Annotated in this window: 45 protein-coding genes (1 of these 45 running past the window's edge); 23 read left to right on the forward strand and 22 right to left on the reverse strand. The window is 39.9% G+C overall.

All coding sequences use genetic code 11. From position 1 onward, the window contains the following. Positions 1-90: 90 nt before the first annotated feature. Positions 91-1,614 carry a RagB/SusD family nutrient uptake outer membrane protein gene (locus EFY79_RS19160; protein WP_123122365.1) on the reverse strand — a complete coding sequence of 508 codons (1,524 nt, stop codon included), beginning with the start codon at positions 1,612-1,614 and terminating at the stop codon, positions 91-93. 22 nt (positions 1,615-1,636) lie between these two features. Continuing rightward, positions 1,637-4,765 carry a SusC/RagA family TonB-linked outer membrane protein gene (locus EFY79_RS19165; RefSeq protein WP_199727589.1) on the reverse strand — a complete coding sequence of 1,043 codons (3,129 nt, stop codon included), beginning with the start codon at positions 4,763-4,765 and terminating at the stop codon, positions 1,637-1,639. Between the two features lie 529 nt (positions 4,766-5,294). Here EFY79_RS19165 and EFY79_RS19170 point away from each other — a divergent pair. Both EFY79_RS19170 and EFY79_RS19175 read left to right on the forward strand, forming a co-directional pair. Then, entirely contained in the window at positions 5,295-6,101 is an 807-nt protein-coding gene (locus EFY79_RS19170) for an energy transducer TonB (protein ID WP_123122366.1), read from the forward strand. 115 nt (positions 6,102-6,216) lie between these two features. Beyond that, positions 6,217-6,603, forward strand: coding sequence for an MGMT family protein (locus tag EFY79_RS19175; RefSeq protein ID WP_233578057.1), 387 nt, complete (start codon positions 6,217-6,219; stop codon positions 6,601-6,603). Positions 6,604-6,724: 121 nt separating this feature from the next. Here EFY79_RS19175 and EFY79_RS19180 read toward each other — a convergent pair whose 3' ends face one another. The 14 genes from EFY79_RS19180 to EFY79_RS19245 form a co-directional block, all read right to left on the reverse strand. Next, positions 6,725-7,330 (reverse strand): DUF420 domain-containing protein, encoded by a 606-nt coding sequence (locus EFY79_RS19180; RefSeq protein ID WP_123122367.1) that lies wholly within the window; start codon positions 7,328-7,330, stop codon positions 6,725-6,727. Between the two features lie 8 nt (positions 7,331-7,338). Further along, positions 7,339-8,052 carry an SCO family protein gene (locus tag EFY79_RS19185; RefSeq protein ID WP_123122368.1) on the reverse strand — a complete coding sequence of 238 codons (714 nt, stop codon included), beginning with the start codon at positions 8,050-8,052 and terminating at the stop codon, positions 7,339-7,341. 80 nt (positions 8,053-8,132) lie between these two features. Then, on the reverse strand, positions 8,133-8,582 hold the full coding sequence (locus EFY79_RS19190; RefSeq protein ID WP_123122369.1) for a cytochrome C oxidase subunit IV family protein: 450 nt from the start codon (positions 8,580-8,582) through the stop codon (positions 8,133-8,135). 47 nt (positions 8,583-8,629) lie between these two features. Beyond that, positions 8,630-9,364 carry a cytochrome c oxidase subunit 3 gene (locus tag EFY79_RS19195; protein ID WP_123122370.1) on the reverse strand — a complete coding sequence of 245 codons (735 nt, stop codon included), beginning with the start codon at positions 9,362-9,364 and terminating at the stop codon, positions 8,630-8,632. A 140-nt stretch (positions 9,365-9,504) separates the two neighbouring features. Then, the gene (locus tag EFY79_RS19200) at positions 9,505-10,071 is read right to left on the reverse strand and encodes a cytochrome c oxidase subunit 3 (RefSeq protein ID WP_233578058.1); all 567 of its coding nucleotides are present in this window, start codon (positions 10,069-10,071) and stop codon (positions 9,505-9,507) included. 25 nt (positions 10,072-10,096) lie between these two features. Beyond that, positions 10,097-11,053 carry a protoheme IX farnesyltransferase gene (locus tag EFY79_RS19205; protein ID WP_123122371.1) on the reverse strand — a complete coding sequence of 319 codons (957 nt, stop codon included), beginning with the start codon at positions 11,051-11,053 and terminating at the stop codon, positions 10,097-10,099. Positions 11,054-11,140: 87 nt separating this feature from the next. Then, complete coding sequence (locus tag EFY79_RS19210) at positions 11,141-12,955, reverse strand: cytochrome c oxidase subunit I (RefSeq protein ID WP_123122372.1); 1,815 nt, start codon at positions 12,953-12,955, stop codon at positions 11,141-11,143. Between the two features lie 39 nt (positions 12,956-12,994). After that, positions 12,995-14,038, reverse strand: a complete 1,044-nt coding sequence (locus EFY79_RS19215; protein WP_123122373.1) for a cytochrome c oxidase subunit II — start codon at positions 14,036-14,038, stop codon at positions 12,995-12,997. Between the two features lie 204 nt (positions 14,039-14,242). Continuing rightward, positions 14,243-15,478, reverse strand: a complete 1,236-nt coding sequence (locus EFY79_RS19220) for a quinol:cytochrome C oxidoreductase (RefSeq protein WP_123122374.1) — start codon at positions 15,476-15,478, stop codon at positions 14,243-14,245. 44 nt (positions 15,479-15,522) lie between these two features. Beyond that, complete coding sequence (locus tag EFY79_RS19225; protein ID WP_123122375.1) at positions 15,523-16,161, reverse strand: c-type cytochrome; 639 nt, start codon at positions 16,159-16,161, stop codon at positions 15,523-15,525. Between the two features lie 75 nt (positions 16,162-16,236). Next, entirely contained in the window at positions 16,237-16,827 is a 591-nt protein-coding gene (locus tag EFY79_RS19230; RefSeq protein WP_233578059.1) for a DUF3341 domain-containing protein, read from the reverse strand. 62 nt (positions 16,828-16,889) lie between these two features. Continuing rightward, positions 16,890-18,344 carry an NrfD/PsrC family molybdoenzyme membrane anchor subunit gene (gene nrfD / locus EFY79_RS19235; RefSeq protein ID WP_123122377.1) on the reverse strand — a complete coding sequence of 485 codons (1,455 nt, stop codon included), beginning with the start codon at positions 18,342-18,344 and terminating at the stop codon, positions 16,890-16,892. Positions 18,345-18,400: 56 nt separating this feature from the next. Next, the gene (locus EFY79_RS19240) at positions 18,401-21,697 is read right to left on the reverse strand and encodes a TAT-variant-translocated molybdopterin oxidoreductase (RefSeq protein ID WP_123122378.1); all 3,297 of its coding nucleotides are present in this window, start codon (positions 21,695-21,697) and stop codon (positions 18,401-18,403) included. Between the two features lie 110 nt (positions 21,698-21,807). Further along, a complete protein-coding gene (locus EFY79_RS19245) occupies positions 21,808-23,082 on the reverse strand; it encodes a c-type cytochrome (RefSeq protein ID WP_123122379.1) in 1,275 nt (424 codons plus the stop codon). Between the two features lie 403 nt (positions 23,083-23,485). On the opposite strand from EFY79_RS19245, the gene purN reads away from it, so the two are divergent. The 4 genes from purN to nagB all read left to right on the forward strand — a co-directional run bounded on the left by purN (position 23,486) and on the right by nagB (position 28,088). After that, positions 23,486-24,067, forward strand: coding sequence for a phosphoribosylglycinamide formyltransferase (purN, locus tag EFY79_RS19250; protein WP_123122380.1), 582 nt, complete (start codon positions 23,486-23,488; stop codon positions 24,065-24,067). A 184-nt stretch (positions 24,068-24,251) separates the two neighbouring features. Further along, on the forward strand, positions 24,252-24,416 hold the full coding sequence (locus tag EFY79_RS19255) for a DUF1328 family protein (RefSeq protein WP_123122381.1): 165 nt from the start codon (positions 24,252-24,254) through the stop codon (positions 24,414-24,416). A 402-nt stretch (positions 24,417-24,818) separates the two neighbouring features. Next, positions 24,819-25,928 (forward strand): acyltransferase family protein, encoded by a 1,110-nt coding sequence (locus EFY79_RS19260; protein ID WP_123122382.1) that lies wholly within the window; start codon positions 24,819-24,821, stop codon positions 25,926-25,928. A 216-nt stretch (positions 25,929-26,144) separates the two neighbouring features. Next, positions 26,145-28,088: a glucosamine-6-phosphate deaminase gene (gene nagB / locus EFY79_RS19265; protein WP_123122383.1), complete on the forward strand. Its 1,944-nt coding sequence runs from the start codon at positions 26,145-26,147 to the stop codon at positions 28,086-28,088. Positions 28,089-28,097: 9 nt separating this feature from the next. On the opposite strand, the gene EFY79_RS19270 is transcribed toward nagB, so the two are convergent. Beyond that, complete coding sequence (locus EFY79_RS19270; RefSeq protein ID WP_233578060.1) at positions 28,098-29,906, reverse strand: APC family permease; 1,809 nt, start codon at positions 29,904-29,906, stop codon at positions 28,098-28,100. Positions 29,907-30,146: 240 nt separating this feature from the next. Here EFY79_RS19270 and EFY79_RS19280 point away from each other — a divergent pair, with 240 nt between their 5' ends. From EFY79_RS19280 to pyk, 3 genes are all read left to right on the forward strand, one after another. Next, a complete protein-coding gene (locus EFY79_RS19280; protein ID WP_123122386.1) occupies positions 30,147-30,686 on the forward strand; it encodes a YceI family protein in 540 nt (179 codons plus the stop codon). A gap of 208 nt (positions 30,687-30,894) precedes the next feature. Further along, positions 30,895-31,875, forward strand: a complete 981-nt coding sequence (pfkA, locus tag EFY79_RS19285) for a 6-phosphofructokinase (RefSeq protein ID WP_123122387.1) — start codon at positions 30,895-30,897, stop codon at positions 31,873-31,875. 164 nt (positions 31,876-32,039) lie between these two features. Next, positions 32,040-33,533 (forward strand): pyruvate kinase, encoded by a 1,494-nt coding sequence (pyk, locus tag EFY79_RS19290; protein ID WP_123122388.1) that lies wholly within the window; start codon positions 32,040-32,042, stop codon positions 33,531-33,533. Positions 33,534-33,654: 121 nt separating this feature from the next. Here pyk and EFY79_RS21505 read toward each other — a convergent pair whose 3' ends face one another. Next, the gene (locus tag EFY79_RS21505) at positions 33,655-33,819 is read right to left on the reverse strand and encodes a hypothetical protein (RefSeq protein WP_158605257.1); all 165 of its coding nucleotides are present in this window, start codon (positions 33,817-33,819) and stop codon (positions 33,655-33,657) included. Between the two features lie 133 nt (positions 33,820-33,952). Between EFY79_RS21505 and EFY79_RS19295 the strand changes: the two genes are divergently transcribed. Continuing rightward, a complete protein-coding gene (locus EFY79_RS19295; RefSeq protein ID WP_123122389.1) occupies positions 33,953-35,818 on the forward strand; it encodes a CocE/NonD family hydrolase in 1,866 nt (621 codons plus the stop codon). Positions 35,819-35,947: 129 nt separating this feature from the next. Here EFY79_RS19295 and EFY79_RS19300 read toward each other — a convergent pair whose 3' ends face one another. Together EFY79_RS19300 and EFY79_RS19305 are read right to left on the reverse strand one after the other, a co-directional pair. Continuing rightward, the gene (locus tag EFY79_RS19300) at positions 35,948-40,111 is read right to left on the reverse strand and encodes a hypothetical protein (RefSeq protein ID WP_123122390.1); all 4,164 of its coding nucleotides are present in this window, start codon (positions 40,109-40,111) and stop codon (positions 35,948-35,950) included. 42 nt (positions 40,112-40,153) lie between these two features. Next, positions 40,154-45,403 carry a hypothetical protein gene (locus EFY79_RS19305; protein ID WP_123122391.1) on the reverse strand — a complete coding sequence of 1,750 codons (5,250 nt, stop codon included), beginning with the start codon at positions 45,401-45,403 and terminating at the stop codon, positions 40,154-40,156. A gap of 397 nt (positions 45,404-45,800) precedes the next feature. Between EFY79_RS19305 and EFY79_RS19310 the strand changes: the two genes are divergently transcribed. The 13 genes from EFY79_RS19310 (at position 45,801) to EFY79_RS19370 (ending at position 56,332) form a co-directional block, all read left to right on the forward strand. Beyond that, positions 45,801-46,754, forward strand: a complete 954-nt coding sequence (locus EFY79_RS19310; RefSeq protein WP_123122392.1) for an aldo/keto reductase — start codon at positions 45,801-45,803, stop codon at positions 46,752-46,754. 127 nt (positions 46,755-46,881) lie between these two features. Then, positions 46,882-48,162: a PQQ-dependent sugar dehydrogenase gene (locus EFY79_RS19315; protein WP_123122393.1), complete on the forward strand. Its 1,281-nt coding sequence runs from the start codon at positions 46,882-46,884 to the stop codon at positions 48,160-48,162. Positions 48,163-48,164: 2 nt separating this feature from the next. Further along, complete coding sequence (locus tag EFY79_RS19320) at positions 48,165-48,608, forward strand: c-type cytochrome (protein WP_123122394.1); 444 nt, start codon at positions 48,165-48,167, stop codon at positions 48,606-48,608. 28 nt (positions 48,609-48,636) lie between these two features. Beyond that, positions 48,637-48,843 carry a DUF2683 family protein gene (locus EFY79_RS19325; protein ID WP_123122395.1) on the forward strand — a complete coding sequence of 69 codons (207 nt, stop codon included), beginning with the start codon at positions 48,637-48,639 and terminating at the stop codon, positions 48,841-48,843. Continuing rightward, positions 48,834-49,100, forward strand: coding sequence for a Txe/YoeB family addiction module toxin (locus EFY79_RS19330; RefSeq protein WP_123122396.1), 267 nt, complete (start codon positions 48,834-48,836; stop codon positions 49,098-49,100). The genes EFY79_RS19325 and EFY79_RS19330 overlap by 10 nt, the downstream gene beginning before the upstream one ends. A 295-nt stretch (positions 49,101-49,395) precedes the next feature. Beyond that, a complete protein-coding gene (gene sufB / locus EFY79_RS19335; protein ID WP_123122397.1) occupies positions 49,396-50,841 on the forward strand; it encodes a Fe-S cluster assembly protein SufB in 1,446 nt (481 codons plus the stop codon). Between the two features lie 142 nt (positions 50,842-50,983). Beyond that, complete coding sequence (gene sufC, locus EFY79_RS19340) at positions 50,984-51,751, forward strand: Fe-S cluster assembly ATPase SufC (protein ID WP_123122398.1); 768 nt, start codon at positions 50,984-50,986, stop codon at positions 51,749-51,751. Between the two features lie 124 nt (positions 51,752-51,875). Further along, complete coding sequence (gene sufD, locus EFY79_RS19345; protein ID WP_123122399.1) at positions 51,876-53,195, forward strand: Fe-S cluster assembly protein SufD; 1,320 nt, start codon at positions 51,876-51,878, stop codon at positions 53,193-53,195. 37 nt (positions 53,196-53,232) lie between these two features. Continuing rightward, positions 53,233-53,700, forward strand: a complete 468-nt coding sequence (locus EFY79_RS19350; RefSeq protein ID WP_123122400.1) for a DinB family protein — start codon at positions 53,233-53,235, stop codon at positions 53,698-53,700. A gap of 48 nt (positions 53,701-53,748) precedes the next feature. Further along, positions 53,749-54,993, forward strand: coding sequence for a cysteine desulfurase (locus tag EFY79_RS19355; RefSeq protein ID WP_123122401.1), 1,245 nt, complete (start codon positions 53,749-53,751; stop codon positions 54,991-54,993). Further along, positions 54,994-55,431 (forward strand): SufE family protein, encoded by a 438-nt coding sequence (locus EFY79_RS19360; protein ID WP_123122402.1) that lies wholly within the window; start codon positions 54,994-54,996, stop codon positions 55,429-55,431. Between the two features lie 12 nt (positions 55,432-55,443). After that, positions 55,444-55,755: an iron-sulfur cluster assembly protein gene (locus EFY79_RS19365; RefSeq protein WP_123122403.1), complete on the forward strand. Its 312-nt coding sequence runs from the start codon at positions 55,444-55,446 to the stop codon at positions 55,753-55,755. A gap of 91 nt (positions 55,756-55,846) precedes the next feature. Further along, positions 55,847-56,332, forward strand: coding sequence for an RrF2 family transcriptional regulator (locus EFY79_RS19370; protein ID WP_123122415.1), 486 nt, complete (start codon positions 55,847-55,849; stop codon positions 56,330-56,332). 18 nt (positions 56,333-56,350) lie between these two features. Here the strand turns inward: EFY79_RS19370 and EFY79_RS19375 are convergent, their stop codons facing one another. Together EFY79_RS19375 and tatC are read right to left on the reverse strand one after the other, a co-directional pair. Further along, positions 56,351-56,923 carry a L,D-transpeptidase family protein gene (locus EFY79_RS19375; RefSeq protein WP_158605258.1) on the reverse strand — a complete coding sequence of 191 codons (573 nt, stop codon included), beginning with the start codon at positions 56,921-56,923 and terminating at the stop codon, positions 56,351-56,353. Between the two features lie 121 nt (positions 56,924-57,044). Further along, a protein-coding gene (gene tatC / locus EFY79_RS19380) for a twin-arginine translocase subunit TatC (RefSeq protein WP_233578061.1) crosses the window boundary here: on the reverse strand, positions 57,045-57,671 show its 3' portion. Its footprint extends 264 nt past the window's final position; the window shows 627 of its 891 coding nt (coding positions 265-891); its start codon lies beyond the right edge, outside the window — the gene reads right to left on this strand; the stop codon is at positions 57,045-57,047.

The raw sequence follows: 57,671 nt of genomic DNA on the forward strand, positions 1-57,671 counted from the left end.
CCGTTACCGATGGGCCGACCATCATCATCTACATAGCATTAAATAATAAAATCAAAGAACTAATTTGTATTCATTATTTATTCGTGACACTCAGTATCCTGGATTTTGATGCAACACGCCTTTTGATAAATCCAATTGAGTTTGAGGAATTGGTAAGAGTGCATCTCTGCTTGAACTAAAATTGGTTTTTCCGGCTGCTGCCATTACATTATCGGCAATCCCCCATCTTACTATATCAAAAAACCGTTCGCTTTCCATTGCCAGCTCAATTCTGCGTTCATGCCTGATGGCATCCCGCAATTGTGATTGATCAGTAGTGGTTACTTCGGGCAATATGGAATTATCGCCATTGCGCGCCCTTGCTCTTACCATCTCCAGTTTTTGCAAAGCTTCATCTGTTTGTCCTAATTCATTAGCTGCTTCGGCATACATAAGCAATACATCAGAGTACCGGAGAATTCTGACATTCATCCAATAACCCGCGCGGCTGCCAACTGAATTGCGAATTGCGGGGTTAGTATAAACCTTCATATTGTAGCGCGGGTTTGGTTCAGCAGGGAAAACTTCTCCATATCTTGTAGGTTCAGGGCTGGGGGTAAATAAAATAGTACTTTTTTCACGCGGGTCACCTTCTTCATACGCATTAACCAGGTTTTCCGAAGGAACATTAAATCCCCAACCAAGGTCAAAATTTCCGGCGCCTCTTACACCCTGAACATTGGCATACTGGCAACCATAAGAATCTGTTTTGTGATTCGCATCTGCATAAGCCTGTATTTCAAAAATTGAGCCGCTCGAATTTTCTCCATCCTCAGTAAAAATTTTATCATACGGAGTATTCAAATTATAAACTCCTGAATTAATCACCAATCCTGCGGTGCTCATAGCATCCTGCCATTTCTTTTCATATAAATAAACTTTAGCGAGCAAGCCGTTAGCTGCCCCGCTCGTGGCTCTTCCTATATATTTTGCATCCCATTGCTGAGGCAGCGCGGTGGCTGCAAACTGTAAATCTTTTTCTATAAAGGCATAAACTTCAGCCGGTGTAGACTGCGGTTTATTAGATGCGCTTATATCCGATAAAACTGTATCCACAATCGGTACATTTCCAAAAAATCTTACCAGCATAAAATAGGCATACCCTCTCAAAAACCGCGCTTCGCCCTGGGCCAGTAATTTTGTGGCTACAGGAGTGTTGGCGCTATCTTTTCCTACCTGATCAAGGATAACGTTACAATCAGTAACCGTAGCGAAATAGCCGGTCCAAAGATCATTGGTAAGCCCATTAGTAGGATTTACCGGAAAGTTGTCCATTTCCAGTTGAGCCGGAGCGTCAGCAGGCGTGCTTCCTTTGTCTGCATCATCGCTACGGATGCTTACAGCGCCCACATAGCCAAATACAGTGGTTTGATACGTACGCAAGCTTGCATAGGCTGCATATACATTTTGGTCATATGGGCCCGCACCCTGTGGATAGGGAAAATTATCTGTGGTATATTGCCCCAGCGGTTTACGATCCAAAAAATCTTTTTTACATCCCATATTGAACAATATCAACAAGAGCAGCAGCGTGCCTGAAATTATACTCAAACGGGATTTTTTATCTTGATTCATATCATTACATTTTTATTATGGACTAAAAGGTTAAATTGACTCCGAACGAATAGATAGCAGGCACGGGATATACGCCGTTATCAGCTCCTGCTGCAATGGGGTCTGAAATGGGCACTTCAGGACTATACCCGGTTGCTTTTGTGAAAGTAGCCAGGTTTTGGCCACTGATAAAAAGCCTGAAAGACTGAACCCCTTTGGTTTGCAGAATTTTCGGATTGAATGTATAGCCCAATTGCACTGTTCTTATCCGCAGGTAATCTCCCGGCTCCAGCCAGTAAGTTGAAAATAGATAATTATTAGACCGTGTATTATCAAGGATAGGTTCAATGTTTGTAGTGCCGGCGGCAGTCCACGCATCCAGGCGGTTTGTTTCATAATTGAGAATAGCGAAAGTAGCTGTGCGCCGCTGTACATAAATCTTATTTCCTGCTACGCCCTGCAACTCTATGCCCAAATCAAAATTCTTATAATCAAGTGAAATATTGCCCCCAAAGTTATATTTAGGAAAAGGCGTACCCAGGTAAGTACGATCGTTTTGATCAATTTTTCCATCATTGTTTACATCTTTGTAAGCGACATCTCCCGGAGCTGATGAAGCCATATGCGGCTCCTTATCCAGTTGTGCCGTGGTTTGATAAATGCCGGTTTGCACATAGCCGAAAAAGTAACCTATAGACTTGCCGGTTTCGGTAACGTTAACCCCGCCATTCCCCAATAATTGAAAATTGATATTATTACCAATAGATTCCACATCATTTTTATTTACGCTAAAATTCCCATTAATAGTATAGCTGAAATCTTTCCCGATTTTATCATGCCAGCCAGCCGATACTTCGAGTCCCTTATTATCTATGGTGCCAAGATTAGTGAAATAATTTACATTTCCTGAAGCCCCCGGAAGTACAATTGTAGTTAGAATATCATGAGTCTTGCGGTCGTAAAAATCTACATCAAGGTTTAAACGATTGTCAAGCAGCCTCGCTTCAAAACCGACATCTTTACCTTCTACTTTTTCCCAATGTAAATTCGGATCAGGTATATATTTAGGAACAACTGAAGGATACACATTATTTCCAAAAATGCCTACATTGGAATTAAGCAACACAGGATAGGAAAGATAGTTTCCAATGTTTAATCCATTACCCACTGTACCCCATGAAGCTTTTAGTTTTAAAAAATTAAGCCACGAAACAGGTTGCAGGAATTTTTCGTCTGTCAGCACCCAACCCAGGCCTACACTTCCAAAATTTCCAAATTGATGCTTTGGTGAAAATTTAGAGGTACCATCCCTTCTGAAAGTAGCATTTACCAAATACTTTCCTTTAAATGAATAGTTTATCCTTGCCAGGTAAGACATGGAGGCATCTTCGCCAGCGCCTCCTCCATAAGTTCCTGGGTTTGATTGTTGAGCTACGTCCAAATACCAAAACATCGGATCGTTTGGAATATTAAAACTGGTATCTGTACGATTGCCATTTATTGACTCCATATAATGATAAAGAGTGCTAAAGCCAGCCAGCGCGGTAACATGATGATCCCCAAAATCTTTATCAAAAGTAAGCGTGTGATCCTGCTGGAAAGTCTTATAAAGCGTTGACGACTGATTAACAGATGTGTGAGGATTAATAGCATAGCTGGTATCAGTCGGAGAACCACCCTCTCCCAAATCGATGTAATGATAAGGTAAAGCGCCATAGCTCCGCGACTGGTTAAAGCTTAGATCTGTATACACTGAAGATTTCCATGTAAAATTTTTAAGAAATTTAATTTCTGCAAATATGTTTCCCGTTACCCTGTATCCTTCATTGAAAGCAGTTCCATCATTCTGATCTATGAGCGCAACAGGATTATCCACCTGCGCTCTTTGAAAAGAGGGCATTGCGTAATACAAGCCAGGGCCAGCTTTTATGGGAACGATTGGCGCTGCCCACGTAGCTTTATTAGTAAGGTTTCCCACGCCTGCCGGTGGGTTTTGTTTGAAATGAAAACCCGTGATGTCGCCGCCTACGCGAATATTTTTATTGATATGAATTTCTTCATTCAAACGTGCCACATATTTTTGGTACTTATCATACTTCAAAACACCCTGTTGATTGGAATAACCGATATTTAAATAGGTTGTGCTTTTGTCTGTACTGTTCGAAACGCTCAGGCTGTTATTGGATTGAAGGGCAGTACGCAATACCTGCTCCTGCCAATTGGTATTGGCGGTATAGTTTGAAAAATCAAATGGCGCAGCATTCAGATTTGCCAATTGCGCAGAATATAATTTTTTAAACCCTTCCGCGTCAGTTACCTTAATCAGGTTATTTACCTTTTGCAAATTGACACTCGATTGAAAATTAATTCTTGTTTGCCCCCTTTTCGCCTTTTTTGTAGTGATAATAATAACACCATTTCCACCCTGCAAACCATAAATAGCAATAGAGGAAGGATCTTTTAAAACTTCTACAGATTCAATGTCAGCAGAATTTAAATAATCAATATTGGTTTGTAAAATTCCATCCACAACGTAGAGTGGATCAGCATTATTAGTGGAATTCACTCCTCTTATCCTGACGGTTGGCGAGCTACCGGCCTGGCCGGAATTGACTACCGTAAGCCCCGCCACTTTTCCCTGTAAAGAAGCAACAGGATTGGTTGAGGGTTGCTTGGCAATGTCTTCGCCTTTCACTACCGCAATAGAGCCCGTCAGATCTCTCTTCTTTTGCGTTCCATATCCTATTACGACAATATCACTTAGCGTGCTTACATCCTTCTCCATCGTAATATCAATAGTGGTTCTGGAACTTACGTTTACGACCTGGCTCTTATATCCCACATACGAAAAATTCAATGTTCCTTCTTCGGGAGCGTTAATGGTGTATGTGCCGTCGGGTCCGGTAGACGTGCCGGTAGTTGAACCACCAACCGTAACACTCACTCCAACAAGTGGGGCTCCTTCTTCATTTGTTACTTTTCCGTGAATATCAATATTTACCGAAAATAACTTAACGACAGGTGCCTTATCCGTGGCCGTTTCCGGACGCAAAAGGCTATGAGCACTCGCTTGATGGCACATCGCAGCCAGAAAAAAAATAGCTGGAATCAAAATGCGGAGTTTTCTCCGGGAGGAACTCAATTTAATAGGTGGGGTTTCAATTCTTTTCATACCTGGAACTTTATTAAGTTTGAAATAGTCAGAATCCTGAATAACAAATTTTCTTATCGAATAAATCTTAAAAAAATTTCTAAAGGAACAAGAGAATAAATTGATTCTGTATCTGAATAATTTTACGTCGTTTGTGAAATTGACTTTGGGTTTTAAACACAATCAAACAATCAAAATACAGGGCTTCCTCTGCAATTTTTTTTATTTTATGTAAAATGATTGCACGAGCGATTGCATCCGCATCAAATTGCACAGTTAAGTATAATGACAATAATATTTGGTAAGTAGCTGCATACCGGTGGTTTCATTTTTGAAATTTCTTTTTTCTCAAAAAAAAGAAAAAGCGTATTCCTTTTCGAAATAGAAAATTTTTTCTAAAATCTTCTATAACCTCTTATGAAATGAACAATGGATTTTTCATCAATCATAGTAAAGCAATAAAAAACCACAATTTTGTTCAGTATTTTTTTCGAAAAAAAATTTTTATGGAAAAAATTTGAGTTGAACATCTTACTAAAAAAATAAGATCATGGAAGCCAATCAAATTTTACAAACAGGATTTCTTGATATTTTGTTTGAAGGAAAAAATAAATTGTACGGTGCATACGATTTACGTAAAACATACAATCAAAGAATTTCCAAAGCGCTGTTTTCCACAATGATGATAATGCTTTTACTGATAATTGGTTTTATTATCGGCAAAAGATTTGAAAAAACTGAAAAAACAATAATCCCCATCGTCCCGGAAAGCATTTTACGTAAAATTCAGGAGGAAAAGCCAAAAGCACTTCCCAAATTGCCCACTCCTGTTCACCTGAAAACTTTACAGGTTACCACTCCGGTTATCGTCAAAAAAATAGAAACGCCACCACCGGATGTGCATCAGATCGAACAGGCGATTATCGGTATAAAAAATATAGATGGGCCGAAACCCGGTATTGGAATTGTAAATCCACCTACAGAAATTACAAGCAGCAAGGTAATTGCAACGCCCGTAAAGAAAGAATCAGGGAATAGTACTTTCATTCCTATTGAAGTGGAAGCAAAATTTCCAGGTGGTGATGTGGCATGGCAAAAATATATTCAACGCGCGATACAGCGTGAGCTGGATGAATTTACAGAGAGCGATTATGGAACTTGCGTAGTAAAATTTATGGTAGATATAAATGGAAATGTAAGCAATGTGGTAGCCACTACTATGCAGGGAAGCAAGTTGGCCGAAATAGCGGTAAGCACTATCCGCAAAGGACCAAAGTGGATTCCGGCGATGCAAAACGGGCGCTATGTAACTGCTTTTAGATTTCAGCCTGTTACTTTAATGAATCCAAATCAATGATTTTTCATTGTGTAACGGTTACCAGTAAACGAACCTGCCTGACGGCAAACAGGGAAATAATATAGATTTTTATTTTACTTTTGGATTTTCAGAATAACCATACGCCAGAAAAAATTTGAAAAAGAATCTGCCAAAAATAAAAAAAGAAAGTCCGCGCTCACCAGGTAAACAATACAGTTTTTTTGAAGATGTTTATGATGTAGTTCGTCAAATTCCGAAAGGGCGCGTAACCTCATTTGGAGCGATTGCCAATTACCTGGGAACACGAATGTCGGCCCGGATGGTAGGCTGGGCTATGAATGGCGCTCATGTTGCAAACCCACCTGTGCCGGCGCAAAGAGTAGTCAATAGAAATGGAATGCTCAGCGGTAAGGCACATTTTTCAACACCAACTAAAATGCAGGAATTGTTAGAAAAGGAGAAGATAAAAGTACAAGATGATACGGTTGTAGATTTCGAAAAACTTTTTTGGGATCCGGCAAAAGAGTTGGAGATTGAATAAATGTGAAAATGTGAAAATGAGAAGATGTGAAAATGAGGAGGCTACCATGCTTTCTTCATTGGCTAATTTCAAATTTTCGTATTGGCTAATTGGCTAATCGGCTAATTATCACATTGGCTAATTAATAATAAGGGCTAATCAACAAATAAATTGCTACACCTGTAATAGCTACGTACAACCATATCGGCCAGGTAATACGTGCAATTTTTTTATGCTTTTGATAGTCGCCGGACAAGGCACGGTAAGCTGTGAACAAAATAAAAGGTAAAAAAATTCCAGCTAATGGTATGTGCGTAATTAGAATAAAATAATAAAAATAGCGAAGCGATCCGGCTTCTATTTTTTCTTCAGATGAAAGAATGCCGTCATGGTTTAGATCGCCAAATTTGCTTTCGCCGCTTAACAAATGATGGCAAACATAAGAGATGAGAAATAAAACAGAGATCACAATGGCTGCCAACATTATCTTTTTGTGCAGCGCGTAATTTTTTCTTTTTACTGAAACCAAACCCGCAATCAGCAATATGGCAACCAGCGAATTGGCAATTGCATTAAAAGCTGCAAACAGATGCGGATTAAAGTTTAGCTGGTAATCCAAATGGATACCTGACAAGCCCGCAATTCCCAAAAAAACAATTACAGACACCGACCATATTAAAATTCTGGCGTTCTTTTCATTCTTATTTAGAACAGGGTCAGGAAATTTTGCCGGCAAGTTTGAGTCCATAAAGTGAATTAACTTGATTTCAGTAGCCCTTTCAGGAAATCTTTAAATGAGCGCTTCTGATCTTTTTCAAGCATAAGCAAGGGGATATCTCTTACTAATTTTGATTGAGCCACTGAATCCAGCCCATTAAACCAGCCCCGCACTACGCGTTCTTTATCAAGAAGAAAAAAGTTTTCAGTATGAATAAATGCAGTGTCAATGTCTGAATCGGCTACACTTGCTTTTAGCTCATTAAAGGCAAAGTTGTAAATACTGTCTTTATTACCAGTACCGAGCCACCAGGTATCAGGATTTATATTAAACCTGGAAGCCCACTTTCGCAATTGGGTAAGTGAATCGTGTGCAGGATCTATGGAAAGAGAAACGAACTGAACGATAGAATCATTATTGGGAAAAGAATTCTGAAGCTTTTTCATTGATACGGCCAGCTTCGGGCAAATGGTAGGGCAATGGGTAAAGAAAAAATCTATTACTAAAATTTTTCCTTTCAAATCATCCAGCGAAACCTGCTGGCCAAGCTGGTTAGTAAAATGGAGATTTTCAACGCGGTGCCAGACCGTATCATAAGAGAATTTTCCTCCTTTCTGCGATACGTTCACACTGTCGTAAAAATATCTTCGTGGCATTTGAACTGCCCGATCGCTATAATAACTCACTAAAAGATAGCCACTAAGCGGTAACAGAATAGCGACCATTAATGCAGTAAAAGCTTTTTTATTCATGATGGAATAACGCAAAATTAGCTATTGCGGCGGGCAACAGCTAATTTATAAATGTACTCGGTGAGGTTTTAACCTTTATTTTAATCCAGTTTTTTATCGCTTTTTTCTGCAGGTGCAGGTGCGGGATGATGAAACTGTTGGGGCGTTGGCTCATATTTGCGAATGCCGGCATCTGTATTTCTTAGGTGTTTAAATGAAGAGCCATCAGCGAGGAAGGCAATAATAAACCAGACAAATAAAAGCGCCGGCAGTGCTACTGACATTATCATAGTTCGTATCTCATCGCCAAGGTGCATGAAAATAGAAATGATATAGAAAGCTTTCGCAAGGGTAAATATGATTATTACTCCTTTTAGCACCAAAACGAGAGATTCATTTGGATTAGCCCCGAGATCGATAAAATAAATAGTTAGCCCTAAGGCTAGTTCTAAAATTGTCAAAACTAAAAGTATCCAAAAGGCTTTCCAAATACGTTTAACATGAGCTACATCCTCTGGCGTGGTTCCTAAGTGTGTTGGTTCTACAGACATATTTTATATTTAAGGCTATTAATTTTTTAAAAATATTTTTAAAGTAATCAGATAAGATAAAAGCAAAGAAAAACGAATACCCAAACGAGGTCAACAAAGTGCCAGTACAGGCCGGTCTTTTCAATCATTTCATAATGCCCGCGTTTTTGAAAATCGCCCCTGATTGTTTTAATAAGCATAATCGTATTGATAACCACTCCCGAAAATACGTGGAAACCGTGGAAGCCGGTGATACCAAAAAAATAACCACCGAATGCAACCGGACCTGGCGTTGCTACCTGTTGCCCGTTAAACATCACATCCGGGCCCCAGGGATTATGTGACATGGTAGTACCCCAATGTTCGATAACACCGTTTACCAAAACCGGATGTTGGGCGGTAATCAAATGTGTCCATTCCCACGCCTGGCAACCTAAAAATGCCAGTCCGCCGAGAATAGTCAAAGCCAGCCATTTTATAACTCCTTTCTGGTTCATCTTATGCCCTTCATGCACCGCCAGTACCATCGTTACGGAACTCATGATTAAGATAAAAGTCATAAGGCTCACAAAGGCAAGAGGCAGATTGGCTTCTGTTCCCGGAAATTCATTGAAAACGTAGTTATGATCAACCCAGTGATTGAGGCTGAAACGAATGGTGCCATAAGAAATCAGGAAAGCGCCAAAAGTGAAAGAGTCGCTCAGAAGAAAATACCACATCAACAATTTTCCGTAGCTCACATTAAAGGGGCTTCTGCCGCCTGCCCACAATTTAGATTTTTCTTTTACTATCGCAGTTTCCATTTCTTATTTGTTAAAGGTGTGTTACAAAAATAAATTTAATTGTTTATTATCTTTCGTTTATTTCATTGGTTTAAAAGTATTTCCATCAAACTTGAAAACAGTAAACAAATATATTTTACGCTTTTTTATTTTACACTTTACTAGTCCATAATTATTAAAAATACCAGCAAATAAATCCAAAGAATATCTACAAAATGCCAATAGGTATTCATTAAATCTATATAGAGCTGATTGTAATTTTTCCTTCTCTTGCTATGTGATTTCAGGTACATCAGCAAAAGAGCAACTACACCGCCTGCAACGTGGAGGGCATGCATTCCTACAATCACATAAAAAAAGGAAAATGATACATTCCTTGTTACTGTAAATCCATTCTCCCATAGGTCCTTAAATCCTTCATACTGCAAAATAACAAAGACGGCCCCCAACACCAGTGTAAAGAAGAGCCACGTTTGATACTGCCTCATCTGCCTGTCGATAAATGCTTTGCGGCTCAGCATCAGCGCTACGCTGCTCAATAATATTGCCGCAGTGGAATAATAAAATATTACAGGAACATCGTAAGCGATCCAATTTGCCTGGTTACGTTTTACAATGTACGCACTGCTTAATCCCGCGAAAATCATCAGGATACTGGCACAACCGGCATACATTACAAACTTTAGTGGATGTATTATTTTCTTTTCCTGCTTCATCGTAGCTATCATAAATATCTTTTTTTCTTTTCCTTAATCAGATTTTATCGAATAATAAAGTAAGAAAAACGATCATCAGGTAAAAATAGGAACTGAACATTACTCTTCTTGCCGCAGCCTGGTTCATTTTTACAACGAGCAATATACTTACAAATACCATCCATAAATTACAAAATAGCAACACCCAAAATGAAAGAATTCCACCAATATGGAAATAATAGGGCAGCATTCCTACAGGAACCATCAACATTGAATAAATTACTGTCTGAATTGCAGAAAATTTTGTTGGTCCTTCACGGCTGGGCAATAGCTTGAAACCGGCTCTGTCATAATCTTTATGCGCAAGCCAGGCAATAGCCCAAAAGTGGGGAAACTGCCAAAGAAACTGGATGGCAAACAAAATATATCCTCCGTAATTCATGAAATGAGTCACTTCCCCATTAGCCATTACACCCTGGAAACTTGCAAAAGGATTTAAAGACCCGGTAGCAGCTACCCATCCTATAAGGCAAGGCAATGCGCCGGGAAAAGCGCCAACAATAACTGAAATGGAATTTACTCTTTTTAGCGGTGTGTAGATAAACGCATACAGAAACAAGCTGAATAAGGAGAGCAATGCGCTGGCAAAATTAAACCAATACCACATTAGCAATATACCTACTGCGGTAGCAATAGCAGCAAAAGTGTAGGCCTCATTTTGGCTCATCCGGCCAGCTGCAACCGGCCTTTCAGCGGTCCTTTTCATCAGCAAATCCGTTTTTCTTTCCACCGCCTGGTTAATTGCATTAGCAGCGCCCGTGATACACATACCGGCTACAAACAAAATAAATATGGATAAAAAATTGAACTCAACATTAGGTGCAAGAAGGTAGCAAACCACTGAACTAAAAACCACCAGGAAACTTAAGGTGAATTTGATTAAAATAAAATAATCCTTCACTTTAGAAGAAAGGGAGTATGAAAAAGAGTGAGGAATAGTGATTGTTTTATTCATTAAAAAACCTATTTAAAAAAAGCCCTGAATTATCAGGGCTATGAATTCAGATAAATTAGAATATGTACTAAATTAATATTTTAACCCTCAGTGTTGTATCTCTTCTGAACCAATGGGCTCGGTTTGCGGAATAAAATCTCTCCCATCTTTTCCATAATCATAAGACCAGCGGTATACCTCCGGAATTTCGCTTGTCCAGTTTCCGTGAGGCGGATGAACTGGGGTGGTCCATTCCAAGGTGGTAGAGCCCCATGGATTTTTATTTTTTTCTGTAACTTTTCTTCCCTTATACATTGAATAGAAGAAATTGAATATAAATAAAAACTGTGTAGCAAACACGATGATAGCTACCACGCTGATAAATGCATTCAGGCCCTGGAACATTTTAAATGATTCCCAGCTACTAAAATCATAATAACGGCGAGGCATTCCTGCAAGTCCCTCATAATGCATCGGCCAAAATATTAAATATGCACCCGCTAATGTTACCCAGAAGTGAATGTAAGCAAGGGTATTATTCATAAACCTTCCAAACATTTTCGGGTACCAGTGATAAATTCCGGAAAACATTCCAAACATTGAAGCCACACCCATCACAAGATGGAAGTGAGCAATTACAAAGTAAGTATCATGCAGGTGAAGATCCAAGGCTGAATTTCCTAACCAAATACCTGTCAATCCACCGGAAATAAACAAGCTCACAAAACCAATTGCAAATAGCATCGCGGGTGTGAAATGAATATTCCCCTTCCACAACGTGGTAAGCCAGTTAAATACTTTAATAGAAGACGGCACCGCAATCAGCAATGTAAACAAGACAAAGAATGATCCAAGGAAAGGATTCATCCCTGACACAAACATGTGGTGGGCCCATACAAGGAACGATAATGATGCAATCGCGAAGAAAGATGCAACCATAGCCATATACCCGAAAATTGGCTTACGGGCATTAGTAGAAATCACTTCAGAAGTGATACCCATTGCAGGCAGGGCAATAATATAAACTTCAGGATGCCCCAGGAACCAGAACAGATGCTGGAATAATATCGGGCTTCCTCCTTCATTCGGTAAAATTTTTCCATTGATATAGATATCGCTCAGGTAAAAGCTTGTACCAAGATGGCGATCAAATAATAATAATACTACTGCAGATAATAATACAGGGAATGTTAATATACCCAGGATGGCAGTAAAAAGAAAAGACCAAATGGTAAGTGGAAGGCGGGTCATATACATCCCTTTTGTTCTCATATTAAGCACAGTGGTCACGTAATTTAAACCGCCCAACAGAGTGGAAATGATAAATAACGCAATACTAACCAACCAATAATCCATTCCCGCCTTAGAGCCATCCATCGCATCCCTAAGCGCACTTAAAGGAGGGTAGATCGTCCATCCGCCACTGGCCGGGCCTGTAGTCAAAAACAGGGAAGAAAACATTACGACAGAAGCCGCGAAGAAAAACCAGTAAGACAACATATTCAGGAACGGCGATGCCATATCCCTTGCCCCGATTTGCAATGGGATAAGGTAATTTGAAAAAGTTCCGCTCAATCCTGCAGTTAGTACAAAAAATACGAGAATGGTTCCATGCATTGTCACCAGGGCATAATAGAATTCAGTATCAAGTCTGCCGCCCTGCGCCCAATGGCCAAAGATGTCTTCCAGCCATGGAAAAGTTTGGTCAGGAAATCCAAGTTGCAGACGAAAAATAACCGAGAAAAATCCCCCAATAATCGCCCAGATAATTCCTGTTATCACAAATTGGTGGGAAATCATTTTGTGATCCTCGCTAAAGATATATTTAGTTATAAAGCTTTGCTTATGATGTCCATGTGAAGTGGGATGATCGGTTTCATGCAGCACAATTGGTTTTTCATGCAATACTCCTTCGTTTTCCATATTCAATATATTTTAAAGTTCCTCGCGGAAATTATAAATTTATTTCTGATCCTTGTTTTCTTCTAATGCCAATGTTTGCTCAGACCCGGATGAATTCATGGCTGCCATAGCGCTTCTGTATTCTGGCCTTTGCTTTATCATCCACGCATTGTATTCTTTTTGTGTTTCAACTATAATTATTCCTCTCATGCTGAAATGGCCTTTTCCACACAATTGGTCACATACAATCTCATATTCAAAATCAGGATTACCGGATTTCTTTTTCATTTCCGCTGTTGTGTATATGGGTGTAAACCATTCCGTGGTGGGCGTGCCCGGCACTGCATCCATCTTCAGACGAAAGGCAGGCAAACCCACGTCATGAATTACGTCCATCGAATTGATCACAAATTTTACAGGCCTGTTTACCACCACATGAACAGTGGTTGCTACATGAATATCGTCATGGCTTGCGGCATCAGACCAATCAACTCCAAGTGGATTCTTTTTAGCGGGATCAATTAGTTTATAATTTTTTCTACCCAGTATTCCATCTTTTCCGGGATACCTGAATTCCCATCCAAACTGATGTCCGGTTATTTCTACCACCTGGGAATTTTTGGGAGCATCGCCGGTAAACTTGAACCAGTATTTCAAACCAAATACAATGAGAATAGTTAGTGTTATGGTGGGAACACCCGTCCATATTATTTCCAGCTTATTGCTGTGTGTAAAATAAAGAGGCTTTCTTTTGTCTGATTCCTGGTATCTGTATGAAAACCAAAAGAGAAGAATCTGAGTGATAAAAAATACAACTCCGGTGATGATAATCGTAATCCACATCATATCATCAATACTCTTTCCCTGAGTAGATGCAGAGCCATAAGAAAATAAAGTTTTATCATAAAGAGCATCATTGCACCACCATACTCCAATTAGACCAAGAATTAAAAAAACCATCATCAAAAAGCCATTAATCTTATTATCCTGCTTCCTGGCTTTTTCCTCCCCTTTCAAAATGCTGACATACTCGCTGGCCTTTGAAATCTGAAAAACAACTATAAAAACAAGTATTACAATCGCTATTAAAAAAAATGTTTCCATGTTACTTTAATTTTCCTGATCCGTAAACCGGATATTTTTTACTTACACTTACCTGAGGAATATAAATTCTAAACTCTTATTTAATTTGTCTTTTAGTGAGATTTGATAAGCTTTTTAATTTTAATTTCAGATTGAACAAAGGTACAGCTAAGATTTATTCAACGATTGAAATATTAGGTTCCTTTCAAATTTTCTTTTTTTTAATCAGACAAAATGAATAATACTTTCTTTAATGAAAGGATTGTTTTTTGCTGTCATCGGAACTTTCGATGCGAACCGGCTTACACCCCACATTACAATCCCTACAAACCCAAGTGAAATACCGACTTCGTACCAGCTTAGATGCGGGTGCATCCTTACGGTTCCGGGCATTACCATCTGATAAAAATCTATCCAGTGTCCAACTATTATAAGAATACACATAAAAGTCACTATGAAATAATTTCTTTTGGTAGCCCTTTTCATAAAGATCAATATCGGCGCTACAAAATTCAAAATAAGGTTTAGATAAAACAATCCTTCATACGGGCCCTGTAACCGGATCTTGAAATAGATGGTTTCTTCAGGAATATTCCCATACCATTGAAGCATAAACTGGTCAAACCACAGGTAGGTCCAAAATATCGAAAAGGCAAACATATACTTCCCCAAATCCTGCAAGTGTTCTCTATTTACATAAGGAAGCTGTCCCCGGTTTTTAAAATAAATCACAAACAAAGTAAGCAACGCAATCCCGGCCACAAACTGGCTTCCGAAAGTATACCAGCTAAACATGGTACTATACCAATGAGTTTCGATACTCATTATCCACAACCAGGGAATTAGTGAGCCAAGTGTTACTACATAAAAAACAACATAGTAAGCAGAAATTCCTAGAGATTTTCTGTACCATTGTTTTGAAGTTTCATAATCCATAGTTCCTGCCTCATCGGCCTTTAAGCTGAGATCACGCAGCTTTTTACCCCAATAAGACCATAAAAAAATAGTTAGTAAAGAGTAGATTAGAAATACTGCAGGATTGAGAAATCCGCTTTTGCCTTTAACTATTACATCATGGGCAAGTACATCTTTATCAAGCCACATATAAATATCTCCCCGCCGGCCAAAAATAATACACAGGAAAATAACCATTGCAATTCCGCCCATAACAGGCACTACCGATGATAAAGCTTCTGTTACTCTGCGGAACGCTTCTTGCCAGCCGCTCATGGCCAACGTGTTTATCACTATAAAAAAAGTGGCAACATTCGTAAGAAACAACCAGAAAATGCTGTTCATCAACAATACTGACCAAAAGCGCGTGCTATTTAAGTTATGACCATCCGCTCCGGCAAGTGGATTTAAAAAAATGATACCGAGGATAAGAGCAAGCAAGCCGACTATCATTAATCCAGTTGACCACTTTTTGTATCCCGCCGGCGTTACATATTGATTGTCCATTAAAGAAGATATTTATTGAATTAAATAATTTTTTTTTCTAATAATTATTTTGCCGTTGAATCTGCCGGCGCCGCTTTTGTTGAATCTGCAGGTGCCGCTTCCGTAGTACCGCCAGACAATTCAGCCTGATGTTTCTTAATATACTGAATCACCATCCATCTCTGCTTTCTTGTTAATTGTGAAGCATAACTACCCATATTATTCTTTCCATAAGTTATAGAATGAAACATCGTTCCTTCAGGCATTTTCAGATAGGTAGATGTAGTAAGATTAGCTACTGCAGGCACCTTTCCTCCTGTGGCTAACGGGCCCTGCGCGTCCATTTTTTCACCATGACAAATTGCGCAATTGATATTGAAAAGGCGTGCAGCTTCTTTCATCGCATTAGAATCGAGCGGAGGTAAAGGATCTTTTATTTGTGCGCTCAACCGGTAGCCATTTGTATCGTCGGGCAATGGATAAGGAAATAAATCGCCCCTCCGGATAGTGCCTTCCACCGGGTAAGGAACGTAATTAATATTTTCTTTACCAAGATTATTTGGAGCATACGCCTCATAAGCGCGACTGTAAGCCATATCAGGCATATAGGTCAATCCTGGTTTACGCTTATTTCCACAACTACTCATAAACACAGCCGTTGCAATGATGACCACAAAAGTTGAAAGAATTCTTATTTTTTTCATATCTGAAATTCTTATTTCGAATTTTTATATTTCTAAATGTCAACAGTAAAACAACAAATAAGACTGATTTTTATTTTACTCTTCGAACGCCACTTCTTCTGTCCTGTATAATTTTTGTTCTTTATCATATCGCCCAAACCACCATCCTGCTTCAGCATCTTGTGTATTAACTTCTATTGCGCCGTTTTCTCTTAAAAAATTTTCAATCTCTGCCGGATTAGAATTTGGAGTACATTCAATCACCATAGTCATCAAATCATCGGTAGCTCTTAAGCTGAAATGATGTTTTTTTACTCCCGGCATCATCTGGCAAAGCCAGCAGAAAGTATATACCATTCCCACGGCAGACAATAACACGGTAAGCTCAAAGGCAATGGGTATAAAAGCAGGTAATGGAAAATGAGGCTTTCCGCCGATATCCAAGGGCCAGTCAACCGCAAAAATATATCCCATACCGCCGATTGCGATGGAGGTGCCTGTGATTCCAAAAATGAAACCCATTGTATGCAAACTCGTTTCTCTCAGGCCCATAGCTTTGTCCAACCCGTGAATAGGAAACGGAGTATAAACATCATGAATTTTATAGCCTGCTCTCCTCACGTTTTTTACCGCAGGAAATAAAACTTTTTCATCTTCAAAAGAACCAACAACAAATTTTTTAATCATAATTTCTTACCCTGCCCGGGCCGTTTAAAATTAATAATGCCTTTTCATTGTTAAGCCACCAATCAGTGGGCATGAGCCTCTACTTCTTCCTCATAGAATTTTTCAGCACTCATTGCTTCCATGCCAGACATTTTATCTTTATAGCTTTCGCCACTTAATTTCAAAATCGCTTTAATTTCTGCTACAGCTATTACAGGGAAGAATTTTGCAAAAAGAAAATAACAAACAAAAAATAACCCAAATGTGCCGAGGTAAAAACCGATTTCCCAGATAGAAGGGCTATAATAGGTAGTCCATGATGAAGGAAGATAATCTCTGTATATAGATGTAACAATAATTACAAAACGCTCAAACCACATCCCAACATTTACAAGGATTGCCAAAAAGAAGGTAAACAACACATTTCTTCTTAGTTTTCTTGACCAAAAAAGCTGTGGAGAAACCACGTTGCAAAACATCATTCCAAAATATGCCCAACCGTAGGGGCTAAAAATATTTACCCTGCTTTCGCGGAACGCCCACCACTCGTACGTGTTTTGGCTATACCATGCTACAAATAATTCTGATAAATAGGCGCACCCTACTATTGAGCCGGTAAGAACTATTACCTTGTTCATTGCTTCAATGTGGCCAATGGTGATATAATCTTCGAGGTGCAAAAGCTTACGGGTGATGATTAACAGGTTTTGCACCATTGCAAATCCTGAAAACACCGCACCTGCAACAAAGTAAGGCGGAAATATGGTAGTATGCCACCCGGGAATAACTGAGGTAGCGAAGTCAAAAGATACAATTGTATGAACAGACAATACCAGGGGAGTAGCCAAGCCGGCTAAAACCAATGCCAGGCTTTCCTGCCGCTGCCAGTGTTTGGTACTGCCTGTCCAGCCAAATGAAGCAAGGCCATAAAACATTTTCCTGAATTTGGTTTTTGCCCTGTCGCGTACTGTAGCTAAATCCGGCAGCAGGCCAGTATACCAAAATAATAATGAAACTGTAAAATAAGTTGATACCGCAAACACGTCCCATAAAAGCGCGGAATTAAAATTAGGCCAAACAGGGCCCCTTGAATTCGGATAAGGAAGTACAAAGAAACCCATCCATACTCTTCCCATGTGAAAAATAGGGAACTGCCCCGCACACATTACAGCAAATATAGTCATCGCTTCAGCGGCCCTGTTCACGCCAGTTCTCCATTTTTGGCCAAACAATAAAAGGATTGCAGAAATTAATGTGCCGGCATGGCCAATACCAATCCACCACACAAAGTTGGTAATATCCCATCCCCATCCTACGGTATGGTTTATATTCCATTGGCCTATACCATAATCAACCTCCCTGTACACAGAATAGATTCCAAATAGCAACAAAGCGGCAGCAATAGAAAGTCCTATCCACCAAAGGCGTGTGGGAGTGGTTTCTACAGGGCTTATAATATCTTCAGTTACCTGGTGATAATTTTTATCCCCATCGATTAATGGCTCCCGTAGTTGCGATTCATATTTTAATAATGACATACTATTTTATTAGCTTTTCCCCGTAGTTTCTAGCTACAGGCTTATTAAATATCGGTTTATACTTTTTCTTTTGTGCTTCCTACTTCTCTCGTAGTATTTCTTACCTGTGTGAGGTAATTGATATTAGGCAGTGTATGTAATTGTTCCAATACATAAAACTTCCTGTTTTTTTGCTGCTCAAACCTAAGCTTGGAAATCTTGCTTTCCGGATCATTAACATTACCAAATTCAATAGCATGAGTAGGACAAGCCTGCATACAAGCAGTTTTCGCTTCCTGGTCTTTTAATACCCTGTCTTCTTTTTTCGCATTCAATTTCGCTAACTGTAAGCGCTGGATACAGAAGGTGCATTTTTCCATAACTCCGCGTGAACGGACAGTAACATCCGGATTCAAAACCATCCGTGTCAAATCATCCTGGAGGTTCATGGTAGCATCCGAAATAATACCTACCTGGTTATCAGGAAAACTATCCGACCCGTTCCAGTCTGCCCAGTTAAACCGCCGGACTTTATAAGGGCAGTTGTTAGCGCAGTATTTCGTACCAATGCAACGGTTATAAATCATTTGATTTAATCCTTCGCTGCTATGGTTGGTGGCAGAAACCGGGCAAACGTTTTCGCAAGGCGCGTTATCGCATTGCTGGCAAAGCATAGGTTGAAAAACTACATCAGGTTTCTTGGGATCTCCTGTGTAGTACCGGTCAATCCTTATCCATTGCATGTCCTGGAACCTGGCAACATCATGTTTACCTACGGTGGAAATATTATTTTCTGCCACGCATGCAATTGTACAGGCGCCGCAACCAATGCAAGTATTCAAATCAATACTCATACCCCACTTTATTCCAGGCCGGTCAAATGTTGGATACAGAGTAGCATCCCTTGTAAAGCTGGTTCCATATTGTGCTAGTTCCTCTTCTTCCTCTTTATTTAGCTCCCCGGGGTTAGCTATAAAGTGACTAAGTGTGGCTTCTCTGACTACTGGCCGGCCTTCTGTAAGGCTATGAGTTTGCGTTGTAGCAATTTTGTATTTTTTATCTGTCTTTTCAATTTGAGCGGGAGCATCATACAGAATATTAGCTCCGTTAAATACAACAAACGGATATACATTTTTGCCTGCTCCTACTGCAGCGGGCCCGATATATTCAGCAGTTTTGGATGCATCGTTGCTTTCACGGCCATATCCTACAGCTACGGCTACTACATCCGGATGCATACCGGGTGTGATCATCGCAGCAAGTTCCACAGTTTTTCCATTTGAAGTTAATTTCAAAACAGGCTTATCAGGATGCACCTCATATTTGTCCGATTCTCTCGGGTTAAATAAATCAATATCAAAAAGCTTTTTGCCTAACTCAGGAGATATCATCGCGTAGTTGTCCCAAGTAGCTTTCGACATAGGATCGCTCGCTTCCTGCAACCAGGCGTTGCCGGCCCTGCTACCATTTCCCATGGATATTTTTTGATACAAAACCATCTCTATTTCGCCGCCCTTAATAGCGCCGATTTTTGCAGCAGCATCGGCTACACTTCCTGAAGCAGGTGTTGAAGACGCAGTTGTATTTGCCTGGCCGGATGAAGCACTATTTGCAGGTGCAGAAGCGCTGGCAATCGAAGTTGAAGAATCGCTTTTGGCCTGTTGTTGCAAGGCAGCAGGGGCAACATTCCCTATTGAATCAGCGGCGCCAACCGCAGCTAATGCAGTCGCAATGCCTGAGGTAAGATTGGATGGATTAACAATTATCGGCTCAGTTTTCAGTTTAGAATTTTCCATAATTCCATCCTGAATGAAAGTCTCATATTTATCAAGCCCACCAAGTTTTTGCATCCAGTATGCCCTGAAATAGCCCTCATAATTATCGCCGTTTCCATTCAGCTTAAGAAGAGTAGCTTCAAATTGCCTGGTTTTAAACAACGGATGAATCAAGGGTTGAATAGAACTGATAAACCCGGTTTGCTGTTCAGAATCTCCCCAGCTTTCTAACCAATGATGAGAAGGAACTACATATTTACATAGTTCTGTAGTTTCATCCATTTTTTCGCTGCAGGAAAGAGTAAACGGACATTTTTTTACTCCATCAGCAAATTTCTTTGCATCGAAATAACTATAAACCGGGTTAGCACCGTACACAATTAAAGCTCCTACATTTCCTGCACTCAAATCCTGTGTAAGAGCCACCATATCGGCGTCAATACCTTGGCGGTAGTTTGTTTTTGTATTCCAGTCAATTGTAGACCCATTAGCACCAATTGCCTGGTTAATGGCATTCACAATAATCTGAATATTTTTATCATTGCTTCCACATACTACTAAAGACGCTCCTTTGTTGGCCATTAATTCTGCCGCAGTTTTTTTAACTGCAGTAGCTAATTCTCCCTGCAAAGATGCGGTAGTTCCTCCTCCTACGGCGCCCAAAAGAGCCAATGCAATAGCGCCGGTTTCAGAAGGCTTATGTAAATATCTTTCATCAGCATTTGCGCCGGTCATACTATAATAACCTTCAAACTGGATATGCCTGCTCATGGACGGCTTTGATTCGTCTATCCGCCTCCCGACTGCATATTGGTTAGAAAATACTACCGGGCTAATCCAGTTTCCAAGAAAATCAGCATCGAGGCTTACAATTACCTTTGCCTTATCAAAATGGTATGCAGGCAAATATTTTTTTCCGTAAGATGCCTGGTTGGCTTCAATCATTCCGCTACATGATACGGCGTCGTATTGCACATGGCGGCTTCCAGCAGGGCATTTTGCCAGGAAATCATTTATAATCTGTTTGCCCGTAACCGAAGTATAGGAAGTCGTCAATACCACAACAGGCTTTGCTGTATTGGAAGCTAAGCCACTGGCTATCATTTTGTCTATCGCTTCAAAAGTAGCTTCCTTCTTATTTATCATCGGATAGCGGAGCCTTGTAGTGTCATATAAATCAAGAACAGAAGCCTGAACCTGTCCGGAGGTACCACCTTCTGTTAAGGTAGAAAGTGCATTTCCTTCTATTTTTATTGGCCGGCCTTCTGTTTGCTTTACTACTACCGGAACAGAATCACCATCACTTAAATAAGTAGACGCATAATAATTTGGGATACCTGCGATTACATCATCAGGCTTATGAAGAAATGGAATACTTTTGCGAACCGGCATCTCACAACTTGCTGCAATGGCTGCTGCTGCAGTGCTAAAGCCCATGTATTTCAGAAAATCTCTTCTGGGAGTTTTAGCATTCAATAGATTCTCATCTGCTAATTCCTCAAAAGGAAGTTCCTTAGAGAATTCATCTTTTAATGCTTTTTTATTGGCCTCGGTTTGGTTTAGCTCTCCAAAATTTTGCCAGTACTTTTTTTCACTCATATTTATTCCATCCGCCTGGCGGATTATTAGCTTAAATCAAAAGATCTAAGAAATGAACAATATTGTTTGTATTTATTTTAGTCAAGCCTTTTTACGTGACAAGGAATATTTTAATAATGGCATTTTCCGCATTCAGTACCACCAATCATCTGCACAGTCACGCTGTCATATTTTTTGTCTTTAATGTCCTGGTGAAATTTTTGATAAATGCTGTAAAATTTGTTGCCATTGCCTTTGTTGTCGTCAAACTGAACATTGGTAGTTCTATGACAGTTTACACACCAGCCCATACTTAAATCAGTAAATTGTTTTACCTGTACCATGTTTTGAATTTCTCCATGACAGGTCTGACAAGCGATTTGCCCTACTTTTACGTGTTGTGAGTGGTTGAAATAAACAAAGTCCGGAAGATTATGAATCTGAACCCATTCTATAGGTTTTCCGGGCTTGTCGTATTTTTTTGTATCAGGATTCCATCCTGCGTATTTGTATAATTTTTGGATTTCACCATTGGCATCCACAGTGGTTCCATCATCACGAATGATTGGTGCACCTGTATATTCTTTTACAGACATGTGGCAATTCATACAAACGTTTACTGCCGGGATGGTTGCATGCTTGCTATCCTGTGCACCGCCGTGGCAATACAAACAACTTATCTGGTTAACACCCGCATGCACCTGGTGAACAAAATAAACCGGTTGATCGGGTTGATAACCTTGTTGTCTTCCTAAGCCCATAGCGCCATCTACCAAAAAGTAACCAGCTACTAAAAACAAAACGATAGTCAGTAATAACAAGTAAGTTTTATTTCTATAGAAAGGAACATTAGGAGGAGATTTTAATCCATCCTTTTCATCGGTAAGCTTTTTAAGATTACTGTTTACCTGTAATAGAACCAATCCAACTACTGCTAATATTAAAGTAAGCAATCCATATAATACGGTATTGCTGGAGGAACCTGTGGTTTTTACACTGCTGACGGCTCCCGGTGCGCCTGTTGATGGTTCGCTTCCGGGTTCTTTAAAGTTATCCGCATAATCGAGGATAGCGTCAATATCAGCATTGGATAAGTCCGGAAATGAAGTCATTACCACGCCGCCCATCTGATCCTTAAGCTTTTTAGCGTAAGGGTCTGTCATTGCCATTGAAGAAGCATTTCTAATCCATTCGTAGTGCCATCCTTTAGAAGGTTCTCTCTCGCGGGCGCCTTTCAACGCGGGTCCTACATATTGTTTATCTGGTTTGTGGCAGCTTGCGCAGTTAGCTTTAAATAAAGCCTCTCCATTTGAAGATTGAGCGTACAAGAAATCCGGGGAGGAAATTAAAGTTAGAAAAATGAATACTGCGAATGTTTTAGTAAAAAGCCTTTTAACTTCTTTCATACTCTTTTTTACCTATCTTAATTATGGAATAATAACATTGTTGCGGCAAAAGTAACGAAGCATGTTGAGATAATCTTAACATTTTTAAATTTTTTTTTTCTTAATTAGTAATTTTTTTCCAATAAAAAAATGTATATAACGTGTATGTTTTCATAACAATAAGCTGAAGCAAACCACAGGCACAGAGCCGGTTTACGAGAAAAGAAAAACAAGATTATTTATAATAATCAAAGACCTTTTTAATTCAATAATTTCGCCACGCAAAATTCTTACAATTGTAAGCGGACTGAAAATTTTGAATCGAAACAGCAATATGAAACAGGCGTAATTAATCTGTATTCTGGCCCGCTGTTTTTAATTCAAACTGAATCGTTTGATTATTTTTAATAACCCTTCATAAAAAATGATTGAAAAAAATCTAATCGTTTTTGCATCCGGCGCCGGAAGCAATGCACAGCAGATAATAAATTATTTTAGAAACAAAAAAGACATCAAGGTGGCGCTGATTGTTTGCAATAATCCTAAGGCGGGTGTTTTAGAAATTGCAGCAAACGAACAAATTCCGGTAATGTTGATTAATAAAGAGAAATTTCTAAGTGATGACTTCCCCGATGAAATGGATACTTATCACCCGGCTTTAATTGTGCTGGCAGGTTTTTTATGGAAAATACCGGAACGCATGGTTCAGAAATTTACCGGGAAAATAGTCAATCTGCATCCGGCATTGCTGCCTGCTTATGGGGGAAAGGGAATGTACGGAGCCAATGTGCATAACGCGGTGATAAATGCAAAGGAAAAAGAAAGCGGTATAACCATTCATTTTGTAGATGAAAAATATGACCATGGACAAATCATTTTACAGGCCCGGTGCTCTTTAGACGAAAATGAAACAGCAGAAACACTTGGCAAAAAAATCCATAAACTGGAGCATACCTATTTCCCTAAGGCCATTGAACAAATCCTTCATGATATTTACCCGGAATAAATTCATCAGAATTAAAATTTGAGCTATTTCTTCATTTACTATTCCTGATAAAAATTATTCCCGTAATCGTCAAATTCAGATTAAAAAGTTTTTTTCGCTTCAGCCAATTTATTTACCAAAAGATTCAGTCACAAAATTCTGGCACGCCTTTTATAAAATAAATTTGAAATAAAACTTTATTATTATGCTTAGATGGGCCATTATTTTTGTTGTAATTGCTATTATAGCAGCCATTTTAGGTTTTGGCGGAGTAGCTGCCGGCGCTGCCGCAATTGCAAAAGTTTTCTTTTGGATTTTTCTCGTCTTGTTTATTCTGACACTGATTTTTGGTGGAAGAGTGTTCAAATAATATTTACGGAACCGCCGATTAAAGTCCAAATTCAATGTAGATCCTGAAGGTAAAAATTTCAGGATCTTTTTAATTTTATGCGCACCCCTTAATTAACGTTTGAAACAAAATGTAGAATTGTTTACTCAGTAGATATTTAGCTCGCTCATTCTTCATGCTTTGCAGTTAAAAAAATCTGCGGAACAAATATTATATTTAAACAGATTACAGACCGGAATATTTTACCAAAACATCAAAAAATAGAATACAGTCAAGCTATTAATTTCAGCGATTTTATTTTTAGAACTGAAAAAAATTTGCCAGACAGGTTTCTATTCCATTATCTTTATTCCTTCGTATTGCTATTGATTACCCCAATTTTAAGGTAGATGTTAACTGGCTTATTTTAAACCGAAAACTAAAATGGAAGAAACACTTATGCCACAAAGGCTATATTCCCTCGATGCCTTACGTGGCTTTGATATGTTCTGGATTATGGGAGCTGATGCAATTATGGAAAACATGAGCAAGGCGACAGGCTCCCCATTTTGGCAAACTTTAGCTGAACAATTTACCCATCCGCAATGGAATGGATTTCATTTTTATGATCTAATTTTTCCTCTTTTTCTTTTTATAGCAGGCGTGGCTACTCCTTACTCGGTAGGGCGGGCGATGGAAAAAGGTAAAACCAAACAGCAGGTTTTATGGCGGGTGGTGAAAAGAGGATCGATACTGGTGCTCCTCGGAATCATTTACAACAACGGTCTTGCCATTAAACCTCTTTCAGAAATACGGTTCGCCAGTGTTCTTGGAAGAATCGGATTAGCGTATATGTTTGCGAACATTATCTATATCTATTCAAACTATCGCTCGCAAATTATCTGGTTCGTTGGTATTTTAATCGGTTACTGGCTCATGTTTAAATTCACTTCCGCGCCTGGATTTCCGCATGGCGACCTTACGATGGAAGGAAATTTTGCGTCATACGTTGATCGTCTTTTTTTACCCGGAAGGCTTTATGAAAAAATTCATGATCCGGAAGGAATTATGTCAACCATACCGGCCATTGCTACCGGCTTGCTCGGAATCTTAGCCGGACAGTTATTAAAGAACGGTCCTTATTCCCAAAAGAAAAAAGCCGGCCTGTTGGCTGCGGGCGGAGTCATTTGTATCATAATTGCTGTCATTTGGAACTACGATTTTCCCATCAATAAAAATTTATGGACAAGCTCTTTTGTTCTGAATGTAGGCGGGATCAGTCTTTTGTTGCTTTCGCTGTTTTATTATATCATTGATATTCTCGGCTACAAAAGATGGGCTTTTTTCTTTAAAGTGATTGGCATGAATTCTATTCTTATCTATATGTCGGGCAGGTTTCTCAACTGGAATTACAGCACAAATGCATTTTTTGGCTGGCTTGGCCAGCTTACCGGCGATCCTTATAACGCAGTCGTGTTGGCCATTTGCCTGGTCATGTTGAAATGGCTGTTTCTTTACTTTATGTATAGAAAGAAAATATTCCTGAGAGTATAGCAATCAACTTCTTACATTTGAAACAAATCTTATAACATCTTCGAAGAAGCTGTGACGCCCGCTATTCCTGCACTTGACGAAAAAATTCAAAGGCCTGGTTTGGAGATTTCAAACTATATCCCCAAAAGATTATGGTTGCAACAGTAAAGCAATTTATATTTACGATTTAAATTTCAATCGGTTTATTTATTTATAAAGTTTAAAATTTTTACGATTATGCCTAACAACATTTCTTTCACCGATTCACTTGAAAAAATTCCCGTTGAGATTTTTAAGACTCCAAAGGAAGGCTCCCGCTATGTGGCAGAGCAAATCTCAGTTTTGATTAAAGAAAAAAATTCGCAGGGGAAAAAAGCGGTAATAGGCCTGGCCACCGGTTCCACTCCCAAATCATTATACGCTGAACTGGTGCGGATGCACAACGAAGAAGGACTGAGCTTTAAAGATGTAATCACTTTCAACCTGGATCAATATTACCCTATGGAAGCCGATGCGCTAAATAGCTACCATTATTTTATGCGTAAATATTTGTTTGAACAAACCGATATTGATCCTAAAAACTATTTTCTCCCTAATGGCATGATACCAAAAGATAAAATCAAGGAACATTGCGCAGATTATGAAAGAAAGATTGAAGAAGCCGGTGGGATTGATTTACAGATATTAGGCATTGGCATTAACGGGCATATCGGCTTTAATGAGCCTGGCTCGCCGATGTATTCCAAAACGCGATTGATTTCTTTGGACAATTCCACCAGAATGGCCAATTCGCAGGAATTTGGCAATATTTCAGAAGTGCCGCGCATGGCAATCACAATGGGTATAAGTACCATTATGAAATCAAAAAAAATCATTTTGATGGCCTGGGGCAAAACCAAAGCGCCGGTTATACAAAAAGCGGTGGAAGGAAATCCGACGGAAGAAATTCCCGCGTCTCTCTTGCAGCATCATGATGATTGTTCTTTTGTATTGGATGAATTTGCAGCTTCGGATTTAACGAGATTCAAATCCCCATGGCTGACGGGCGAATGCGAATGGACACCAAAAATTACAAGGAAAGCCGTGGTGAATATGGCTTTGCAATTGAATAAACCTGTATTAAGTCTTACCGATCATGATTATAACGAATCCGGCCTAAGCGATTTGCTGGTGGAAAAAGGAAACGCTTACGATATTAATCTGGAAGTGTATTATATGCTTCGCGATTCAATAACCGGCTGGCCGGGTGGAAAACCTAACGCCGTAATTCCAAAACATCCTGAACGAAGCGAGCCATATCCCAAAAAAGTAATCATTTTTTCGCCCCATCCTGATGATGACATTATTAGTATGGGCGGAACGTTTATGCGGCTGCACGACCAGGGCCATGACGTGAATGTGGCTTACCAGACAAGCGGTAACATTGCAGTTACTGATGAATTTGTAACGCGGTTTCTTGATTTTGCCGTAGGCTTCGAAAAAATCTTTCATATTGACGATACGATTAGCAAAAAAGTTTTTGAAACTTCTTCCAAATTCTTAAAAGATAAAAAATCTACGGAACAGGATAGCCCGGAAATAAGGGAAATAAAAGGTTTGATACGCCGCTGCGAAGCGCGCGCCACCTGTAAATATGTGGGCCTTACTGATGACCAGATTCACTTTATGAACCTGCCTTTTTATGAAACCGGCACCATTGAAAAAAAGCCAATGGGCAAAGAAGATGTAGATATAACGGTGGAGCTTATGCGAAAAATAAAGCCTCAGCAAATATTTGCAGCAGGCGACCTTGCCGACCCCCACGGTACCCATAAAGTTTGCCTCGATATTATTTTAGCCGCTCTTAACAGAATCAAGAGTGAGCCTGACAATGAATGGCTAAATGATTGCTACGTCTGGCTATATAAAGGCGCCTGGGAAGAATGGGATATCAGCGAAATTGAAATGGCAGTTCCCATGAGCCCCGAGCAGGTAAGAAAAAAGCGCTATGGAATATTTATTCACCAATCGCAAAAGGATTCAGTGCCGTTCCAGGGAAGTGACGAGCGCGAATTCTGGCAGAGAGCAGAAGAAAGAAATGCCAACACCGCAAACCTATTTGCCCAACTGGGCCTCACCAAATATGCAGCTATAGAAGCGTTTGTCAGGTTGAAGTCGGCTTTAGAAGAAAATGATCTATAGTGAACCAACTTAAAAGAGAGATTCCTGTTTTATTCTTTTATTCTTGTTAAGCTTACTGTGATTTCTGCTATATAGAAAATAAACAGCCAGACCGATTACAAGCCAGATTAAAAACCGTAGCCAGTTGGTAAAGCCTAATTCAGTCATTAAATAAAAACAACTGGCAAGGCCAAGAACAGGGATAAGCGAAAGTTTTTTTACAAATGAGGCAATCGCTATTGCGGCAGAAAGAATAACAAATAAAAAGAAAGGCAGCTTATCTTTAAAAACTTCCCATTCTTGGCTAAAATCAAACAGGCCAACAAAATTTTTCCAGAAAAAAATGACGCCAAGCACAAACAACACAGGAACAATAAATTGTGAATTTATATAAGGTATTTTAAATTTTGGCGGGGCTTCGCCTTCTTCTCTTTTTGGCAATAAAAGTACGCCGCCACACACAAGCACAAAAGCAAAAAGAGTTCCGATGCTGGTCAAATCGGTCACTTCCGTAAGATTTAAAAACAGTGCCGGAATCGCTACAAAAAGGCCCGTGACTATCGTGGCAAACGAAGGCGTTTTATATTTTGGATGAATGCGGCTGAAAGCCTTTGGTAACAATCCATCGCGGCTCATACTCATCCATATTCTCGGTTGCCCCATCTGGAAGACAAGCAAAACGCTTGCTGTAGCAATTACGGCGCTGAAAGAAATGATATAACTAATCTGGTTAAGCCCGATTCTTTTAAAAACAAAAGCCAGTGGATCGCCTACCTGCAATTCTTTATATGAAACCATCCCCGTTAATACCAAAGCAATGGCAATATAAAGCACCGTGCAAATAATCAAAGAATAAATCATTCCTCTTGGTAAATCCCTTTGCGGATTTTCACACTCTTCTGCCGTAGTTGAAATCGCATCAAAACCTATGTAGGCAAAGAAAACGGCAGACACTCCCTTCATCATTCCTCCAAATCCGTTTGGCAAAAAAGGGCTCCAGTTAGCAGGCGCCACATAAAAACATCCAATCGCAATCACTGCCAGCAAAATGATAATTTTAAATCCAACCATTAAATTGGTGGCTCTGCGTGTTTCTCTTATCCCTCTAAAGACAAGCCATGTAATAAAAAAAACGATGCCCAATGCAGGTACATCAGCTATCAGCTTTAAGCTTCCCAAATGAGGCGCATTGGTCCAGGCTAAGTATCCATCCCTGATATTTGAAGGAAGAGATTCCAGGGCTCCACCATTGGCCAGCAACGCAGTCGCTTCTTTAAAACCCCTTGAGGCGCTTAAATAATCTGTGGTTAAAAAATGTGGGATATGAATATGCAGGCCTTCCAGCAGGTTTACAAAATATTCACTCCACGAAATGGCCACGGCAATATTTCCAATGGCATATTCCATCAATAAATCCCAACCAATTATCCAGGCAATCAATTCGCCAAATGAGGCATAGGCGTATGTGTAGGCGCTGCCACTAACTGGGATACGAGATGCAAATTCAGCATAGCACAATGCTGAAAAGCCGCAACAAACTGCTGTCAATATAAATAAAATAGAAACGCCGGGCCCTCCATGAAAGGAAGCGTTTCCGATGGTAGAAAATATGCCGGCGCCCACCACAGCAGCGATCCCCATTGCTGTAAGATCCTTCACCCTCAACACTTTTTTTAACCCTGAAGCTGAATGCGTAGCATCTGAAAGCCCTGATTGCGCATCAGCCAAAATGGATGTAATACTTTTTTTACGAAAAAGAGGATGAGGCATAACTGGTAAATCTATAAAAATTAAAGAGTATCCATGAATAGTTTCATGGCCGGTAAGATAATAATACAAATTGAAAAATTATTTATAATGAAAAATTTTTCAGCCTGGCCATTCACAATCGCTAAAAAAATCAGCTTATTTATCCATTTACTATGAAACAACAAGTGAAAGCCTTGATCTATGTTAATAGTATTTCTTGATTTAGAATATTGGCAAGGGGCTTGCATGCCTCTAACTTTGCATTATAAAACAACAACGAAAGGATTCAGCATTGAAAATTAAATTTAAAAAAACCTAAAACATATAATCATGGCAACAACAACGAAGTGGGAAATTGACCCCGCACACAGTGAAATTTCCTTTAAAGTAAAACATCTGATGATAATAAATGTAAAAGGACAATTTACCGAATACAACGCGGACATTGTAACTACAGATGACGACTTTTCCAGCGCAGAAATTGATTTTTGGATGAATCCGAATTCATTAAAAACCAATGACGAAAAAAGAGACGCACATTTGAGAAGCGCCGACTTCTTTGATGTGGAACATCATAAAGAAATTACTTTTCGTTCTGATACGATTGAAAAAAAAGGAGATGACGAATATGAACTTTGGGGCAACCTTACCATCAAAGGAATTACAAAGAAAATTAAGCTCGATGTGGAATATAGCGGAATTCAAAAAGACCCATGGGGCAATGAAGTTGCCGGAGTAAGCATCACAGGTAAAATCAACAGGAAAGATTGGGATTTAAACTGGAACGCCGCACTGGAAAGTGGCGGAGTGTTGGTAGGCGATATGGTAACAATAGCTTGTGACGTTGAGCTAAAAAAATCTGCGGCATAAGGCGGCTTGCAAAAGGCCGGGAATGATAACACCCTAATTACGAAGCTTTAGCAGGATAAAAATTTCCTGCTAAGGCTTTTTCATTTTAAATAAAAATTATTTCTCTTAATTCCTGATTAAAAAAATGTCTTTCAATTTAATAATGGTAAATGTGTATTTTTGGCGCATTCTTAAAAAAAGAAACAATTCATAAGGTAATTTTTTAAACTTGGAAAGCAAAGTAACAAAAATAGGTGTGTTAACCTCCGGAGGCGACGCACCTGGAATGAACGCCGCTATCAGAGCCGTAGTCCGCACGGGTATTTACCACAATCTGGAAGTATATGGCATCATGCGGGGATATATGGGAATGATTGACAACGATATTTTTAAGATGGAAAGCAAGACGGTGGCCAACATTATCCAAAGAGGCGGCACCATTTTAAAAACGGCACGATGCAAAGAATTTTATACGATTGAAGGAAGAAAGAAAGCTTATGAAAATTTAAAAGAGTTCGGCATCGACGGGCTGGTAGTAATCGGGGGAGATGGGTCATTCAGGGGAGCGCAAATTTTTAGTCATGAATTTGATATTCCCTGCATCGGGCTTCCGGGCACAATAGATAAAGACATCGCCGGCACCGATTTTACGATTGGCTTTGACACGGCGGTTAATACTGCAGTTGATGCGATAGATAAGGTAAGAGACACGGCCGATGCGCATGACAGGCTTTTTATAATAGAAGTGATGGGTCGCGATTCAGGATATATAGCCCTTCATAGTGGCGTGGCTACCGGTGCTGAAAATATTTTAATTCCTGAGCGGAAAACGGATGTTGAGAGTGTTGTAAAGGCGCTCGAGGAGAAGCATGGCAGAAAAAAGCTGGTAAATATTATTGTAGTAGCCGAAGGCGAATCTTTCGGAGCTGTCGAGCTTGCAAAAGTGATCACCGAAAGAATTCCTGACCAGGAAGTAAGAGTTACCATCCTTGGCCACATTCAGCGCGGAGGATCACCTACCTGTTTCGACAGGCTTATCGCCAGCCGCATGGGCTATGCAGCGGTGGAGTGCCTCATTGCCGGAAAGTTTAATGTATTTGTTGGCATTTTAAATAATAAAATGCATTATATTCCGCTGGATCAGGCAATCAAACAAAAACAAAAAATAAGTGAAGACTGGATGAAAATTGTGAAAATTCTATCCAGCTAAAAATATAAAACATTGTTGTTACTCAAATAAGAAAGTATAGTTAAACGAACCTGCCTACCGGCAGGCAGGCTTCTTCTAAAGATTCTTATTCCATTATAACAATCGTTTCAAGTTGCATAAATCAAGACTTAATCACACAAACCCGGCCCTAAAATCAGAATTCAATGTCAAAAAATCTCAGTAAATATCTTTATAATCAAATGGACAAAAAAGCAGGATTTGATCATACTATCAAACGTACTAAAATAGTGGCGACCGTTGGCCCCGCTTGCGATAATTATGATGCAATGGTTGAGCTGGTAAAAGCAGGAGTGAATGTTTTTCGCCTTAATTTTTCGCACGGAAACCACGAAGACAAAGAAAGAATTATAAAAATTATCAGAAAGATAAATGATACACTTCCTTTTAATATAGCGATCCTTGCAGATTTACAGGGGCCCAAATTAAGAGTGGGTGAAATCGAAAATAATGCGCTGGAAGTGGTGCCCGGCGATAAGCTCACATTCACCAATGTAAAATGCATTGGCAATAAGGAACACATCTACGTAAGCTATCCTGATTTGTATAAAGATGTAATTCCCGGTAATCTTATCATGATTGATGACGGCAAACTGGAAGTGGTGGTTACGAATATTTTACCTAATAACAATGTGGAAGTTACTGTAGTGATGGGAGGCACACTTTCTTCTAAAAAAGGAATTAATCTGCCTGATACAAAAATTTCATTGCCTGCGCTTACCGAAAAAGATTTACAAGACCTTGAATTTATAATCGGACAGGACGTTGATTGGATAGCGCTTTCCTTTGTGCGCGAGGTTAAAGACATTACGGAGCTGAAAGATATTTTGAAGAAAAGAAAAAGCACTGCTAAAGTGATAGCCAAGATTGAAAAGCCTGAAGCCATCACAAATATCCGCGGTATCATTGTAGAAAGTGATGGCATAATGATTGCCCGCGGCGACTTAGGCGTAGAACTGCCGATTGAAAAAGTTCCCTTGATTCAAAAAGAAATCATCAGGAAATGTATGCACCGCGCCAAGCCCGTAATTGTTGCTACTCAAATGATGGAAAGCATGATGGAAAGAATCAAGCCTAACAGGAGCGAAATAACAGATGTGGCCAACGCGGTATTGGAAGGGGCAGATGCCTTGATGCTGAGCGGAGAAACCGCAACTGGCAATCATCCAACACTGGTGATAGAAACGATGAGTAAAATAATAACAGAGATAGAAAAAACTGCCTACGACTACAACCGTGATGATATTCTTGCTCCTCAGCCGCATTCCCCGTCGCTGCTGAGCGATGCCATCTGTTACAGCGCCTGCAAGCTGGCCCAGGATGTATCGGCTGAAGCGCTTATCGGAATGACCCAAAGCGGCTACACAGGATTTATGCTCAGCAGCTACCGGCCAAAATCACTTTTATATATTTTCAGCAAAGAAAAAAGCCTTATCAACCAGCTAAGCCTAAGTTGGGGCGTGCGCGCATTTTTTTATGACGAAGAAGAAAGCCTTGATCATATTTTTAGCGACCAGTTAAAAATTTTAAAAGAAAGAGGCTTTTTAAAAGCAGGCGATATTGTTGTAAACACAGGAAGCACGCCTGTTTCGCTGCATCTCCCTACAAACGTTCTTAAGATTACAAAAGTTTCTGAATAAAAGATAGAAGGCTACTTCAAAGAGATCAGATCTAAAAAACGGTATAATACAGTTATCGCCAGTGCGCAAATATTATAGCCGCAATAATATCTCCAAGAACATTATACAAACCATTTATGAGTTATAAGCCAAAAGGCCACTTCTCATACCTGAATGAAATATGCATCGCCGTAGCCGCAAAGCAAATACCTGTAATTAACCCTAATTTCAACCCAACTTTCCATCCGCCAATATCTAACCTGTGCACGATGAGTAAAAGAATAAATAATGCAAATTCCTGTTTCATTCATGCTACTGCGTTTCTGAATTAGATGCTCAGTTCGTTGTCGTTAATCTATTCACTGAAATATTTTTAATAAAGAATAAATTGTTTCTGACCTCTGTTTCTTAATATTTTTGAAAGCGCTTAAATAAAAAAAATGAAATTTAAATTATTGGTCTTGCTTTGCATCACTGCGCTATTTGCACGGGCACAGAAAAACAACAGAAGCACCTTTGTAAAAGAAAATTACAGTAAGATTGATACAACCATAACCATGCGCGATGGAATTAAATTATATACAATCATTTATATTCCAAGAGATCAGTCGCAGAAATATCCATTTCTCATTGAGCGAACTCCCTATTCAGTTTCGCCTTACGGTAAAAATAATTATGCAGTAAGAATCGGCCCTAATGAAGCGTTGATGCGTGAAAAATATATTTTCGTTTACCAGGATGTGCGTGGCCGCTATATGAGCGAAGGCCGTAATAAAGAAGTAACGCCCTACATTCCAAATAAAAAAAGTGATAAAGATGTGGATGAAAGCAGCGACACCTACGATACGATGGATTGGCTTTTGAAAAATATAAAAAACAATAATGGTCGCGCAGGTTTGTACGGAATTTCTTATCCTGGATTTTATGCCACGGCGAGCTTGCCCGGTGCGCATCCTTCTATCAAAGCGGTAAGCCCGCAGGCGCCGGTAACGGATGAATTTATTGGTGATGACGCAAATCATAACGGAGCATTTTTCCTGATGGATAATTTTGACTTTATGAATTATTTTGGAAAAGAAAGAAACGGGCCCGTTGAAGATTATGGCTCTTCAATGTTTGATGCCTCCCGAAAGGATGCTTACAAGTTTTTCTTACATCTTGGCCCTATAAAAAATACGCAATCTGAAAAATATTTTAATCACAGGAGCTATATATGGAATGAATATTTAGCACATAATACTTATGATGATTACTGGCAAAAAAGAAACATAAGGCAATATTTAAAAAATATAAAAATTCCTACACTTGTTGTTGGCGGCTGGTTTGACGCTGAAGATTTATTTGGTTCGCTTCACACTTACGAGGCCATAGAAAAACAAAGCCCGGAAAATAATAATTATTTAATGATGGGGCCCTGGACGCACGGCGCGTGGGCAAGAAACGAATGGAGCAAATTCGGGAGTTATGATTTTGGAAGTAATACCAGTCAATATTTCCAGGACAGTTTACAAACAAAATTCTTCAATTATTTTTTAAAAGATGAAGGTTCATGGGACGCATCGGAAGCCACCGTATTTGAAACCGGAACTAATAGATGGCGGCATTTTAAACAATGGCCGCCGGAAAATATTTCGCAAGTGAGTTATTATCTCAGTCAAAATAAAAAACTATCTGCTCAAAAAAATAACAACAAAAACAGTTTTGATGAATATATAAACGACCCGGCAAACCCGGTTCCTTACACTGCAAAAATCCAGGCACGAAGGAACAATGAATACATGGTGGAAGACCAGCGTTTTACCGCTTCAAGAAACGACGTTTTGGTTTATGAAAGTCCGGCTTTACCTGCAGATGTCACCATCGCGGGAGACATTCTCGCAGATTTATTTACAAGCATTTCAACCACTGATGCAGACTTTATTGTAAAATTAATTGACGTGGTTCCACCAGAAGAAATATATGAAAAAGAAGGAGTGGATTATAGCCTTAGCAGTTACTTTCAGCGGCTGGTTCGGGCGGAAGTTATGCGTGGAAAGTTCAGGAATGATTATGTTCACCCACAACCATTTATTCCCGGGGAAATTACTGAAGTGAAAATTCACCTTAATGATATCTGCCATACTTTTAAGAAAGGCCACAAAATAATGGTACAAGTGCAAAGCAGTTGGTTTCCTTTGGTTGATATGAATCCTCAAAAATTTATGCGCATTCCTGCTGCCAATGAAAATGATTTTCAAAAATCAACTATTCGTATTTATCATGATGCAGATCATCCCTCACGAATTGTGCTGCCTGTGTTACAATAGCATCAATTTTTAATGGATTTTTAAATCCATTAAACAGTAAACGAATAAAAAATCCGGATTTATTTTTTGGAAATCCGGATTACTGATTTTTAAAAAAAGCTAACTATAGCAAGCATTTGAAAACTTATCCTAAACTGTACAACATACTTCAGGCACGGCTATAAGAGTGGAAGTTCTTAATATACGGCTATTTCCCAAGTCGCTGGTAAGAGGGCGCGGCCCCTGGTCATCATAAATTCCGGAAGTAGCAGCATAGTCATCATTTCCGGTTGAAACATCTTTTACAAAATTCGCATCTATTTGTTGCTTCACTTGCTGCATATCCTCGCTTGCCATGCGCATATATTGTTTAAAGTTCGCGGGGTTTACAGAAGAAATATTCAAGTTGGCAAAAGATCTGTTATCAGCGTTGGAAAGTGAAAGAGATCTGAGCGTTTGCGTGTTCCTTTGGTCCACTAAAAAATTATCGTATCCGGGCATCAGTTCAACGGTTAAAACACTTAAGGAACTGTCTAACGGTAACCCATACACGTTAAGTAATTGTTCTACCTCTTTGTTGAGCCATCCCGTAATGCCCTGCGGGGTTGCATCAGAATTGATAGGGCTTTCGCCTTTGGAAATTTTTTGTGGCATCATCCTTAATTTTCTGTCCCCAATCAAAACATTGCGCGTATCACTATCATCTGCCATCCGCACCTGGGCATACAAAAGCGCCCAAAGTTGCGTGCGTGGCGGATTTGCAGTCACATTGCGGCCATCAAAAACAGTTTGAGCATAAGGAGCCGTAACGGTAATATATTTTTCATTCCGGTTGGGAACGCAAAACAATTGCGGAGGTGGAAACTGGATACCGGTATGCCGCAACGCCCTGCCAAACCTGCCCTGCGCTGTTGTCCATGGAAGCTTATGCCCTACCCTGAATTCGTAAGTGAAGAATCCAAACATCTCCAATGCTTCAGCGTGAATGCCGGGAGGCAACGGCAATAAAAAATGGACGTCGCTATCAGAAGCAGGAATCATTTCCTGCATCGCGTAATAACCCGTTTTGTCATCGCTGCTTGCCGGGCTTATTATCCTGATGAATTCCGGATCAAGCGGCAACGGCGGATCTTTTTTCGCTAACAATAATGCAGGCTCCCAGCGGGCCAGCAGCACATCAGGCGCATAAGCGAGCATTCTTGCATAATATGCATCGTCAGGATTTTTTATGGGTTCGGCAAATTCTACCCAGAGATATTTTTTGCGGTTTTCTGTATTGGCATAATTTTCATCGCGCACATATTTACTGAAAGCCATTCCAGCGCTTACAATTTTTGGCATTTGCGAAGGAGGCGTAGTGATGGGCAAATGCAAAAACAAATTGAGATCGCCATCTTTTTCTGGCAGGCTGTTATCTTTTTTATTTTGATTAAAATTTACACTAATCCTGTAAGCAAGCATCAATTCATCAGGAAATTTTTCTTCATCATTTTGTTTAGGTTCTACCGCATCGATGAAAGCAGCGTATGTCTGAGACCTGTCTGCTCCGGTAAGGGCTGCAATATTAATGGCTTGTTTAAATTCTATATCACCCACCAACTCTTCCTTTGCAGCGGCTTTGATGGATGCATTGGAAAACACTGTTTCCGCATCATTATCGTTTAGAAAATCTTCTTTGCTCATGCTGCCCAATATTTCCATCGCATCCCTTACGAATATTTTCCGCCGATATATATTAAAGCTTACCGGTTGTAATCCATCCCAGCTCCAATCGCGATCTATCAATAAAGTGATGGGAATTATCCAATGATTTAGCAAATCATTTTTGGTAGCAAAAGTTACGCTTGTATTATCCGGAGAAGATGTATGCCTGATGAAGCGGCTAACACCAAACTGCCAGCGCTGGCCGGGCCTGCCGGTAAGCGACATTCCTTTTGAATCTGTTCCAACCGCAGAGGCAAGCCTGTCCATGATTGTGGGCGTCTGATTGGAATCCGCAAGATTTTCCACCAATAATTTCTTCACATTCGCTACTATTTTTATTGGCTCTTCAGGTTGAAGATATACACTACGGATCATCATGTTCTCACCTGTGGGTTTTATGAAATCTTTTTCAGATTTGGCAACGCTTCTTGTCATAAAAGAAGAAGGCATTCCTTTCAATTCAGTACGGTTAGGGCCGTTTCTTTCTCCTGTAGTTGTTCCTCCATAATAATCCGGTTTGGAAGCGGTAAGTGGCCGCACAGAAATTCTGATATCTCTTGCCGTAGGCAAAATAATATCTGCACGTTTATCAATATCAGTATCTCCACCAAGGTGCAATCCCATATCCGGGAGCTCCTGGCCGGCAAAAAAATTAAGCACCGGCGCATCGATGAAATTAAGATTCAGATCCAATTGACTGTCAAATGGCTCAGTAAAATTTCTTGTAGTTACATAGAGCAGTGCAAAATTATCTTTTGCATGCACTTTGCGGATTGTAGCATCCAGAGCAAGGCATTTTACTTCCACAGTTATTTCTACCCTGTTAACGTCAGGATCAAAAAGTCCCACATCTCTTTTTAAATTTCCGGCAATTACCGCATCTGCATCAGCAATTAATTTTTTGACGCCATCCGCGTAAGCGCCGGTAAATAACACAGATGGATAGCCCAATAACGGTCTTTTAATGCTCAATATCTTTTCTTCAAAAAATGCATCATCGCTCTGTGGCAATTGAGTTACAAAATTGAATGTCTGAGGAATTACATGCCGTTTAAAAAGACACGTAGTCACAGGTGATGGCGAATCAAACTGTGGAGTATCTTCCTGCACAGGGCCGCCACCGGTTATATCGGACATGCGTACACGAAAATCATAACTGTGGCCGTATAACAGAGAAAAATTTTCCAGGCCAACTGCCTTATAATAATCATTCTTTACGGCTTTGAATGGCAAATCATCCTGGGGATCGTAAATGTTTTTCGGCGATAAATGATTTTTGTCTATCTGGTCTTTATGATAAATGGCAATCGCATCCTCATCCTGCAGGGCAAGGCTGTTGCCTATCCATTGCGAAAAATAAGCAGGCAGCCAAAAATGGGTATCGGGATGTGGTTTCGATGGATATACTTCCACGCCCATTTCCAGCGAATCATCTTTATTCCCAATTTTTTCATCATCCAAAAAAACATCTTTATCATATTTTACTTTGCAAAGGGAAATCCATTTATTGGGATTATTGGGATCATCCGCAGTTTCTCTTGCATCCACTCTATATTGAAAAACTCCCAAAGGTGCATCCGTACGGTTGCCAGTAGCAGGATCCGCATTCATCTGTCTTGAGTGCCAGATAGCTAATTGTTCATCATCCCAGCCGAGTCTTATGCCTATATCATTAGTGACCGGCGATTCATCATCCTGTTCTTCACGGATAAGGCTATTACTTACCGGTTGAAAATTGTGCACTATTTTGCAAAAACCATCGGAATAGCTGGCAGCTTCAATAAACATTTGATCAAGGATTACTTCTGATGGCTGCAAGGGTTCATCGGGCGCCGGTGCATTTTCGTTAAGTAAAACAGGAAATTCTACTGAGGCAAAAAGGCTCCGGATTTTTGTAAAATCCAATTTTGGTATCCTGGCGGCATATCTTTTTATGTAATTTTTATCTGCCTGCACATCGGAATAATAACTACATTCCGGGTGAACATCAATGTAAAGCCAGCCGCCGTTTTTAAATGTATTGTCCGGTAATTTTATTTCTAAATTTTCATGAATAAATCCGCACTTTTTAGCAAGTTCCTTATGGCGCAAAACAAAAGCAAATACTTTACCCCAACTCGTTTCATCAGTAATTGCTGCGGCAAAATTGGGATCAGGATCCTTCTGCCCCTTGATAGCGCAATGGTATTCGTCATTTATTACAGAACTATTTTTATCCCTTAAAGAAGTAAAATTGAACGATTCCCGGTAAGTTAGCGGTAAATATTTTTTTACTGGGTTCACTTTCGATATGTCGGCCCGTCCACTTGCATCATTGGCAGTTTTGGTAATTTTAAACCTGCTTTTCAAAGAAGTAAAAATATTCTTAGCCTGGGCGCTCATTTGTACACCGGGAAGATCATAAGAAGTGGCGGCAATATTCAGGCGCGGATAATCATCGGGAGAATCTATCACCATTGCCTGCAGCCTGAGCTTACTATTCACCCAGGCTGTCGACAAATCGTCTGTAGTGAGCGGATTATAATTTCTTACCACTGCCAGCACATTCAGGAACAAACTATTCCCCACTTGTTTTTGGGGAAAGGCCATGATGCTTATTTTAGATTCCATTACAATTTTTTTAGGAATGATTGATATAGTTTGATGTGAATTTTATGCTATCTGGCGCGCTTCCTGCCAGCTTTCGGTTTCATGTATATTAATAACAAATACAATGCTTACGTCAATGCTGAAGGTTACCTGTGCAATGCAGTCGGTGCGGCCGCTGCCGATTTCTTTATGAATTTTACCGGCTGCTTCAATTTGTATTTGAATGGTAACCAATCCGCCAATTAATTCTGCTCTTCCCCTGAAGAGGATAAAGGCTGCCACAGTTATTTGCGAAGTATCTAATGAAATTTCAATTCCTACGGCATAATAAACGCTTACGTTTCCTACTACCGGAATTCCCACCATGAGCTCAATTCCAAATCCCATCTTCATATACAAACCGGGCCCCTTTATCGTATCAGCAGAAATGCGCAACGTAACCTGGCCCACCGCATAAACGGTGGCGGCAGCGAGACTCACACACATTACGCTCAGTTTTCCGTCAAATTCAATAAATGCCCCCGCACTAAGTTCAGGAAGCGCACTTGCGGGCGGCAATTCCATGCCCATATTAAAATAAACTCCGAGTTTTAAACCGGCTTCAAGCCGCAATGGAGTAGTAGGGCCATCCAGATAAGCAGCCGGAAATCTTAAAACAGGTATTTCTTTATCAGCCGTAAATTTATATTCCCAGTTATTAGGACTGTTGCTCATGGCAATCTTCAATCCTTTTTTTATAAGGTCTGCATAATCATTGCTTGTGCCTATGGCTTCGAGCACTTCCAAAATTTCTATGATGGGCTTCAAATCTTCACCCGGAATAAGCTTTGGCCCTTTAAATTCAGGTTTCTCGCCCTTTGCCGTATCAAATTTCCCCTGTATCAAAAACAATCTTTCCATGGTTAATAAATCCACTACCATGGTAACGTCATTCATTTTATTTACCCAGTTATTTACTTCACTGTTGATATCGAAATTCAATATTCCCTGGCTTGATGGCGGCGCATTTTTATCTTTGCCTTTGGCAGCATATTCAACATACACCTTTAAAATGCCTGGTTTATCGATAAATGTAAATGAGGCGTCCTGGGGAAAACTTTGTTCCAGCGCTTTCAACACATTAGTAGCGGCTTTATCCACAAGCTGGTAACCTTGTTCAATAATTTTTGTAGCGCAACCTTTCGCATCCAAATCAATTTTAGGCAATCCATCAAGATTTGGGAATATGCCCTTGCTATTCAAAAGACGGTAGGCATCCCCAAGATCGGGCATTGTGCTGTGCAACAATTTCTCTGCCTTTTGGAAAAAGGGATTACGGAACAGAACTTTTTGCGCATCTGTACTTTGTAAAAATGCATATTGTTTTAAGCGGTCTTCAGCACTCTCAAACAATTCGCTAATGGCAGTAATTTCTTTAGCATGCGACTGATCGGGAACAGAACTCACCCAGGCTGTAACACCATTAACGTTTTTTTCTTCCCACTTCAATAACCCCTGCCTGGTTAAGTCCACCGCGGATTCGGAAACAGGTACCACTTCTTTTGAATTTTTGTCGTGCATTACCAGGCTCCAGCTTCCATCCTTAGGTAATACCGGCATTCCTTTAGCAGCGGTGGCAAATACGATTTTATTGGAAGCGTCCAGGCTGTGATTCACCTCCACCCGGCTGATTCTCATTTTCTGGCCGCTGCCATTTATATTCACCTCACAATCCACGGGGCCTCCCAGCCCGTTTTGAAGATCAAGCACATTTGCAAAATGTTGCGAAGAAATAATAACGCCCCTCGGCGCCAATTGCAGATAACCAACCATTTTTTTGGAAGGAACCATACGCCCTTCGGGTACACCATCCACTATTTTAGTTCCCTCAACATCAGTTATCTTAACGTCTGCATCAAAATATACAGGAATCATTTCTATTTCAAGACTCTTGCCTCCAGCAGGCACATTCACGGCAAGTCCGCTGGCTTCATCTACATATACCCCATAATCTTTAAGCCAGGTTGTCTTATAAGGCGCGAGGTCATTTTCTACAATATTGCTAACATCATACACTCCCTTTACCAAACCGGGATGAAAATCATAACCTACATTAGGTTCATTTAAAGTGAGAAAATTATACACACCATCGCTATCAGCGCGCCAACCGCTGTCTATACGATATTCAAAGCCTGTGCTGCTCCGGTACATGGTTATGGTTCGTACCACTCGGATGCCCCATGGATAAATAATGCTTCTCACCTGGATAATTTCTTTGGCTACGCGGCCGCGCCATACATCAAATATCGATTGCGAAACCTGTGCAATCTCTGCATTTTTATTAAGCCACTGGCTAAATACCTGCGCGCCATACCCGGTGAAATCATACCGTTCCAAAGGCACGCCCCGATACCGCATCTGGTTAGCAAATTCATTATTGAAAATGGTAGTAGGTGAGCTTCCCAAAATGCTCCAAGTGCCTGCTACAAGAATATTATGAACATTGGTTTGCTGGAAAGTCATTCCCTCAAAAACTGAATTGTCTTCATTGGGATTTGCTCCTGACCTGGTTACAATTTGCCATCCTGCGCTCGTACCATTATTAAAACTGGCTTTTACCAATTCAATTTTTGCCCCGTCATTATTAGGCTTTGGTAAATAAAAATTAGATTGATTATACCTTCCGATGGCCGCCATACCATTAGGCAATGTAAAAAGGCTCCACGCCTTGTAATTGTTATCGCTTTTATACTTTTCTACCAGTTCCTTTGTGGCCGGGATAGGCCCCACTGCCACAGGCTCTTTGCCGGTATTGCCGATGAGAGCAGGAAAACCATCGTCATCAAATCTTAAGATTCCTAATGGTGGATCAAAAGGCGTGGGCGGATTGGTTGCATCGGGAGTGGGAATATTGATTAACGGCTCCCAGCTTATTTGCGGAACGGTAAAAATCCGCACAAACCTCCCTGAGGCCACCACATCCATACCTTGTATGGACAATGGGTTTTGGTTTTCAGTTATAGGCTCCACTTTAAAAGTTTCCCTGAAAATAAATTCCTCGTTGACAAAACCAATGCTTACACCCAGCAAATCCGCATTAGTACTTACGTCCAGCAGATTGAACAATGCTCTTTGCTGTAAGTTCGTCATTCTTTCTGCAGAAGATTGAACATTAGAAATCGCCATTTTTGTTGCTTCACTGTCCGGTACTCCGGCGGAAATGTATTGAGAAGTCAGAAAATCAGTTTGCCTCTTGGTTGCCAGTGAAGCCCTTTCATCAGCATAACCGGCATTTTTATTAAGATTTAATGAAACCGGATTGGCAAGCGCAGAAATGCTGGCCGTAGTTGTCTGTGGTATCTTTGTGGCGGCGATGGCTACATTCACTTTTGGTGGAACGTTTTTACCGGCTGGTTCTGCCGAAGTGGCTGTATTAAATGGGGTTACCGCTTTTTGAAGGCCCGCCGCAATATCTCCCCATATAAAATTGACAGATGGCTCTTCTGCATTTTGCCATTGCAAAAGCGCCACAAGGAGCTGTTTGATATTAGTGGCAGTGCCCGCTGCTCCGAGCCCATCATAATTGGAAAACACAGAATAGCGGCGTTTGAATATATCTACATCTGCCGCATAAGGATCCGGGAGCGTAGGAAGATAGCTCAATAACCCATAAGAAAATAACAACGCTGTCTTTTCAAACTCATTCCAATCTGGCGCAGCTTTTAATTTTCCATATAAAAAAAACGATGCGATGGGCGTTACCGTTAGCAAAGCATTATTTAATCCGATTGCCTTTGGTTTCAACGTATCATTTTGGCCGGTAAAATTATCTACCCATAAGTTGTCATCATACAATAATACCATTGGGGCATTTTCAGAAACAGTAAGCATAAAAATAGTTTGCTTACTTTTTAAACTAAAAGGAATGCCTGCGACATCTACAGGCTTGTCTACAGTTCCGGTGCAGTCGGTCTGCACCATCACTGTTTCATTTCCCTGCCGGATACAATTATAAAAGAGGTTAAATTTCTTTCGGTATTGCAATTCAATTTTGTTCCAAACGCCTTTTTTATTTTTCCATAACTGGTAAACCTGTTTTGCATTTTCATTACCGGCATTTGTATCCGTGATGGAAATGCGTCCGGGTTCGCACAATATCCAGGGATTTCTGAGGGAAATCCATTCGGTGTTTTCAAGATTAATATCCTTAAGTCCATTCCAGCTCAACTGAAGGCCTTCTTTGGTTAATGCCATCAAAGCGCCTGCCCCGGCAGCTTCCAGCGGATTATTAACATCCAGTAAAGCACACGATAGGCTCCACGCCGACTTCTGTATCGGGGCCGATTCTTTTATATTAGTTACTTTGGAATCACATTTCACGATTTTGAAATCAGCCACACTATTGTTGTAGGGAATCAATACCCTATTGAATTGCGCTAAATAAAAATTTGCAACTCCGGCAGCATACGTAAAACTATTTTCCTGTCCATACAAGCTCCACGAGCCATTTCCAGCGGCAGTAATCTTGAACCCGCTGTTACTAAAAGAAAAAGAAAAGCTGTCAGGCAACGTAAGTTTAGAATTTTTTGCATCCAAACCAATTCCTCCCGCTGCATCACCAGAGGCTGTGGCTGAATCCAGGTTCAGATCTACTGTAACGACCGTTCCCATCGGAATTGTGACGGAATTAGATGTTAAGGTAACTGAGGAAGAAAACTTAATAGTTCCACCTTTTATTTTTAAACCACAAAATTGGTTGGTTGGTGCACCAGGTGCAATAAGCGCCGCATTGATCCACACACTGCCAGCCGGAATCCCGTAGTTGTTGGCTTGGGGGTTCAATTTCAAAATGGAAAATACTTTTACAGGAAGCACTATTGAAGGATTTGCCGATCCCTGAATGAATATTTTTACGCCTTCAATTATTTTATAAATATCAAAAACAACAGAGCGCCCGTCTTTCTTAGTTAAAGGGCCGATAGATTTGGTGATTGCCGCTCCTCTTGCCCATTCAGGAACGCTTGCTTTTGCCTGGCTGCTGGCAAACGGCACTTCGCGCCTGAAAACCCGGATATCATTTTCCACCGCTCCGCCTGCGTTGGCTTTTACAACCGAACTTAACCGTGACAGTTCTTCGGCGCTTAACTGCTCTGTCGCATAGGAAGCCATCGTTTCAAACAGATGGCTATCCTGCAAACTTTCTAAAGTTTGGCTTTGCAACAGAGCTGAGGCAATGTGATTCTGAAAATCTGTTAGCGCAGTTGAGGAGGGATTGGCTGCGATAAATTCGCCTGAAATTTGTGCGAGCTGCGCTAATAGGGGATTGTCGGCCATGAGTCAGGGAGTTACATTGTGAAAAAATTTGCCGATTATTCAATATTTCACATGCCCCGGGCTTTAAGGATAGGAATAAAAAAATGATTTATGGAAAATCAGAAACTAACGGTACATATCAAACAATCAGTGCGAGATAAAAATAAAGGGGAATGACAATTATTTATGGTCACATTGAGCAACTGGCAATAATTATTTAGTAATCGGCACATCAAAATAAAATTTATAGAAAAAATTTTCTATAACCCAAAAAAAAGAATATACTCACGAACAGTAAAGCCATTTTTAAGGCAATTTTCTATTTTACTTAAACGCAGTTGTCATTTCTGCTTTAAAAAAATTTGAGCAGATTAAATAAAATCAAGCAAGATTTTTGAGGGAATGGCAAAAAAAAACAATGGAAAAAATAAAATTAATACATACAGATATCGAAATTGCACCGTTGATATTTGGTGGAAATGTGTTTGGATGGACGGTGGATGAAAAGCAAGCCTTTAAGCTTTTGGATGAGTTTTTTGAAAGAGGCTTTAATTGTATTGATACGGCGGATTCCTATTCAGCCTGGGTACCCGGAAACAAAGGCGGCGAATCAGAAACCATCATTGGCAATTGGATGAAAGAAAGGGGAAACAGAAGTCAATTAGTAATTTCAACCAAGGTAGGCGATAGAATTTCTGCAGATAAAAAAGGCTTATCAAAAAAATATATTTTATCCGCAGCAGAAGCATCTTTAAAGAGGCTTCAGATTGGGCATATTGATTTGTATCAAACCCATAAAGACGACCCATCCACGCCTATTGAAGAAACGCTGCAAGCTTATCAGCAGTTGATGGACGACGGAAAAATCGGGTACATTGGCGTTTCTAATTTATCGTTTGAAAGAATTGAGGAAAGCCTCGAAATCAGCAGAGAAAAAAATTTACCTGGTTACCAAACCTTGCAACCCAAATACAATTTATATGACAGGGAATTTGAAACAAAATATGCTGACCTGGTACTAAAGAACAATATGAGCGTTATCACTTACTCCTCTCTCGCCAGCGGATTTTTAACGGGGAAATATCATTCTGAAAAGGATTTTTCAAAAAGTGTTCGTGGAAAAGGAATGGAAAAATATCTTAACAAAAAAGGGGAAGCGCTCTTGAAAGTATTGGAAGAACTATCGGGAAAATACAACAGTTCACCTGCAGCTATTTCGCTGGCATGGCTCATCAAAAACCCTTTGGTAACCGCACCCATAGCCAGCGCGACCAATAAAAAGCAATTGGATGAAATCATGCAGGCAGTAGAGTTGAAACTAAGCCAGGAAGACATGGAAAAATTAAATGCCACAGGCAGGCAACAGCAGTGAAGCAACCAACATATATTTTTTATTTTGACGAATACAGGACAAATTTTCAAGGGTTTCAAAAAAATGCATAGCGGAATTCCTGTAACTTTGTTAGTAATTTTTTTCTAAATCGTAAAATCATTTTCCAATGAAAAAGAAATTTTCCGCCTCGGTGGTAATTGCTGCACTGGTATTGGTGGCAACTTCATCGTTTAGTTACACAGGACCTAAACCTAAAAAAGGCGCTTCCCCGACTGACAATGCAGGATTAACGCTGCCGGCGGGTTTCAGCGCAGCTATTGTAGCTTCTAATCTTAGCCAGGTGAGGCATATCGCCATTACCAAAGAAGGAGATGTTTATGCCAAATTGGGCCGGGCCAAAAATGGAAATGGCATATTATTTTTAAAAGATGAAAATGGCAACCTTCAACAAAAAAACGGCTTTGGCGATTATGGAGGCACAGGCATGCGGATTCATGATGGCTATTTGTATGCATCCAGCAATACAGACGTTTACCGCTATAAATTAAATGATAAGGACGAAGTAGAAAATCCTGGCCAGCCGGAAACAATCGTTACTGGTTTATTGGACCATGGCGAACACAATTCAAAATCCTTCACCTTTGATAATGATGGAAATATTTACGTAAACGTGGGCGCCTATTCTAATTCGTGCCAGGTAAAAGACCGGACGCCGGGCTCAATGGGGCAGCCGGGTTGCCCGATTTTGGATTCCGCCGGTGGCATCTGGCAATTTAAAGCCGATAAGATGAACCAGCATTATGGAGATGGCGTTCATTATGCAATGGGCTTGCGCAATGTGGTAGGATTGGATTGGAATCAACAAGATAATGCGCTTTTTGTGATGCAACATGGCCGCGACCAGCTTCACGATTTATTTCCCCAATATTATGATACAAAAGCTTCTTCCGTTCTTCCGGCAGAATGCATGTACGAAATTCACAAAGGCGACAACGCAGGCTGGCCTTATATTTATTATAACCAAATTGAGAAAAAGCAAATCCTGATGCCGGAATATGGTGGTGACGGAAAGAAATCAGCGGATAAAAAATACCTTGACCCGGTGATGGCATTTCCAGGCCACATGGGACCCAACGATTTATTATTTTATACAGGCAATCAATTCCCCGAAAAGTACAAGAATGGCGCGTTCATTGCCTTTCATGGTTCATGGAACAGGAGCCCTGAGCCGCAGGCCGGGTATTTCGTAGTGTTCGTTCCCTTTAAAGATGGAAAGCCATCCGGTAAATGGGAAGTTTTTGCCGATGGATTTTCCGGTGAAAAAGTAGTGATGTCACCCGGAAAAGCAGAGCATCGCCCTTGTGGATTGGCCCAAGGTCCTGATGGCTCATTATATGTTTCTGACGATTCAAAAGGAACTATTTATAAGATTTCATATAATAAATAAGAATGAATAAGATTTTAATTATTGGATTTTTGCTGATACCTTTTGGTTTGCTTCTGACAAGCGGTTTTAAAATTCCTTCTGCAGAAAATTCGCAATCGGCCTCGTCTTTTCATCAACAAAAATTGCCTGGTGAAACGATTTATAAAAAATATTGTATTTCCTGCCACCAGGCCGATGGCGGCGGTGTTCCGAATATGGCCCCCCCATTACAACAGACATCTTACGTTTTGGGTGAAAAAGAAACACTGATAAAAATTGTTTTGAATGGGTTAAAAAATGTGGACATCAATGAGGAAACTTACAACAATCCAATGCCAGCTTTGGGTTCAGTTTTAAAAGACAAGGAGATTGCAGATGTATTGACGTATGTGAGAAATAGTTTTGGAAATAAAACGGCGGCGGTAACGGCGGCGGAAGTGAAGGCGGCGAGGAGTAAGGCGAAATGATTACATTTGTATTTTTGAATAATAAATTATGGAAGCAATTACAATACATCCACAAAATAAAGAGCAGGCAAATCTTTTCGAGCAATTGGCCAGAACACTAAAAGTGCCTTTTGAAAAAACAAAAAAGACTACAAATCCATATAATGATGAATTTGAAAAGAAAATGAAAAGAGCGGAAGAAGATAAAAAAGCCGGAAGATATAAAGCCATTAAAACGGCGGATTTGTGGAAATAGTTTACCTCCGGCAAGCATTAGCCGATTTGCAATATTGGAAGAAGTCAGGCAATAAGGCTGTGCAAAAAAAAATTACACAACTAATAGAAAGTATTGAAAAAACACCTTTTAAAGGTATTGGTAAACCTGAAGGATTAAAATATCACCACATTGGAAAGTGGTCACGGCGTATCACTGATGAACACCGAATTATTTACGAAGTGGAGAACGACAAAATTTATATTTGGTCATTAAGAGGCCACTATGAGAAGCCTTGATGAAGAAGTATATTTTAATTTGCAATCATTGTTATATAATCCTCTGAATCATTGATTTTCTAAATACTTTCCACAATCAAACAAAACCAAAATCCTCCTAATTTCTTCATTTACTGTAATTAAAAATTTCCCATCCACACAAATACTCTGAAAATCCTTTTCTGTCTTTATTTTCATACAAAATCTTTCTTCAATCAAATCCTAAATCTATTTATACTATTTTGTATAAACAGTAAAACCATTTACCTTTGCCCTGTACTTTTAAATAAATAAATTTTCAAAAATACTGGGAAGAATGAAAGAAGAAATGGATGTTTTGGAACAAACGGTAGCAAGTGAATATAAATATGGATTTGTTACAGATATTGAAACCGATGTGGTGGCAAAAGGCCTGAACGAAAACACCATCCGGATTATTTCAGCCAAAAAAAATGAGCCCGAATGGATGCTTGAATGGCGACTGAAAGCCTATCACCATTGGCTTAAGATGGAAGAACCGGAATGGGCACATGTGCATTATCCAAAGATTGATTACCAGGATATAATTTACTACGCTGCGCCAAAGAAAAAAAAGACGGTAAACGGCCTTGAAGAAGTGGACCCTGAATTGCTGAAAACATTCGACAAGCTGGGAATTTCTATCAGCGAGCAAAAAAGATTAAGTGGTGTTGCGGTGGATGTGGTGGTGGACAGCGTTTCGGTGGCAACTTCCTTCAAAAAACAATTGTCAGAAGTAGGAATTATCTTTTGCTCTATCAGCGAAGCGATTCAAAATCATCCTGATTTGGTAAAAAAGTATTTGGGTTCTGTGGTGCCGATGACCGACAATTATTTTGCCGCTTTAAATTCGGCAGTTTTTACCGATGGCTCATTTTGTTACATACCCAAAGGCGTTCGTTGCCCGATGGAATTATCCACTTATTTCAGGATTAATACCGAAAATTCAGGACAATTTGAGCGCACCTTAATTGTCGCCGAAGATGAATCCTATGTTAGCTATCTTGAAGGCTGCACGGCTCCCAAGCGTGATGAAAACCAGTTGCACGCCGCCGTGGTAGAATTGGTAGCGATGCGCAAAGCAGAAATAAAATATTCCACTGTTCAAAACTGGTTTCCCGGTGATGAAAACGGACTTGGAGGTATCTATAATTTCGTAACTAAAAGAGGGATTTGCCAGGGCGAATATTCTAAAATATCCTGGTCGCAGGTAGAAACCGGCGCTGCCATTACGTGGAAATACCCAAGCGTTATTTTAAAAGGCGATAATTCAATCGGGGAATTTTATTCCGTGGCATTGACCAACCATTTTCAGCAGGCCGATACAGGAACAAAAATGCTGCATCTCGGCAAAAATACAAGAAGCCGAATCGTATCCAAAGGGATTTCTGCAGGCCAAAGCCAGAATAGTTACCGCGGTTTGGTTCGCGCTTCAAAAAACGCTTTGAATGCAAGAAATTATTCACAGTGTGATTCCCTTTTGCTCGGCGATAAATGCGGCGCTCACACATTTCCTTATATCGAATCAAAAAATAAAACCGCCATTATTGAACACGAAGCCACCACTTCTAAAATTGGAGAAGACCAGCTTTTCTATTGCCGCCAGCGCGGAATAGATACGGAAGCCGCCGTGGCGCTCATTGTTACGGGTTTTGCAAAAGAAGTGATGAACCAGTTGCCCATGGAATTTGCCGTGGAAGCTCAGAAATTATTGGCGATAAGCCTGGAAGGAAGTGTGGGATAATGAATGGTGAGTGGTGAATGGTGAATGGTGAATGAGAAAATAAAAATATTAACCGAAAATAAATTTTTAGAGCACGTCCTTCTCCTTCGGAGAAGGGTTGGGATGAGGCTAAATCATTTATTAAATTTTATACTAAAACAATATGTTATCAATCAAAAACTTACATGCCTCTGTAGAGGGAAAGCAGATTTTAAAAGGAATTAATCTTGAGGTAAATGCAGGCGAAGTTCATGCGATTATGGGACCAAATGGTTCAGGAAAAAGTACGCTGGCATCGGTTTTGGCAGGAAGAGAAGAATACGAAGTCACCGAAGGTTCCGTTGAATTTTTGGGAAAAGATATTTTGGAATTATCGCCTGAAGACCGCGCCCGTGAGGGCCTTTTCCTCGCTTTCCAATATCCTGTGGAAATTCCGGGAGTGAGCACTAACAATTTTATCAAAACTGCTTTAAACGAAAAGAGGAAATATCACGGACAGCCGCCTTTGGACGCAGCTTCATTTATGAAACTGGTGAGAGAAAAAACAAAATTGGTAGAGATTGACAAATCTTTATTGACGCGTTCTATTAACGAAGGATTTTCCGGTGGTGAAAAAAAGAAAAATGAAATTTTCCAGATGGCGATGCTGGAACCTGTGCTCACTATTTTGGACGAAACCGATTCAGGTCTTGATATTGATGCATTGCGCATCGTAGCGAGCGGCGTCAATAAATTACGCGATGAAAACCGCGCCATCATTGTGATTACGCACTATCAGCGTTTGTTGGATTATTTGCAACCCGATTTTGTTCATGTATTACTGAATGGAAAAATCGTAAGAAACGGCACTAAAGAACTCGCTTTGGAACTGGAAGAAAAAGGATATGATTTTATTAAAGAAGAGTTTAGTTTGAATGGAACGGGAGCGTAGAGAGTTGAGGTTGAGGGTTAAGAAATTTTAGAAAGTTTAGATAGGTTTAGATGGTTTAGATTGGTTTAGATAAAATCAAAAATACTTTGTGTCAATTTGTATAACTGGCGGCAATTAAAATAAAATGGAAAAAATTAATTTAGCATATTTCGGCGAAAAATTTAAAGATTTGCAATCATCAAATCCAGACGCTTTCCTCAGCAGGATAAGGCAAAAAGGCTTTGATAACTTTACTGGCAAAGGTATTCCCACACATAAAAATGAAGAATGGAAATATAGCGCGCTGAATGTTGGCGATCTATTTAAAAAAGAATACCAGCTAACAGGTGTTGAAAAAGATTTCAATATCACTAAAGCTGATATTGATGAAATGCGCTTACCCGGATTTGAAAATGCGAATGAATTGGTTTTTGTAAATGGAAAATATGTTCCCGGCCTTTCTTCCATCCGCACATCTTCAGAACATTTGGTCATTCTTCCTCTTGAAGAAGCAGAAAACGGAATTTATAAAGACATTGTGAAGGAAAATTTGGGCAAAAGCGCAATTTTTATCAATGACGGCATTCATGCGCTTAACACGTCTTTTATTTATGGCGGCGTTTTCATCCTGGCAGTAAAGAAACAAATAATTGAAAATCCTGTTTTCCTCTATCACGTCTCAGATGCCCGTGACAATCACATTTTGGCGCAGCCGCGTAGCCTGGTGTTCGTGGATGAAAGAGCTAAACTGCAGATGGTAGAAACTTACAAAACCATCGGCCCGATGGATAGCTTTACAAACGAAGTGGCAGAAGTAGTTGTTGAACGGGATGCCATTTTTGAGCATTATAAAATTCAAAATGATAAGGCAGCAGCGAGCCAGGTGGGCACTACTCACGTTCGCCAGGTGGGAAAAAGTCACGCGCATACGTTGGTAATTTCTCTAAATGGCGATACGATAAGAAACAATACCAACATCATTATGGAAGCGGAAGGAAATGAAGCGCACATGTATGGTTTGTATTTGCTGAAAGGCAAAACCCACGTAGATAATCACACTCTTGTAGATAATAAAATGCCGAATTGTTTCAGCAATGAATTGTATAAAGGAGTAATTGACGATAATGCAACAGGCGTGTTTAGCGGAAGGATTTTCGTAAGGCCTGATGCGCAAAAAACCAACGCCTATCAAACCAATAATAATATTTTATTGAGTGAGAAGGCCAGCGCCAACAGTAAGCCGCAGTTGGAAATTTATGCGGATGATGTAAAATGCTCGCATGGGTGCACCGTTGGAAGGCTTGATGAAGAAGCTTTATTTTATTTGCAAACCCGCGGCATTTCCAAAGAACATGCGCAGGCAATGCTGCTCCAGGCTTATGCCGCCAGCATCGTGGAACAAATAAAAATAGAGCCGCTTCGTGAATATGCTGAGCAACTTATCTCTGAGCGATTGTCAGATTAACGACTTATGCAAACTGACATTTTCTTAATTCAAAAACATGAAAGAATCAATTGATATAATAAGAGGAGCCAGGAAATTTTCATTGAACCTGATTGATGGAATCTCCATCGAAAAACTAAATGAAATTCCTGAAGGATTTAATAATAACCTTGCGTGGAATTTTGCGCATGTTATAGCCAATCAGCAAATATTATGTTATCGTAATGCTGGCGCAAAACCAGTAATCTCCGATGAAATCATTGACAAATATAAAACAGGCACCCGTCCTGAGGGTTTTATTGATGAAAAAGAATTTGAAACCTTTAAGCAATTTTTACTTTCTACAATTGATAAATTTGAAGAAGACTCCGCTACCAATATATTTGAAAATTACAAAGCCTTTGACCTTAAATCATACCCAGGTGTAAGACTTAAGAATATCAATGATGCTGCTAAGTTTGTTTCTTTTCATGATGGGCTGCACGTAGGCTATTCTATGGCATTGAAAAGAGCGCTGAAATTGTAAAAGATTAATTGTAAAGAGCTATTGGGAATTTAAAATGAATACTAAAAAATGGAAACATTAACCGCTATATCACCCACTTATGAGGTAAAGAAAATCAGGGAACTTTTCCCTGTTCTTAACCGCGAAGTGAACAATCAATTATTGGTTTATCTGGATAACGCAGCTACTTCCCAAAAGCCACAGGTAGTGATTGACGCGTTGAATTATTATTATTCTAATTACAATGCCAATATTCATCGCGGAATTCATACGCTTGCAGAAGAAGCCACAGCGGCGTATGAGGCCACCCGGAAAACTGTACAGCAATTTATTAACGCCCGTTTTTCAGAAGAAATTATTTTTACAAGAGGCACTACCGAGGGAATCAATTTAGTAGCTTATACATGGGGAAGAAAAAATATTCATGAAGGCGATGAAATAATTATTTCCACGATGGAACATCATTCCAACATTGTTCCGTGGCAAATTTTGTGTGAAGAAAAAAAAGCGGTTCTAAAAGTAATTCCGATAAATGATGATGGAGAATTGTTGATGGATGAATATAAAAAATTGCTTTCGCCAAAAACCAAATTGGTTTCAATCGTTCATGTGTCTAATGCTTTAGGAACAATTAATCCTGTTAAGGAAATAATTGAGGAAGCACATAAAATCGGCGCATTGGTTTTGGTAGATGGCGCGCAATCTTCTGTTCATTTGGATATTGATGTACAGAAAATGGATTGTGATTTTTTTGCATTTTCAGGACATAAAGTATATGGCCCCACCGGCGTGGGCGCGCTTTATGGCAAAAGAAAAATTTTAGAAGAAATGCCCGTGTTTATGGGCGGTGGCGAAATGATTAAAGAAGTAACTTTTGAGAAAACCACTTTCAATGAATTGCCTTATAAGTTTGAAGCCGGCACACCCAATATCGCCGACACTATTGCTTTAAAAGTGGCATTGGATTTTATCACAGAAACTAAAAAAAATATTATAAGAAATCATGAAAATGATTTGTTGAAATATGCGACCGAACAAATGAGTGCCATAGAAGGATTAAGAATAATCGGCACCGCAAAAAATAAAGTAAGCCTTATTTCTTTTGTGATAAAAAATATTCATCCGCAGGATATCGGCGTTTTGTTAGACAACCAGGGAATCGCAGTAAGAACCGGCCACCACTGCACTGAACCCTTGATGAAGCGCTTTGGAATTCCGGGAACTGTGCGCGCCTCTTTTGCAATGTATAATACCAAAGAAGAAGTGGACAGGCTGGTAAACGCAATTAAGAAAGCAATAAAAATGCTCACGTAAATGAATGGAAATACATCAATAAAAGAACGAGAAGAAGAAATTACCGAAGAGTTTTCTTTGTTTGACAGTTGGGAAGAAAAATATGAATACATTATAGACCTTGGTAAAAATCTGGAGCCGCTGGATGAAAAATATAAAGTGCCGGAGAATATTATCAAAGGCTGCCAATCTACGGTTTGGCTTACCTCTGAATTCAAAGATGGAAAAATTTTTTATAAGGCAGATAGTGATGCAGTGATTGTAAAAGGATTGATAAGCATGTTGATTAAAGTTTTATCAGACAATACTCCTGATGAAATACTAAACGCAAAGCTGGATTTCATTAATGACATTGGAATGATGACGCACCTGGCGCAAACCCGCTCCAATGGCTTGTTATCAATGATTAAACAAATTAAAAATTATGCGCTTGCCTATAAATCTGTAGCGTCAAACTAAAATAAATTAAACATGGAAGCAGAAGAATTAAAAGAAAAAGTAATTGAGGCCTTGCATGAAATTTACGACCCTGAAATTCCGGTTGATATTTATGAACTGGGATTGGTTTATGAAGTGGAAGTTTTGCCTATTAATAATGTTCAAATCGTAATGACACTTACAGCCCCGAGCTGTCCCTCCGCGCAGGAACTGCCGGTGGAAGTAGAAGATAAGATAAGAAGTCTTGAAGGCGTCAATGATGTTAGTGTATCAGTAGTTTGGGATCCACCATGGGACAGAAGCATGATGAGCGAAGTGGCCATGCTTGAATTAGGGTTTATGTAGAAGTTATTGGTTTACTAGTTTATTTGTTTATTAAGTAATTGGTTTTGGCTTTAAGCATTTGGCTTTAAGCTCTCAGCAAAAAAATTTCATCATGAAAATCACATCACAGGAAGAATACGGGCTACGGATATTACTGCGCATTGCACGATGCCATGACGAAGATAGTATGAGCATACAGGCATTGAGCATTGCCGAAGGCTTATCTCCTGCCTATACGGCCAAGCTAACCAGGCTTTTGCGCCAGGCCGGTTTTATCAACAGCACCCCAGGAAATATCGGCGGCTATGTGCTGGCCAAACCATCAACTGAAATCAACGTAAATGCCGTATTAAAGACCCTTGGAGGCGCGCTTTTTTCAAAAGAATTTTGTAACGATTTTACAGGCGCCAGCAGATTATGCACCAATTCCGTTAATTGTTCCGTTCGCTCACTTTGGCAAATGGTCCAGTTTTCTATCGACCAGTTATTAGATAAAATACAATTGAGCGATTTAATTGGAAATGAAAAGCAATCTGATAATTTGCTGAATACGCTTTTACAGCAGCATCAATATCAGCAAAGAGAAATAGCCGGTTAATGCAGCTTAAATAAATCCCTATTTTTCAATGGTAACCGGTGTGCCCACAGGGATATAGCTATACAAATCTGCAGCTTCGGAATACTTTAAAGAAACACAGCCGTCAGTCCAGTTCTGATAATAATCTACCGTCCATTCTTCCTGTGGACGTGTAGCATGTATGGCTATACCACCTCCTATCTGAGCATTCCTCGGAATTAAGCCTTCCGCTTTTCTTTCATCAAATTTTTTATAGCTCTCAGGATTGGGATAGTTTAATAAAAGTTCATACTTCCATTTGGAGCTGTTTCTTTTAACAATAACTTTAAAATTGCCTTCGGGAGTCCGCTTATCGCCCGCCATATATTTATCACGAAAATCATTACTGCCAAACACACAAGGATAAGTAGCATACCAGCCCTTGTCATCATACACCCGCAATTCATACTTCTTTTTGGAAATTATAATGTAGTAAGGATTCGCAGCAGATTCACTTTTAGCCGGTTGCTTCCGAAAATAAGAATCTCTTTTATTTGTTCGTTTACCAGGAGCTATCGAAACGATTACTATTAAAAACAGGCAAAAGAAGGCAATATATTTAAGAGGTTTCATTTTGAGTAGGTGCTGCAATCTAAAAAAAACCATGATGGCTACAAAATCTGTAAACCATTCGGCATGGTGATTTAACGTTTATTTGATGGAGCTATTTCAGTTTGGTTTAATATCTGAAATGTTAATCCCATTGCGCTTCCTCAATCTTTCTTTGCTTATCGACTCTTTTGCTGATTACAATGCTTATTTCATACAAAATAATAAGAGGAACGGCCACGATAGTTTGGCTGGTCCAGTCCGGAGAGGGAGTAATAACGGCTGCCACAATAAGGATAACCACATAGGCATATTTGCGGTATTCTTTTAAAAAGGCGGGAGTGATAAGCCCTAATTTGGAAAGCACATAAGCCAGCACGGGCAATTCAAAAGCTATTCCACAGCCCAAAATAAGAGAGGTGAGCGTATCAATATAATCATCAAGGGTTGGCATATATTTATAAACACCGAGGTGGCCTAATTGAAAATTAGCCAGGAAATTAAATGTAAACGGAGCCAGCAGAAAATAGCCAAAAGCCGCACCCGTAAAAAAACAAAGCGAAACCCAGCCTATGCTGCCGGTGGCGTATTTAATTTCTTTTGCAGAAAGAGCGGGCTTTACAAATTTCCACACCTCCCAAATAAGGTAGGGAAACGCAATAACGATAGCGCCGATGAACGAAATACTTATAGCAGACATAAAAGGGCCGCTTACTGTATTTCCCTGGAGCTGGATATCAATCGGCGGCATACAAAGCGAATCGCCAAGATG

It is taken from the genome of Hanamia caeni (assembly GCF_003721595.1).
Taxonomy (GTDB): Bacteria; Bacteroidota; Bacteroidia; order Chitinophagales; family Chitinophagaceae; genus Ginsengibacter; species Ginsengibacter caeni.

What these genes read in the sequence shown, in the direction of transcription:
- EFY79_RS19370 (WP_123122415.1), top strand. Translation starts at nt 55,847, where the DNA reads ATGAAAATCACATCACAGGAAGAATACGGGCTACGGATATTACTGCGC.
- EFY79_RS19225 (WP_123122375.1), bottom strand. Translation starts at nt 16,161, where the DNA reads ATGAAAAAAATAAGAATTCTTTCAACTTTTGTGGTCATCATTGCAACG.
- sufC (WP_123122398.1), top strand. Translation starts at nt 50,984, where the DNA reads ATGTTATCAATCAAAAACTTACATGCCTCTGTAGAGGGAAAGCAGATT.
- EFY79_RS19315 (WP_123122393.1), top strand. Translation starts at nt 46,882, where the DNA reads ATGAAAAAGAAATTTTCCGCCTCGGTGGTAATTGCTGCACTGGTATTG.
- EFY79_RS19195 (WP_123122370.1), bottom strand. Translation starts at nt 9,364, where the DNA reads ATGGAAACTGCGATAGTAAAAGAAAAATCTAAATTGTGGGCAGGCGGC.
- nrfD (WP_123122377.1), bottom strand. Translation starts at nt 18,344, where the DNA reads ATGTCATTATTAAAATATGAATCGCAACTACGGGAGCCATTAATCGAT.
- pyk (WP_123122388.1), top strand. Translation starts at nt 32,040, where the DNA reads ATGTCAAAAAATCTCAGTAAATATCTTTATAATCAAATGGACAAAAAA.
- EFY79_RS19280 (WP_123122386.1), top strand. Translation starts at nt 30,147, where the DNA reads ATGGCAACAACAACGAAGTGGGAAATTGACCCCGCACACAGTGAAATT.
- EFY79_RS19305 (WP_123122391.1), bottom strand. Translation starts at nt 45,403, where the DNA reads ATGGCCGACAATCCCCTATTAGCGCAGCTCGCACAAATTTCAGGCGAA.
- EFY79_RS19355 (WP_123122401.1), top strand. Translation starts at nt 53,749, where the DNA reads ATGGAAACATTAACCGCTATATCACCCACTTATGAGGTAAAGAAAATC.
- EFY79_RS19180 (WP_123122367.1), bottom strand. Translation starts at nt 7,330, where the DNA reads ATGGACTCAAACTTGCCGGCAAAATTTCCTGACCCTGTTCTAAATAAG.
- EFY79_RS19300 (WP_123122390.1), bottom strand. Translation starts at nt 40,111, where the DNA reads ATGGAATCTAAAATAAGCATCATGGCCTTTCCCCAAAAACAAGTGGGG.
- EFY79_RS19360 (WP_123122402.1), top strand. Translation starts at nt 54,994, where the DNA reads ATGAATGGAAATACATCAATAAAAGAACGAGAAGAAGAAATTACCGAA.
- EFY79_RS19205 (WP_123122371.1), bottom strand. Translation starts at nt 11,053, where the DNA reads ATGAATAAAACAATCACTATTCCTCACTCTTTTTCATACTCCCTTTCT.
- EFY79_RS19260 (WP_123122382.1), top strand. Translation starts at nt 24,819, where the DNA reads ATGGAAGAAACACTTATGCCACAAAGGCTATATTCCCTCGATGCCTTA.
- EFY79_RS21505 (WP_158605257.1), bottom strand. Translation starts at nt 33,819, where the DNA reads ATGAAACAGGAATTTGCATTATTTATTCTTTTACTCATCGTGCACAGG.
- nagB (WP_123122383.1), top strand. Translation starts at nt 26,145, where the DNA reads ATGCCTAACAACATTTCTTTCACCGATTCACTTGAAAAAATTCCCGTT.
- EFY79_RS19350 (WP_123122400.1), top strand. Translation starts at nt 53,233, where the DNA reads ATGAAAGAATCAATTGATATAATAAGAGGAGCCAGGAAATTTTCATTG.
- EFY79_RS19230 (WP_233578059.1), bottom strand. Translation starts at nt 16,827, where the DNA reads ATGATTAAAAAATTTGTTGTTGGTTCTTTTGAAGATGAAAAAGTTTTA.
- EFY79_RS19365 (WP_123122403.1), top strand. Translation starts at nt 55,444, where the DNA reads ATGGAAGCAGAAGAATTAAAAGAAAAAGTAATTGAGGCCTTGCATGAA.
- EFY79_RS19255 (WP_123122381.1), top strand. Translation starts at nt 24,252, where the DNA reads ATGCTTAGATGGGCCATTATTTTTGTTGTAATTGCTATTATAGCAGCC.
- EFY79_RS19215 (WP_123122373.1), bottom strand. Translation starts at nt 14,038, where the DNA reads ATGGAAACATTTTTTTTAATAGCGATTGTAATACTTGTTTTTATAGTT.
- EFY79_RS19295 (WP_123122389.1), top strand. Translation starts at nt 33,953, where the DNA reads ATGAAATTTAAATTATTGGTCTTGCTTTGCATCACTGCGCTATTTGCA.
- EFY79_RS19325 (WP_123122395.1), top strand. Translation starts at nt 48,637, where the DNA reads ATGGAAGCAATTACAATACATCCACAAAATAAAGAGCAGGCAAATCTT.
- EFY79_RS19165 (WP_199727589.1), bottom strand. Translation starts at nt 4,765, where the DNA reads ATGAAAAGAATTGAAACCCCACCTATTAAATTGAGTTCCTCCCGGAGA.
- EFY79_RS19210 (WP_123122372.1), bottom strand. Translation starts at nt 12,955, where the DNA reads ATGGAAAACGAAGGAGTATTGCATGAAAAACCAATTGTGCTGCATGAA.
- EFY79_RS19320 (WP_123122394.1), top strand. Translation starts at nt 48,165, where the DNA reads ATGAATAAGATTTTAATTATTGGATTTTTGCTGATACCTTTTGGTTTG.
- EFY79_RS19310 (WP_123122392.1), top strand. Translation starts at nt 45,801, where the DNA reads ATGGAAAAAATAAAATTAATACATACAGATATCGAAATTGCACCGTTG.
- sufD (WP_123122399.1), top strand. Translation starts at nt 51,876, where the DNA reads ATGGAAAAAATTAATTTAGCATATTTCGGCGAAAAATTTAAAGATTTG.
- EFY79_RS19190 (WP_123122369.1), bottom strand. Translation starts at nt 8,582, where the DNA reads ATGTCTGTAGAACCAACACACTTAGGAACCACGCCAGAGGATGTAGCT.
- EFY79_RS19220 (WP_123122374.1), bottom strand. Translation starts at nt 15,478, where the DNA reads ATGGACAATCAATATGTAACGCCGGCGGGATACAAAAAGTGGTCAACT.
- EFY79_RS19245 (WP_123122379.1), bottom strand. Translation starts at nt 23,082, where the DNA reads ATGAAAGAAGTTAAAAGGCTTTTTACTAAAACATTCGCAGTATTCATT.
- EFY79_RS19160 (WP_123122365.1), bottom strand. Translation starts at nt 1,614, where the DNA reads ATGAATCAAGATAAAAAATCCCGTTTGAGTATAATTTCAGGCACGCTG.
- EFY79_RS19240 (WP_123122378.1), bottom strand. Translation starts at nt 21,697, where the DNA reads ATGAGTGAAAAAAAGTACTGGCAAAATTTTGGAGAGCTAAACCAAACC.
- purN (WP_123122380.1), top strand. Translation starts at nt 23,486, where the DNA reads ATGATTGAAAAAAATCTAATCGTTTTTGCATCCGGCGCCGGAAGCAAT.
- EFY79_RS19200 (WP_233578058.1), bottom strand. Translation starts at nt 10,071, where the DNA reads ATGATAGCTACGATGAAGCAGGAAAAGAAAATAATACATCCACTAAAG.
- EFY79_RS19375 (WP_158605258.1), bottom strand. Translation starts at nt 56,923, where the DNA reads ATGAAACCTCTTAAATATATTGCCTTCTTTTGCCTGTTTTTAATAGTA.
- EFY79_RS19170 (WP_123122366.1), top strand. Translation starts at nt 5,295, where the DNA reads ATGGAAGCCAATCAAATTTTACAAACAGGATTTCTTGATATTTTGTTT.
- sufB (WP_123122397.1), top strand. Translation starts at nt 49,396, where the DNA reads ATGAAAGAAGAAATGGATGTTTTGGAACAAACGGTAGCAAGTGAATAT.
- EFY79_RS19185 (WP_123122368.1), bottom strand. Translation starts at nt 8,052, where the DNA reads ATGAATAAAAAAGCTTTTACTGCATTAATGGTCGCTATTCTGTTACCG.